At 73.5% G+C, this 40,766-nt stretch carries 36 protein-coding genes and 4 pseudogenes; 20 read left to right on the top strand and 20 right to left on the bottom strand.

Annotated elements, in window-relative coordinates; genetic code table 11:
• Together ACJ73U_RS25465 and ACJ73U_RS25460 are read right to left on the bottom strand one after the other, a co-directional pair.
• The coding region (locus ACJ73U_RS25465; protein WP_407780226.1) for an AAA family ATPase at positions 1–1,709 on the bottom strand (1,709 nt) is incomplete at its 3' end.
• Entirely contained in the window at positions 1,706–3,466 is a 1,761-nt protein-coding gene (locus tag ACJ73U_RS25460) for a hypothetical protein (protein ID WP_407780225.1), read from the bottom strand. The genes ACJ73U_RS25460 and ACJ73U_RS25465, both read right to left, overlap by 4 nt.
• Before the next feature lie 508 nt (positions 3,467–3,974).
• On the opposite strand from ACJ73U_RS25460, the gene ACJ73U_RS25455 reads away from it, so the two are divergent.
• On the top strand, positions 3,975–4,391 hold the full coding sequence (locus ACJ73U_RS25455; protein ID WP_407780224.1) for a hypothetical protein: 417 nt from the start codon (positions 3,975–3,977) through the stop codon (positions 4,389–4,391).
• 8 nt (positions 4,392–4,399) lie between these two features.
• Here ACJ73U_RS25455 and ACJ73U_RS25450 read toward each other — a convergent pair whose 3' ends face one another.
• The 3 genes and pseudogenes from ACJ73U_RS25450 to ACJ73U_RS25440 form a co-directional block, all read right to left on the bottom strand.
• On the bottom strand, positions 4,400–5,350 hold the full coding sequence (locus ACJ73U_RS25450; RefSeq protein WP_407780223.1) for a toll/interleukin-1 receptor domain-containing protein: 951 nt from the start codon (positions 5,348–5,350) through the stop codon (positions 4,400–4,402).
• 104 nt (positions 5,351–5,454) lie between these two features.
• A pseudogene (locus tag ACJ73U_RS25445) lies at positions 5,455–5,682 on the bottom strand (hypothetical protein); the annotation flags it as partial.
• Positions 5,683–5,803: 121 nt separating this feature from the next.
• Positions 5,804–6,112, bottom strand: a pseudogene (locus ACJ73U_RS25440) (DUF3159 domain-containing protein); the annotation flags it as partial.
• On the opposite strand from ACJ73U_RS25440, the gene ACJ73U_RS25435 reads away from it, so the two are divergent.
• Both ACJ73U_RS25435 and ACJ73U_RS25430 read left to right on the top strand, forming a co-directional pair.
• Positions 6,113–6,784 (top strand): inositol monophosphatase family protein, encoded by a 672-nt coding sequence (locus ACJ73U_RS25435; protein ID WP_407780222.1) that lies wholly within the window; start codon positions 6,113–6,115, stop codon positions 6,782–6,784.
• A complete protein-coding gene (locus tag ACJ73U_RS25430; protein ID WP_407780221.1) occupies positions 6,781–7,392 on the top strand; it encodes an NAD(P)-dependent oxidoreductase in 612 nt (203 codons plus the stop codon). The genes ACJ73U_RS25435 and ACJ73U_RS25430 overlap by 4 nt, the downstream gene beginning before the upstream one ends.
• Before the next feature lie 132 nt (positions 7,393–7,524).
• Here the strand turns inward: ACJ73U_RS25430 and ACJ73U_RS25425 are convergent, their stop codons facing one another.
• Positions 7,525–8,403, bottom strand: coding sequence for a LysR family transcriptional regulator (locus ACJ73U_RS25425; protein WP_407780220.1), 879 nt, complete (start codon positions 8,401–8,403; stop codon positions 7,525–7,527).
• 175 nt (positions 8,404–8,578) lie between these two features.
• Between ACJ73U_RS25425 and ACJ73U_RS25420 the strand changes: the two genes are divergently transcribed.
• From ACJ73U_RS25420 to ACJ73U_RS25375, 10 genes and pseudogenes are all read left to right on the top strand, one after another.
• Positions 8,579–9,967, top strand: a complete 1,389-nt coding sequence (locus ACJ73U_RS25420) for a serine hydrolase domain-containing protein (protein ID WP_407780219.1) — start codon at positions 8,579–8,581, stop codon at positions 9,965–9,967.
• A gap of 25 nt (positions 9,968–9,992) precedes the next feature.
• The gene (locus ACJ73U_RS25415) at positions 9,993–11,585 is read left to right on the top strand and encodes an ABC transporter substrate-binding protein (RefSeq protein WP_407780218.1); all 1,593 of its coding nucleotides are present in this window, start codon (positions 9,993–9,995) and stop codon (positions 11,583–11,585) included.
• 8 nt (positions 11,586–11,593) lie between these two features.
• Positions 11,594–12,583, top strand: coding sequence for an ABC transporter permease (locus ACJ73U_RS25410; protein WP_407780217.1), 990 nt, complete (start codon positions 11,594–11,596; stop codon positions 12,581–12,583).
• A 106-nt stretch (positions 12,584–12,689) separates the two neighbouring features.
• Positions 12,690–14,648 (top strand): dipeptide/oligopeptide/nickel ABC transporter permease/ATP-binding protein, encoded by a 1,959-nt coding sequence (locus tag ACJ73U_RS25405; RefSeq protein WP_407780228.1) that lies wholly within the window; start codon positions 12,690–12,692, stop codon positions 14,646–14,648.
• Positions 14,645–15,373: pseudogene (locus tag ACJ73U_RS25400) on the top strand (ABC transporter ATP-binding protein); the annotation flags it as partial. The gene ACJ73U_RS25405 and the pseudogene ACJ73U_RS25400, both read left to right, overlap by 4 nt.
• Before the next feature lie 14 nt (positions 15,374–15,387).
• A complete protein-coding gene (locus ACJ73U_RS25395) occupies positions 15,388–18,672 on the top strand; it encodes a serine hydrolase (RefSeq protein ID WP_407780216.1) in 3,285 nt (1,094 codons plus the stop codon).
• Positions 18,672–19,799 (top strand): M20/M25/M40 family metallo-hydrolase, encoded by a 1,128-nt coding sequence (locus tag ACJ73U_RS25390; protein ID WP_407780215.1) that lies wholly within the window; start codon positions 18,672–18,674, stop codon positions 19,797–19,799. Before ACJ73U_RS25395 ends, ACJ73U_RS25390 begins: the two co-directional genes overlap by 1 nt.
• Before the next feature lie 32 nt (positions 19,800–19,831).
• Positions 19,832–20,698, top strand: a complete 867-nt coding sequence (locus tag ACJ73U_RS25385; RefSeq protein ID WP_407780214.1) for a GNAT family N-acetyltransferase — start codon at positions 19,832–19,834, stop codon at positions 20,696–20,698.
• The gene (gene menC, locus ACJ73U_RS25380) at positions 20,695–21,813 is read left to right on the top strand and encodes an o-succinylbenzoate synthase (protein WP_407780213.1); all 1,119 of its coding nucleotides are present in this window, start codon (positions 20,695–20,697) and stop codon (positions 21,811–21,813) included. Before ACJ73U_RS25385 ends, menC begins: the two co-directional genes overlap by 4 nt.
• 86 nt (positions 21,814–21,899) lie before the next feature.
• Positions 21,900–23,552 (top strand): PucR family transcriptional regulator, encoded by a 1,653-nt coding sequence (locus ACJ73U_RS25375; protein ID WP_407780212.1) that lies wholly within the window; start codon positions 21,900–21,902, stop codon positions 23,550–23,552.
• On the opposite strand, the gene ACJ73U_RS25370 is transcribed toward ACJ73U_RS25375, so the two are convergent.
• Positions 23,549–24,505, bottom strand: coding sequence for a penicillin-insensitive murein endopeptidase (locus ACJ73U_RS25370; protein WP_407780211.1), 957 nt, complete (start codon positions 24,503–24,505; stop codon positions 23,549–23,551). The genes ACJ73U_RS25375 and ACJ73U_RS25370 overlap by 4 nt on opposite strands.
• Before the next feature lie 121 nt (positions 24,506–24,626).
• Between ACJ73U_RS25370 and ACJ73U_RS25365 the strand changes: the two genes are divergently transcribed.
• Positions 24,627–25,025, top strand: a complete 399-nt coding sequence (locus ACJ73U_RS25365; protein ID WP_407780210.1) for a DUF5709 domain-containing protein — start codon at positions 24,627–24,629, stop codon at positions 25,023–25,025.
• A 63-nt stretch (positions 25,026–25,088) separates the two neighbouring features.
• Here the strand turns inward: ACJ73U_RS25365 and ACJ73U_RS25360 are convergent, their stop codons facing one another.
• A complete protein-coding gene (locus ACJ73U_RS25360) occupies positions 25,089–25,661 on the bottom strand; it encodes a TetR family transcriptional regulator (protein ID WP_407780209.1) in 573 nt (190 codons plus the stop codon).
• Between the two features lie 81 nt (positions 25,662–25,742).
• Here ACJ73U_RS25360 and ACJ73U_RS25355 point away from each other — a divergent pair, with 81 nt between their 5' ends.
• Complete coding sequence (locus tag ACJ73U_RS25355; protein ID WP_407780208.1) at positions 25,743–26,627, top strand: SDR family oxidoreductase; 885 nt, start codon at positions 25,743–25,745, stop codon at positions 26,625–26,627.
• A gap of 83 nt (positions 26,628–26,710) precedes the next feature.
• Here ACJ73U_RS25355 and ACJ73U_RS25350 read toward each other — a convergent pair whose 3' ends face one another.
• The 3 genes from ACJ73U_RS25350 to ACJ73U_RS25340 all read right to left on the bottom strand — a co-directional run bounded on the left by ACJ73U_RS25350 (position 26,711) and on the right by ACJ73U_RS25340 (position 28,857).
• A complete protein-coding gene (locus tag ACJ73U_RS25350; RefSeq protein WP_407780207.1) occupies positions 26,711–27,583 on the bottom strand; it encodes an SAM-dependent methyltransferase in 873 nt (290 codons plus the stop codon).
• A 39-nt stretch (positions 27,584–27,622) separates the two neighbouring features.
• Complete coding sequence (locus tag ACJ73U_RS25345; protein ID WP_407780206.1) at positions 27,623–28,480, bottom strand: helix-turn-helix domain-containing protein; 858 nt, start codon at positions 28,478–28,480, stop codon at positions 27,623–27,625.
• A gap of 140 nt (positions 28,481–28,620) precedes the next feature.
• Positions 28,621–28,857, bottom strand: a complete 237-nt coding sequence (locus ACJ73U_RS25340) for a DUF397 domain-containing protein (RefSeq protein ID WP_407780205.1) — start codon at positions 28,855–28,857, stop codon at positions 28,621–28,623.
• Positions 28,858–29,096: 239 nt separating this feature from the next.
• Here ACJ73U_RS25340 and ACJ73U_RS25335 point away from each other — a divergent pair, with 239 nt between their 5' ends.
• Positions 29,097–29,429, top strand: coding sequence for a hypothetical protein (locus ACJ73U_RS25335; RefSeq protein ID WP_407780204.1), 333 nt, complete (start codon positions 29,097–29,099; stop codon positions 29,427–29,429).
• Positions 29,430–29,553: 124 nt separating this feature from the next.
• Here the strand turns inward: ACJ73U_RS25335 and ACJ73U_RS25330 are convergent, their stop codons facing one another.
• A complete protein-coding gene (locus ACJ73U_RS25330; RefSeq protein ID WP_407780203.1) occupies positions 29,554–29,826 on the bottom strand; it encodes a YbaB/EbfC family nucleoid-associated protein in 273 nt (90 codons plus the stop codon).
• 145 nt (positions 29,827–29,971) lie between these two features.
• On the opposite strand from ACJ73U_RS25330, the pseudogene ACJ73U_RS25325 reads away from it, so the two are divergent.
• Positions 29,972–30,814, top strand: a pseudogene (locus ACJ73U_RS25325) (glycosyltransferase 87 family protein); the annotation flags it as partial.
• 264 nt (positions 30,815–31,078) lie between these two features.
• Here ACJ73U_RS25325 and ACJ73U_RS25320 read toward each other — a convergent pair.
• From ACJ73U_RS25320 to ACJ73U_RS25295, 6 genes are read right to left on the bottom strand one after another with little or no spacing between them, the layout of a single operon-like run.
• Positions 31,079–32,176: a cytochrome P450 gene (locus ACJ73U_RS25320; protein ID WP_407780202.1), complete on the bottom strand. Its 1,098-nt coding sequence runs from the start codon at positions 32,174–32,176 to the stop codon at positions 31,079–31,081.
• Complete coding sequence (locus ACJ73U_RS25315; RefSeq protein WP_407780201.1) at positions 32,173–33,231, bottom strand: glycosyltransferase; 1,059 nt, start codon at positions 33,229–33,231, stop codon at positions 32,173–32,175. Before ACJ73U_RS25315 ends, ACJ73U_RS25320 begins: the two co-directional genes overlap by 4 nt.
• Positions 33,219–33,836, bottom strand: a complete 618-nt coding sequence (locus ACJ73U_RS25310) for a lysophospholipid acyltransferase family protein (RefSeq protein ID WP_407780200.1) — start codon at positions 33,834–33,836, stop codon at positions 33,219–33,221. The genes ACJ73U_RS25315 and ACJ73U_RS25310 overlap by 13 nt, the downstream gene beginning before the upstream one ends.
• Positions 33,829–34,146, bottom strand: coding sequence for a lycopene cyclase domain-containing protein (locus tag ACJ73U_RS25305; protein ID WP_407780199.1), 318 nt, complete (start codon positions 34,144–34,146; stop codon positions 33,829–33,831). The genes ACJ73U_RS25310 and ACJ73U_RS25305 overlap by 8 nt, the downstream gene beginning before the upstream one ends.
• Positions 34,136–34,438 carry a lycopene cyclase domain-containing protein gene (locus ACJ73U_RS25300; protein ID WP_407780198.1) on the bottom strand — a complete coding sequence of 101 codons (303 nt, stop codon included), beginning with the start codon at positions 34,436–34,438 and terminating at the stop codon, positions 34,136–34,138. Before ACJ73U_RS25300 ends, ACJ73U_RS25305 begins: the two co-directional genes overlap by 11 nt.
• A 3-nt stretch (positions 34,439–34,441) precedes the next feature.
• Positions 34,442–35,341 carry a phytoene/squalene synthase family protein gene (locus ACJ73U_RS25295; RefSeq protein WP_407780197.1) on the bottom strand — a complete coding sequence of 300 codons (900 nt, stop codon included), beginning with the start codon at positions 35,339–35,341 and terminating at the stop codon, positions 34,442–34,444.
• Positions 35,342–35,412: 71 nt separating this feature from the next.
• On the opposite strand from ACJ73U_RS25295, the gene ACJ73U_RS25290 reads away from it, so the two are divergent.
• From ACJ73U_RS25290 to ACJ73U_RS25280, 3 genes are read left to right on the top strand one after another with little or no spacing between them, the layout of a single operon-like run.
• Positions 35,413–36,465, top strand: coding sequence for a polyprenyl synthetase family protein (locus ACJ73U_RS25290; protein WP_407780227.1), 1,053 nt, complete (start codon positions 35,413–35,415; stop codon positions 36,463–36,465).
• Positions 36,466–36,477: 12 nt separating this feature from the next.
• Positions 36,478–37,959, top strand: a complete 1,482-nt coding sequence (gene crtI / locus ACJ73U_RS25285) for a phytoene desaturase family protein (protein WP_407780196.1) — start codon at positions 36,478–36,480, stop codon at positions 37,957–37,959.
• 23 nt (positions 37,960–37,982) lie between these two features.
• On the top strand, positions 37,983–38,861 hold the full coding sequence (locus ACJ73U_RS25280) for a MerR family transcriptional regulator (protein ID WP_407780195.1): 879 nt from the start codon (positions 37,983–37,985) through the stop codon (positions 38,859–38,861).
• Between the two features lie 367 nt (positions 38,862–39,228).
• Here the strand turns inward: ACJ73U_RS25280 and ACJ73U_RS25275 are convergent, their stop codons facing one another.
• Both ACJ73U_RS25275 and ACJ73U_RS25270 read right to left on the bottom strand, forming a co-directional pair.
• Positions 39,229–39,735: a MarR family winged helix-turn-helix transcriptional regulator gene (locus ACJ73U_RS25275; protein ID WP_407780194.1), complete on the bottom strand. Its 507-nt coding sequence runs from the start codon at positions 39,733–39,735 to the stop codon at positions 39,229–39,231.
• Between the two features lie 9 nt (positions 39,736–39,744).
• Complete coding sequence (locus tag ACJ73U_RS25270) at positions 39,745–40,602, bottom strand: MBL fold metallo-hydrolase (protein WP_407780193.1); 858 nt, start codon at positions 40,600–40,602, stop codon at positions 39,745–39,747.
• Positions 40,603–40,766 lie beyond the last annotated feature (164 nt).

Genomic DNA, 40,766 nt, shown 5'->3' with positions numbered 1-40,766 from the left:
CAGAGGTACTGGCCCGTGGACAGGTCCGCGGGGTGGTCGGGCACGACGGGCGGCAGGTCCGCCAGACGCAGCAGGCGGATGTCGCCGGGCACGTCGGTCGTGGTGACGCGTTCGGCCTGGCGGGCGATGGTCCGGTCGAGCAGGTTGCGGACGAAGCGGCCGTTGCCGAATGAGCTGTCACGCGGAGCGGCGCCCAGCAGGTCGCGCACCCGGTCGGTGACCCCCGGCGCCAGCCGGAAGCCGGCGGCGGTGGCCAACCGGTCGAGGATGGCGAGCAGCTCGTCGTCGCTGTAGTCCGGGAACTCGAGCGTGGTCGGGAAGCGTGAGGCGAGCCCGGGGTTGGCGCGCAGGAACCGCTCCATCTCGCGGGTGTAGCCGGCGGCGATGACCACCAGGTCGTCGCGGAACTCCTCCATGCCGCGCAACAGCTCCGCCAGCGCCTCCCGGTTGTAGTCGTCCCAGTGCGTGGCCGGGGTCAGCGCGTACGCCTCGTCGATGAACAGCACCCCGCCCAGCGCCCTGGTCAGCACGGCACGCACCTTGGGCGCGGTCTGCCCGAGGTACTCCCCGACGAGGTCGGCGCTGGTGACCTCGACGAGATGGCCGACGGACAGCAGCCCGAGCTTGGCGTAGGCCGCCGCGACGAGCCTGGCCACGGTGGTCTTCGCGGTGCCCGGGTTGCCGGTGAACACCAGGTGCCGGGTCGGTGTCGACAGCGGGATGCCGGCGTCCCGGCGCAGCCGCTCCGCCCTGGCCTCGGCGACCAGCAGCCGGACCTCCCGCTTGACCCCGGCCAGCCCGACCAGCCCGTCGATCTCCCCCAGCGGGTCGCTCGGCAGCTCGACCCGCGCCGCGGGCACCAGGGTTTCCGGCACGTCCTCGGGCAGGAGCTCGTGCCAGGACTCATGCTCGTCCACGATCCCGTCCGCGAGCACCCGCCGCGCCTGCGCCGCGATCGCGCGCTCGAGCAACGTCACCGCCGCCCTGCCGGTCTCGGCCGCGGCGCGCGGTGCGGCCGCGAGCAGCCGCCGCACCCGCTCGACCACGCCGTCGTGCGGCACGAACCCGGCGGCCGCGGCCTTCACCTCGAAGACCCGGACGAACTCCTCGGCGGCCAGGTTCGGGAAGCGCAGCACCTTCCCGAAGTGCGCGGCGAGGTCGGGTTCGGACCGCAGCAGGCCGTTGACCCCGGCGTCGGTGCCGGTCAGCACGACCACCAGCTCGGCGGAGTGCGCCTGCAGTGCCGCGAGCAACGCGCTCGTCGCCTCCCGCGGCCGCCAGTCGTCCGAGCTGTTCGTCAGCAGGGCCTGCGCGTCCTCGACGCACAGCACACCGCCGAAGGCGCGCTCCACCACGCGGTGCACGGCCTTGCTCACGTCGCCGGACTGCCCGGCGACGAGATCGGCCGCGTCGACCGTGACCAGGTGTCCGGCGGGCAGCGCGTCCGCCGCGGCCAGCAGGCGGCCCAGGATCCGCGCCACCGTGGTCTTCCCGGTGCCGGACGCGCCGGTGAACACGACGTGCCGGCGCGGGGCCGCGACCGCGAGGCCGGCCGCCCGCCGCAGCTTCGCCGCCCGCTCCTCGGCGACGAGCAGTCCCAGCTCGGTCTTCACGGTGTCGAGGCCGACGCACGCGTCCAGCTCGGCCCGCGGGTCCGCCGACGCCTCACCGCCGACCGCGAGGCGCACCGGCAGGTCGGCCGCCGTCACGCTGACCCCGACCCCGACCCCGGCCGCTTCCGTGCCGTGGCGACGCACTGGTCGGCCAGGCGCACGGCGAGCCGGGCGCCACGCAGGTTCCCGACCCCCGGGGTGCGGGACAGCAGCACGCCGGCGGTCGCGGCGACCTCGGGTGCGACGGCGGCCTTGCGCTCGACCACCGCGCGGGCGAACAGCTCGCCCCAGTCCCGCTCGGCGAAGTCCCGCGTGTGCGCGACCCGGAACAGTTGGTGCAGCGCGGGGTTCGCGTCGAAGACGCGCCGGTCACCCCCCGGCCCGCACACGAGGACCACGTGCATCCCGGGCCGGCGCCCCAGGTGCCGGCGCAGCTCCTCGGCGACCGTGCCGCCGCACCGGTAGCCCAGCACCCGGTCCAGGCCGTCGACCACCAGCAGCGGCGCGCTCATCGCGGACTCCACCCTCTGCACGGCGCCGGTGGTGTCCAGGTCCGCGAACAGCTCGCCATGCAGCCACACCACGCGCCCGCCGGACAGCTCCTGGCCGAGCAGCGTGGCGGCGGTGCGCCGGCCGGTGCCCTCCGGTCCGCACACCAGCAGCCGAGCGCCACGCAGTTCGGCCGCGTCCGCGACCGCGGCACGCACCGTGGCCGTGAGGTCGGGCTGCCCGACGAGCCGGTGCGTCGGCCGCGCGACCGGACCGGTGAGCCGGGAAGCCAGCGGGTTCGGCACCCTGGTGCGCCGGAAGAACTGCCGGAGGTCCTCCTGGAACGGGGTCGCCGGCACGCCGCAGCCGGTGGTGAACCTCGGGTTCCCCGGCAGCCCCTGCGCCGCGGCGGTGACCCGCACGGCCATGTCGAGCCACGCCCGGCAGGCGTCCGCCCCGCCGGCGAGCAGGCAGTGCGCCAGCCACCGGCGGACCTCGCTGCGCCAGGTGAGCGGGTCGAGCTCGCCGGCCGCCTCACCCATGACCTTCTGGACCACGTCGTACAGCTCGGTGCCGTCGAACACCGCCAGGGCGGCCGGCGCCTGCGTGAGCGAGGCGTGCAGCAGCAGCCCGGCCAGCGCCACCCCGGGACTGTCGCCCGCGATGTGGGTGGACAGGTGCTGCTGCGCGGCGAGGAACCCGGTGACCGCCCACTCCAGGTGCGCGACCGGCCCGGCCAGCTCGGGCAGGGCGGCGAGCACCTCGTCGTCGGCCGCGCTCGCCCAGAGGCCGGCCAGCTCGGCCACGGGTGCGGTCAGCACCCGCTCCGGATCGCTCATCACCCTGTCGTACAAGGAGATCATGGCCTGCCGCCGGGGCTCCAGCGGCGCGATGCCGGCGAAGACGTCGAGGCAGTCGCGGTACAGCTCGAAGGCGAGCCGGCGCTGCCGCGGGTCGTCACCGGCCGCGGCGACCAGGACGGTGCCCGGTGGCCGGTAGTCCGTCGCGCTGGAGCGCCACGGCAGCGGCGCCCGTTCGGGCTCCCGCGGTTCGCCGGCGAACCCGGCGAGCAGCTCCCACTCGAGATCGGCGCGGGTGCCGGACCGCACCGCGCCGACCCCGGGCAGGTAGTCGACGAGGGCGACCAGCTCGGCGCCGACCGCGGTGGTCTGCTCGCCGAGGTAGTCGGGCCGTTCGAACGTCAGTCGCCGGGCGCGTGGGTCGCCGTTGAGCCGCACCGCCCGCGCCCACACCTGTTCGTACAGGCCGTCGGGCACCCGCCACGGGCCGTAGGCGTAGAGGTCGAGCACCGGCTCGTCGGTGAGCAGCAGCTGGAGATGCGCGGGTAGCGCGATGTCGGTCATCCAGTCCCCCCGGAGTGGTTGCGCGCCGCACTCTATAGCGCGCGGGCAGGCGGAGGCGGAAGGTGGCGGCCTGGCGGGCACGGCGATCGGCGCCGCGGCGAAGGCACCCGTTCGGGTGATTGGACACACCGAAGCCGCGGAACCAACCCGCCGCGGAGCGCCTTGCCTTCACCGCAAAGAGTGGAAACAACCACACTGCCGAAATTCAACCCTGGCTTTGGCGCGACGACACGTGCATGCTTTCGCTCGTCGGGGATGGGAGACCGGCGTGAGTTCACAGCCAGGACCCGGTCTGACGGCCGGGTGCTGATGCGCGGTGGAGATATCGATATCCGTGCGGTCCGGTATCTCCGCCATCAGCTCCGCCGCGGCCTCCAGGAGAAGTTTCATCGGCAGGCCGGGGTTGAGGAGTGTGGGGGCAGAAGCGTCGGGTATGAGCGTTCAACAGGCTTGGCAGCTGTGCGTCCTGAGACGGGACAGGCTGTTACGGTCGGCGACGCGTCTCGGCATGGCCGAGCAGGCCGACGACGTCGTCCACGACGTGTTCGTAGCAGTGGTCAAACTGCCGTTCCTGTTCCGCGAGGGATTCGAGTCGTTGCTCGACACGGTGCTGTGGCGGCGCTGTGCGGCGCTGCGCCGGCGGGAGCTGTACCAGGCGCGTGCGTGCCGCAACGTGGTGCTGGTCGCGGGAGATCAGCCCGACCACGGTGACCGCGTGGTGGAACGCATCTACGCGGCGTCGGCGTTGAACAGCTGCGCCGGCCTCGGCGAGAAGGAACTGCGGCTGCTCCAGCTCGTTTCGGACGGCTACTCGCAGGACCGGATAGCCGCTCTCACCGAGATGTCGACGAACGTGGTGAACTATCGCCTGCGACGGGCCCGGCGCATCGCCCGCGAACATCTGTCGAAGGTCGGTTCGTGGTGAGGAAGCGATCAGCTCCAGACGGTCGCGGGCAGGCGGAAGACGCCGTTCCGGTCAGGTGTCCGGTACTCCGCGACAGCGAACCTGCCCTTGTCGGTCTCGACGCACAGCATGTCGCCGGCTGCCGGCTCGAAGGCGGGCACACCCTCGGCGACCCCGTCCAGCAACGACACGCACTCGGCCTTGCCAGGCGCCCGCGCGCCGTCCGAGATCGCGATCTTGCCATGCGGGCCGGGATCCACCTGTGACAGCAGGTCGATGACCACGTCCGCCCCGTCGCCCCGGCCCGGCGGCAGCTGGTCGAGGTCCACTCCGCCGTTCTGCGGCGCGATGTCGCCGTGCCAGAGGACACCACCGCCGCCGTTCGCGGGCGGGTCCGCCCACGGCCCGTCGCCTCGCCACAGGGCAAGGGTGACACCGACGACGACCAGCACGGGCACGGCGACCACAGAGGCGAGGGTGAACCGGTGGCGCGCCGCGACCTGACCGATGGTCGGGCCCGACCGCGTCCGCAGCTCCGCGATTCGCTTGACGAGGTTCGCCACGTCCTTCTCGAACTCACCGGCCCGCATCGGCATCGCCTGTGCGGTGGCGAGGAGCCGGATACTCGGCGGAACCTGCTCCACCCGCGGCGGCGCCGCTCCGTCGAGCACCACGGGAATGATCTGAATACGCAGCTCGATCGCCCGCTCGATCTCGCGCCGCACCCAGTCGCGCGGCCGGTCGATGAGCCTGACCCCGTTCTCCCGCAGCTCGAGCCAGCTCGGCCCGATCACCACCAGGAGAACCTCGGCTTTTCCCAGCGCGCTCCAGATGCTCTGCGGATACTGCTCTCCGCCGCGCAGATCGTCGTCGTCACGATAGACGAGCGCCCGCCCGAATCGCCGCGCGAGCCGGTTGTACAGGTATTTCGCCATCAACGGCTGCTCTTTCACGCGGTAGTTGATGAACAGCAGGCTCACCGGCCAGTCCTTCCAACACCGCGGAGCTACCAGTTGGCAGCGCATGATATCCAGCGGTGGTAGCCCGCACAATTATGGAAAACTGGGCAGAATGTTCCGCGCGGTCACGCACCGCGGCGTGTGTCCGGGAACTGTGACTGGCCCAGCTCGCCGGCCAGGGTGGAATTTTCCCGCAGGATTCGCCAGCACACGTAGACGCAGACACCCGCGGCGGGTGCGCCGCCGAGGAGGGTGGCCGCTATGCCGAGTGGGACCACCATTCCGGCTCTGTACAGCGGCACCAGTACCGCGGTGGCGAACTTTGTCAGGAACACCGCCGTGCACGCGTAGTAGACCCTGCGTCGCGCGGGGTCTCGGCGCCAGGTAAGGCGTTCGCCGCGTGTTGTGGGCCAGTACCAGGCCGATGACCGGACAGCGGACCAGGATGGAGGCCAGGAACAGTGCGGCGCCGCCTGTCTGCAGGAGGACGGCGGTGAGGTAGAAGTCGGCCGCGTGGCCGGTGCTGCCGGCCAGCAGTGCGGACAGCCCGACCACGAGCAACCCGACCAGCGGCTGCCAGACCTTGCGGGCGGTGCACAGCCGCACCACGGCGAACACGAACACGCCGCCGACCGCGGTCAGCGCCGCCGCCGGCACCTGGCCGGTCTGCAGGAAAGCGACGAGGAAGAGCGCACGGGACGCCACACCCTCGGCGACCGTGCGCCAGCCGCCCACCGCGCTGAACAGTGACAGGGACTTCTGCGTCAGCAGGCCGAGGGTCATGTGCTCGCCTTCGCCGTGGCGGGCGGGAAACTGGTGCGGCGCAAGGCGCTCGACGGGGTGCGGCCGGGGGCCCGCTGGTTCGACGACGACGTCGACGGACGCGACGTGCCGGCCGGGGAGTGGTGGATCGTCGACGGGGCCGAGGGCGGGGTCAACCACGTCCACGGGTTGCCGGAGTGGGGCGTCACCGTCGTGCTCGTCGCGGATGGGGTCCCGCGGCTCGCCGTGGTGCGCCAACCACTCGGCGACCTGACCTACACCGCGGTCGAGGGCGGCGGGGCGTTCCGCAACGGGACCCGCCTGCGGGTGTCGGCGAAGACCAGCCTCGACGCGGCGATCGCCACCGCCAGCCAGGCCGGGAACGGCCGCGAGGTGCACGCACGCTTCGGGCGCGCGGTCGCGGCCATGTCCGACGCGGCCCTGCTGGTGCGCAACACCATCCCGACCACCTTTCCCCTGCTGGGCGTCGCCGCCGGGCAGTACGACGTGTTCTGGCAGTACGAGCCGGACCTGCCCGGCACCGCCGCCGGCACGCTGCTCGTCCGCGAGGCGGGTGGGGTCGTCAGCGACCTCGCTGGCCGGCCGTGGCGGCCGACCAGCCCGGACGTCCTCGTCGCGGCGCCCGGGCTGCACTCGGCCGCGCTGGGCGTGCTCGCGGGGGTGCCGGCGTGACGCTCACGGTGCTCGGGGCCTCCGGCGCGCTCGGGCTCGAGATCACCCGGCAGGCACTCGCCGCGGGGCACGACGTCGTCGCGGTCTGCCGGCGGCCGGAGAAGGTGCCCGACGCGCCGGGGCTCACCAGGGTGGCCGCCGACGTGCTCGATCCGGACGCGATCGCGAAGGCCCTCGCCGGCGCCGAGACCGTCCTGTGCGCGCTGGGGATCGCCAAGGGCGAGCGACCCGGCGTGCTCGCTGCCGGCACCGCCGCGATCGTCGCCGCCGCGCCCGAGCGGATCGTGTCCGTCGGGGCGTTCGGCACGGGTGCGTCCGCCGCCGTCGCCGGGGTGCTCACCCGCACCCTGCTCGGCGTGTTCCTCCGGCGTGAGCTGGCGGACAAGGTCGCGGCGGACACCGCGGTCCTGCGTGCCGGCGGCACCGTGTACCACGCCGGCCCCATGACGGCCGGACCCGTCAGCCCGACCCGGCGGAGCGTCCCGCTCGCTGAGGTGCCGCGCCGGCTCTTCCCCGCCGGCGTGAGCAGGGCGACCATCGCCGCCGCCATGCTCGACGCCACCCGGAACGGACCGCGGGGGCAGCTACTGGTGCCACTGGCGCGGTGAGCCAGCGCGGTGCCACGGCTGGTCGGTGCTCCGTCAGCAGCTACCTCAGGGGAACGTGACGGCACCCAACCACGATCCGCCTCGCGAACCCGCACGTTCATCGGGACGCGACAGATCCGGGAGGCGGGACGGTCAGGCCAGCGCGGCGCGGCAGTGGTCGCGCAGCCACGAGTGCGCCGGGTCGGAGTCGTAGCGGCTCGGCCACGCCAGCACGATCGGTGCCACCGGCAGGTCCAGGTCCAGGGGGTGCGTGCGCAGGCCGAGGTCCGCGCAGGTCCGGGCGCAGGCGTTGCGGGCCACGACCGCCACCGTGTCGCTGCGCGCGGCGACCTGCAGGGCCACCGCGCTCGTCGGGAGGGCCGCGACGATCCGGCGGCGCAGGCCCCGCTCGGCCAGCAGCTTGTCGACGCCGTCCCGCAGCCGGCCGCGGCGCGAGACGATGACGTGGTTCGCCGCGGCGAAGCGCTCGAGCGTGAACCGCGTGGCCAGCGGGTGCTCGGGGCGGAACACGGCGACCAGCTCGTCGTGCCCGACGACCTCGTGGCTGATCTCCGCACTCGCGGGGACCGTCGCGCCCACCTCGATGTCGACGTGGCCACGGGCGAGGTCGGGCGTGTCCACGGGCGGCTCCGGCAGGAACCGCAGGCTCACGCCCGGCGCCTCGGCGAGCGCCGTGTCCAGCAGCGCGGGGTACAGCGCGCCGACCAACGCGTCGTGGCCCTGGACGGTGAACGTGCGGCGCAGCGTCGCGAGGTTCAGCGCCCGGGCCGGGGCGAGGACCTCGCCGGCGCGCCGCACGAGCGCCCGCACCTCGTCCCGGATCGCCAGCGCACGGGGCGTGGGGGTCATGGTGCGGCCGGTCCGGACCAGGATGTCGTCGCCGGTCGACCTCCTGATCCTGGTCAGCGCCCGGCTCACCGCGGGCGCCGACAGGTGCAGCCGGTCGGCCGCGGCCTGCACGCTGTTCTCCTCGAGCAGGGCGTCCAGGGTGATCAGCAGGTTCAGGTCCACGCGCGCCACGGTAAACGGGCCACGCGGACGACCGCCGCCGCGCTCGACCCGCCGACCACTGCCGAGCGGAGCGGTTCCGGCACGCCGCGCTTCGTCGCGGACGACCAAGGTTTCGGCGGCGAGTTGTGCGGAACGACGAACACCGCCGCGCGCCCGCTGCCTAGCGTCGTCCCGTATGAGCGACCTCCACGATGTGCGTGCCCGGCTCGACGAGCGGTTGCCACGGCTGCTCCAGGAGTACGGCGTGCCGGGCGCGGCCTGGGCCGTGTCGCGCGGCGACGAGGTGGTCGACGGGGCCGCCGGGCTGCTGAGCACGGCGACCCGGGTCGAGGCGACCGCGGACTCGGTCTTCCAGATCGGCTCGATCACCAAGCTGTGGACCAGCACGCTGGTCATGCAGCTGGTCGACGAGGGCAAGGTGGACCTCGACCAGCCGATCCGGACCTACCTGCCGGAGTTCCGCATAGCCGACGAGTCGGCGGCCGAGCGGATCACCGTGCGGCAGCTGCTCAACCACACCGCGGGGTTCGAGGGCGACGTCTTCACCGACACCGGCACGGGCGACGACTGCGTCGAGAAGTACGTCGCGACCCTGCACGGCGTCCCGCAGCTGTTCCCGCCCGGCGAGCAGTTCTCCTACAACAACGCCGGCTTCTGCGTGCTCGGCCGGCTCGTCGAGGTGCTGCGCGGGCGACCCTACGACGCGTGCCTGCGCGAGCACCTCATCACCCCGCTGGGGCTCACCCACACCGCGACCGGCCCGTACGAGGCGATCATGTTCCGCGCGGCGGTCGGCCACGTCGAGCAGGAGCCGGGCGCCGGCCAGGTGCCCGCCCCGGTGTGGGCGCTGGCGCGGTCCAACGCCCCCGCCGGGTCGACGCTCGCGATGCGGCCACGCGACCTGGTCGCCTTCGCCCGGATGCACCTGGAGGACGGGCGGGCGGGCGACGGCACCCAGGTGCTGGCGCCGGGATCCGCTGCCCGGATGCACGCCCGGGAGGTCGAGCTGCCGGAGCTGGGACTCATGGGGACGTCGTGGGGACTGGGCTTCGAGCGGTTCGACACGCCGACCGGCACGATCATCGGCCACGACGGCACCACCATCGGGCAGAGCGCCTTCCTCCGCGTGGTGCCCGAGGCGGACCTGGCGGTCGCGCTCCTGACCAACGGCGGGAACACCGTCTCGCTCTACCGCGACGTCGTCGGGTACGTCCTCGCCGAGCTCACCGACGTCGGCCTGCCTCCCCTGCCCGTGCCGCCCCTGCGCCCCCGGCGCATCGACGCCGGCCGGTACGTCGGCACCTACTCGGCCGAGGTGTACGACCTCACCGTCAGCCAGGACGACGACGGCCGGATCTGGCTCGAGCAGGTCCCCAAGGGCGTCTTCGTGGAGATGGGCGGGCAGGTCGAGCGGTCCGAGCTCGTCCACTACCGGGACGACATGCTGATCCCGGTCAAGGCCGATCGCGGCATGCACATGCCGCACGCGTTCGTCGGCGACGACGGCAGCGGCCACGCGCTCTACCTGCACCTCGGTCGCGCCGTCCGCCGCGCGAGCGCCTGACCCTCCCACCGGAACGGGAACCGCCATGAAGCTGTCCACTGTGGCCTCATCCGCACTCTGCCTCTGCCTCGCCACCGCGCTCACCGGCTGCGGCGGGGCCACCTCGAACGGCGCGAACGCCCAGGTCGTCGATGGCGGCACGTTCACGCTCGGGCTCTCCTCGGACCCGGGCAACCTCGACCCGCAGATGGCCGCGGGCACCTCGCTGTTCACGGTCACCCAGTTCGCCTACGACCCGCTGGTGAGCGTCGACGGCAGGACCGGGGAGATCCGGTCCGAGCTGGCCACCAAGTGGGCGGTCACGGACGAGGAGGTCACGCTGACCCTGGCCGACGGCATCAGCTGCGCGGACGGTGCGAAGCTGACCGCCAAGGACGTCGCCGACAACCTCAACTTCGTCGCCGACCCGAACAACAAGAGCCCCTTCCTCGGGACCTTCTACCCGGCGGGCGCCACGGCCGCGGGTGACGACGCGGCCGGCACCGTGACGATCACGCTGGCCCAGCCGGCGCCGTTCGTCCTCAACGGACTGGCCAGCCTGCCCATCGTCTGCCCCAGTGGCATGGCCGACCGCGCCAAGCTCGCCAAGGCCACCGCGGGCACCGGGCCCTTCCAGCTCACCGAGGCCGCACCCGGTGACCACTACACCTACAAGATCCGCGACGGCTACAGCTGGGGTCCCGACGGCGCGACGACCGCGACCAAGGGGCTGCCCGACACGGTCGTGGTCAAGGTGGTCGAGAACGAGACGACCGCGGCCAACCTGCTGCTCTCCGGCGGGCTGAACGGCGCCCAGATCGCCGGCCCGGACGCCGACCGGCTCGCGAAGGCCGGTCTGTTCACCGCCAGCACGCCCGCCATCGTCGGCGAGCAGTGGTACAACCACGCCGCCGGCCGGGTCACCAGCGACGCGGCGGTCCGCATGGCGCTCACCCAGGCGCTCGACCTCGACCAGCTCCAGAAGGTGCTCACGTCGGGTCACGGCCGCACCGCCACCACGATGGCCACGAACGCGCCGGTCGCCTGCCCGGGCGACTCGGTCTCCCACTCGCTGCCGAAGGGCGACGCCAGGTCGGCGGGTGCCCTGCTCGACCAGGCGGGCTGGAAGGCCGGCGGCGACGGTACGCGCACCAAGAACGGCAAGCCCCTGGCCCTGACGTTCCTCTACCAGAACAACCTGGGCGCCAGCGGCGACGCGGCGGCGGAGCTGGCCGTGAAGCAGTGGAAGGCGATCGGGGTCCAGGCCACCGCGCAGAGCCAGAACGAGACGACGCTGACCGGCACGATCTTCGGCGCGGGTGACTGGGACGTCGCGTGGGTCTCGCTCAACGTCAACAGCCCCGACCAGCTCGTGCCGTTCCTGTCCGGCCCCGCGGCCCCCCAGGGCACCAACTTCGCCGCGATCTCCGACCCGACCTACGACGCGGCGGTCAAGAACGCGATGGCGATCCCCGGCAAGGAGGGGTGCGCGGACTGGCTCGGCGCCGAGTCCGCGCTGATCGCCAAGGCGGCCGTGGTGCCGTTCGCGAACAACGCCGTGCGGACCTTCGGCAAGGGCGCGAAGTTCGAGACGCCGGGCCAGCTGATCCCCACCAGCATCCGGATGCTGGCGAGGTAACCGTGGCCGTGAGCCAGACCTCCGCGCCGCCGGTGCGCATCGGGTTGCGGTCCCGCCCGTGGGTCCGGTTCGGCGTCCGGCGGCTCGGCCGGTTGCTGATCTCCCTCTGGGTGCTGGTGACCGCGTCCTTCGCGATGATCCACCTCATCCCGGGTGACCCGGTGCGCGGTGCGCTCGGTCCGACCGCACCGGCCGAGCTGGTCGAGGCGCGCCGGCACGCGCTGGGCCTGGACGACCCGATCCTCACCCAGTACCTGCACTACCTGAAGGGCCTGGTCACCGGCGACCTCGGCACGTCGCTGTCCTCGCGGCTGCCGGTCTCCGACGTCGTCGCGCAGCGGCTGCCCGCCACGCTGTCGCTGGCGGTGCTCGCGTTCGCGGCGGCCGTGGTCGTGGCGATCCCGCTGGGTGTCACCATGGGCGTGCTGACCCGGCGCGGCCACGGACGGCGCACCGAGCTGGCCTTCACCACCACCAGCATCGTCGTGGCGACCATCCCGGACTTCCTCATCGGGGTCGCGCTGGTCTACGTCTTCGGGGTGCGCCTCGGGTGGCTGCCGGTCGCCGGCAACGACACCGCGGCGGCGTACGTGCTCCCGGTGTTCTCGCTGGCGGTCGGACCCGCCGCGATCCTCGCCCGGATCGTCCGCGTCGAGATGGTCGGCGTGCTCGAGGCGGACTTCGTGCGCACCGCCCGGGCCAAACGCCTGCCCGCGCGGACGATCTACCTGGGCCACGCACTGCCGAACGCCCTCACCGCGGCGCTGACGCTGGGCGGGCTGCTGCTGGGCGCGATGGTCGCGGGCACGGTCCTGGTCGAGAACGTCTTCGCCTGGCCGGGACTGGGCAGCACGATCGTGCAGTCCATCCTCACCAAGGACTACCCGGTGGTGCAGGCCATCGTCCTCGTGTACGGCGTCGGCGTCCTGGTCGTCAACACCCTCGTCGACGTCGCGCTCGCCCGGCTCGACCCGCGCTCGCTGATCCGGGAGGACTGAGGACGTGAAGTGTCGGATTGCCTCGCTTCGCTCGGCGGTTCGCGGCCTGCGCCCGGCGTCTTCCCTGCCCGCGCTGCCCGGCGGGGGTCGCTCCGCTCCCGGGCGCCTGCGCAGCTCGGCCGGTCCAGCCGCCGGCGGGCGCTCACGCTGGACGCGGGTCCTCCGCACCCCGCTGGGTCTCGCGGCGACCGTGCTCACGGTGGCGGTCCTGGCGTTGGCCGTCCTCGGTCCGGTGCTGTGGGGCACCGGCGCCGAGGCCGTCGACACGGACAACATCCTGGCCCAGCCGTCGGGTGAGCACTGGGCGGGCACGGACAACCTCGGCCGGGACATCCTCCTCCGGGTCCTCGTCGCCTCCCGGCTCTCGATCGTGCTGGCCCTGCTCGCCGTCGCGATCGCGGTGGTCGTGGGCCTGCTGCTCGGGTCGGCGCCGTTCCTGGTCGGCCGGCGCCCCGGCAGGCTGCTGTCGGCGGCGGTCAACATCGCCGTCGCGTTCCCCGGCCTGCTGCTGGCGCTGTTCTTCGCGGTGGTGTTCGGCGTCGGCGCGACCGGCGCGGTGCTGGCCATCGGGTTCGCGGGCGCGCCGGCGTTCGCGCGCCTCACCCAGACCCTGGTGGCCGGGGTCGCGGCCCGGGACTACGTGTCGGCCGCGCGGGTGGCCGGCGTGGGCCGGGTCCGGATCCTGTTCCGCCACGTGCTGCCGAACATCGCCGAGCCGCTGGTCGTCAACGCGACCATCGGCGCCGGCAACGCGCTGCTGTCGTTCGCGGGGCTGTCGTTCCTCGGGCTCGGCGTCCAGTCGCCGTCCTACGACTGGGGCCAGCTGCTCTACGACGGCATCGGCGCGATCTACGTGAACGCGGCGGCGGCGCTCGCCCCCGGCGCGGCCGTGCTCGTCGCCGGCCTCGGGTTCAACCTCTTCGGCGAGTCGGTCGCCAAGGCGCTGGGCATCGGCACGCGGGCGACGCGCGTCGAGCGGGTGCGCGGGCCCGAACCCCGTGCCGGGGACGGCGCGGCCACCCCGTCGGACGTGGTGCTCGACGTCCGCGACCTCGAGGTCACCGTGCCGGGCGCCGCCGGTCCGGTGCGGCCGGTCCGCGGGGTGACGTTCGAGGTGCGCCGGGGTGAGGCGATCGGCATCGTCGGGGAGTCCGGCTCCGGCAAGTCCCTGACGGCGCTCGCGGTCACCCGGCTGGTCGACGACGCCTGCCGCGTCGACGCCACCCGGCTCGAGCTGCTCGGCCACGACCTGCGCGCGGCGGACACCGCGGTCCGGCGCCGGCTGCTCGGCACGTCGCTGGCCATGGTCTTCCAGGACCCGATGACCTCGTTCAACCCGGCCCGCCGCGTGGGCGGCCAGCTGGCCGAGGTGGCGACGCACCACCAGGGCATGTCCCGCCGCGCCGCGCTGGCCCGTGCCGTGGACCGGCTCCGGTCCGTCCGCATCGGGGACGCGGCGGCGCGTGCCCGGCAGTACCCCCACGAGTTCTCCGGCGGGATGCGCCAGCGCGCGATGATCGGCATGGGGCTCATGGGCACGCCGGCACTGATCGTCGCGGACGAGCCGACCACGGCCCTGGACGTCACCGTGCAGCGGCAGGTGCTGGACCTGCTGGCCACGATCCGCGCGGCGGACGCCGCGGCACTGGTGCTGATCAGCCACGACGTCGCCGTGGTCGGCGAGGTCTGCGACCGCGTCCTGGTGATGTACGCGGGCCGGATCGTCGAGGACCTCCCGGCCACCGACCTGGCGAGCGCCGCGCTGCACCCCTACACCCGCGCCCTGGTCGCCGCGGTCCCCGACATGGCCACCGACCTGACCGAACCCCTGGCGACGATCCCCGGGCGCCCGGTCGACCCGGCCAACGTGCCCCCCGGCTGCGCCTACGCCGACCGCTGCCCCCTGGCCGACGCCCGCTGCCGCACCGAGGACCCGCCACTGGCCACCACCCCGGCCGGTCCGGCCGGGGTGGTCGAACGCGCGGACCACCGTGTGGCCTGCTGGCACGCCGGCGAACCCTTCCCGGCCGACCGCGACACCGACGAGCTGGTGGAGTCACCGTGAGCGAGCTGCTCTTCGAGGACGTGACCGTCCGGTACGGCAGGACGACCGCGGTGGCCGGGGTCAGCCTCGTCGTGCCGGCGGGTGAGGTGGTGGGGCTCGTCGGGGAGTCCGGGTCCGGCAAGTCGACGCTGGCCAGGGCCGCCGTCGGGTTGGCGCCGCTGGCGGGTGGCCGGATCAGCCTGGGCGGCGCGCCCGTCCCGACCCGGGGCCGGCGCCGGCCGCTGCAGATGGTCTTCCAGGACCCCTACTCCTCGCTCGACCCGCGCATGACGATCGGCGAGAGCGTGGCCGAGGCGATGCCACCGGGTCGGTCGCGGGCCGAGCGGCGCGGGGCGGTCGAGCGGCTGCTCGACCTGGTGCACCTCGACCCGGCCGGCGCCGGTGCCCTGCCGTCCCGGCTTTCCGGTGGGCAGCGGCAGCGGGTGGCGTTGGCGCGGGCGCTGGCCGCCGAGCCGCGGGTGATCATCGCCGACGAGATCACCTCCGCCCTGGACGTGTCGATCCAGGGGGCCGTGCTCAACCTGGTCCGCGAGCTCCAGCGCGAGCTGGGCCTGTCGATCCTGTTCATCTCCCACAACCTCGCGGTGGTGCGCTACGTCGCCTCGCACGTCGCGGTCATGCGGCGCGGCGAGGTCGTCGAGCACGGACCGGCCGCGCGGGTGCTCGCCGAACCCAGCCACGACTACACCCGGGAACTGCTCGCGGCCGTACCCGGACGAACCACGCGAAGGAGCCGGCCATGACCCGACGGATGCGCATCGAGGACCTCGACGGTCTCGCGGTCCCGTCCCAGCCCGCCCTGTCCCCGGACGGCGGTTGGATCGCCTACGTGCTCCGGACCGCGGACGCCGGCCAGGACCGCAACGTCGACCAGCTCTGGCTGGTCGCCACCGACGGGTCCGCACCCCGCCGGCTCACGGCCGGGCCGGCCGACGCCGCGCCGGCCTGGTCCCCCGACGGCCGCCGCCTCGCGTTCGTCCGGGGCGGGCAGCTGGCCGTGCTCGACGCAGGCGGGGGCGAGCCGGAGCAGCTGACGGACCTGCCGCTCGGCGCCGGCGCCCCGCACTGGAGCCCCGACGGCCGCCGGCTCGCCTTCACCGCGCCGGTCGACCCGAACGGCGGCGCGCGCGGGCCGATGGTCTCCGACGGGCTCGACTACCAGGCCGACGGCGCGGGCATGCTCGGCGCGGTCCGCGAGCAGCTCCACGTCCTCGACCTCGACAGCCGCGCGGTCCGCCAGGTCACCGACGGGCCCCAGGGCGCCGCCACCCCGGCCTGGTCGCCCGACGGCACCACCCTCGCCTTCACCCGCCGCGCCGGCACGGACAGCGACCTGCGCTACCGCACCCCGGTCCACCTGCTGCGCGTGGACGAGCCGCACGCCCAGCCACGCGTCCTCGCCTTCGCCGACGGGATCGCGATGACCGCGGACTGGACGTGCGACGGGACGGCGCTGCTCGTGGTCGGCTGGCCGGGCGACCCGGTCGGCCACGCCCACCTGTGCCACGTCAGCGCCGACGGCGGCGAGGTCACCGACCTGTCCGGCGCCACCGACCGCAACGTGATGCCCGGCGCGGCCGGCTACCCCGGCGGCCTGCCGGCGGAACACGACGGCCGGGTGTTCTTCTGCCTCCGCGACCGCGGCTGCACCCACCTCTGGTCGGTCACGACGGCCGGCGGCGACCCACGTCCGGTCCTGGACGGCGCGGGCCGGGTCGTGTCGGGGCTGTCGATCGCCGCCGGGCGCGCCGCGATCGCGCTCGGCACCCCCGAGTCGTTCGGCGAGATCGCGACCGTCGACCTCACCACCGGCGCGGTGGTCGTGCTGACCGACCACGGCACCGGGCTCGGCCTCCACCCCCGCGAGGAGCGGTGGTTCACCGTCTCCGACGGCACCGAGGTGCAGGCCTGGCTGATGCACGACCCCGCACGCGGGGGTCCCCGGCCGCTCCTGCTCGACGTGCACGGCGGCCCGCACAACGCGTGGAACGCGGCCGCCGACGAGATCCACCTCTACCACCAGGAGCTGGTCGACCGCGGCTGGGCGGTGCTGCTGGTCAACCCGCGCGGCAGCGACGGGTACGGCGAGGCGTTCTACGACGGCGTCCGCGGCTCGTGGGGGGTCGCGGACGCCAAGGACTTCCTGGAGCCGCTCGACCAGCTCGTCGCCGAGGGGTTCGCCGACCCGGACCGGCTCGCGGTCGCGGGCTACAGCTACGGCGGGTTCATGACCTGCTGGCTGACCGGGCACAACGACCGGTTCGCGGCCGCGGTCGCCGGCGGTGTGGTGAGCGACCTGGTGAGCATGGGCGGCACCAGCGACGACAGCCACCTCCTCAGCGCGTACGAGCTGGGCGGGACCCCCTGGCAGGAGCCGGAGCGCTACGCCGCCATGTCGCCGCTGACCCACGTCGCCGACGTCCGCACGCCCACGCTCGTGCTCCACGGCGCGGCCGACATGCGGTGCCCGGTCGGCCAGGCCCAGCAGTGGCACACCGCGCTGCGTGAGCGGGGCGTCCCGACCCGCCTGGTCGTCTACCCGGACGCCTCGCACCTGTTCATCCTCACCGGCCCGCCCTCGCAGCGGCTCGACTTCAACCGCCGCATCCTCGACTGGGTGGAGCAGCACATCACCCGCGCCGGCCGGCCCCGCGTCGACGCCGCGCACTGGCAGCGGCGGCTCGCCGCACTCGCGCGGCGGCACAAGGTCCCCGGCGCACAGCTCGGCATCCTCCGCCTCGACGGGGAACACGACGAGCTGGTCGAGGTCGTGCACGGCGTGCTGAACGTGCGCACCGAGGCACCCGTGCGCACCGACGCGCTGTTCCAGATCGGGTCGATCACCAAGGTGTGGACGGCGACCGTGGTGCTGGCGCTGGCCGACGAGGGACTGCTCGACCTGGACACGCCGGTCGCCGAGGTGCTGCCGGAGCTGCGGCTCGCCGACCCCGAGGTGACGAAGTCGGTCACGCCGCGGCACCTGCTCACGCACACCAGCGGCATCGACGGCGACGTGTTCACCGACACCGGCCGCGGCGACGACTGCCTGGAGCGCTACGTGGACGTGCTCGGCGAGGCCGGGCAGAACCATCCGCTGGGCGCCACCTGGTCCTACTGCAACTCGGGGTACGCGCTGCTGGGCCGGGTGATCGAGAAGGTCACCGGGAAGACCTGGGACCAGGCCATGCGCGAGCGGCTGTTCGCCCCGCTCGGACTCACCCACACGGTGACGCTGCCCGAGGAGGCGCTGCTGTTCGCCGCCGCGGTCGGGCACGACGAGCGGGACGGCGAGCTGGTCCCGGCGGCGGCCTGGACTCTCCCCCGCTCGATCGGCCCGGCCGGGCTCGTCACGTCGACCGTCAAGGACGTGCTCGCCTTCGCCCGGATGCACCTGACCGGCGGGGTCGCCGCCGACGGCACCCGGGTGCTGAGCCAGGAGAGCTGCGCGGAGATGGCCGCCCACCAGGCCGACCTGCCCGACAAGTACGTGCTGGGCGACTCGTGGGGACTCGGCTGGATCCGCTTCGGCTGGCACGGTGAGCGCCTGATCGGTCACGACGGCAACACCCTCGGCCAGGCGGCGTTCCTGCGGGTGCTGCCCGAGCAGGGGCTCGCCGTCGCGCTGCTCACCAACGGCGGCCACACCCGCGACCTCTACGGCGATCTCTACCGGGAGATCTTCGCCGAGGTCGCCGGCGTCGCCATGCCGACGCCGTTCGCGCCGCCGGCGGAGCCCGTGGCCGTGGACGTGGCCCCGTACGTGGGCGTCTACGAGCGGGCCGGGGTGCGGATGGAGGTCGAGAGCGGCGCCGACGGCCCACTCCTGCGCACGACGCTCACGGGCCCCCTCGCCGAGCTGGAGCCGGACCCGGTCGAGGAGTACGCGCTGGTCCCGGTCGGCCCGGCGCTGTTCGCGATCCGGCCACCGGAGATCGAGACCTGGATGCCGGTCACGTTCTACGAGCTGCCGACCGGCGAGCGGTACCTGCACTTCGGGGCCCGCGCGACGCCGAGGACCGCCTGATGGCCGCGCTGGACGACCTGGTCGCCGACGTACGTGCCCTCGTCGAGTGCGAGTCGCCGTCCGACGACCTGGCCGCCGTCGCCCGCTCGGCCGAGGTCGTCACCCGGCTCGGCACCGCCCGCCTCGGCGTCGCACCCGAACGGATCGTGCTGGACGGCCGCACCCACCTGCGCTGGCGGCTCGGCGCCGCGCCGTCGCGGGTGCTGATCGTGGGCCACCACGACACCGTGTGGCCGCTCGGGTCGCTGGCCGACCACCCGTGCACCGTCGAGGACGGGGTGCTGCGCGGACCGGGCTGCTTCGACATGAAGGCCGGGCTGGTGATGGCGTTCCACGCGGCAGCGGGGCTCGACGGCGTCACCCTGCTCGTGACCGGCGACGAGGAGCTGGGCTCCCCCACCTCCCGCGAGCTGATCGAGGCCGAGGCCCGGACGGCCACCGCCGCGCTGGTGCTCGAGGCGTCCGCCGCCGGCGGCGCGGTCAAGACCGAGCGCAAGGGCACCTCCATGTACGAGGTGCGCGTGGTCGGGCGGGCCGCGCACGCGGGCCTCGAGCCCGAGCGGGGCGTGAACGCCAGCGTGGAGCTGGCCCACCAGGTGCTGGCCGTCAGCGCGCTCGCCGACCCCGCGGCCGGCACCACGGTCACGCCGACCGCCGCCCGCGCGGGCACCACCACCAACACCGTCCCGGCCGCGGGGTCGTTCCAGGTCGACGTCCGCGCCACGACCCTGGCGGAGCAGGCACGGGTCGACCGGGCTATCCACGCCCTGTCGCCGGTGCTGCCCGGCGCGCGGCTCGAGGTGATCGGCGAGCCGAACCGCCCACCGCTGGAGGCGACCGCGTCGGCGGCCCTCTTCGAGCGGCTGTGCCGGGTCGCGGCGCGGATGGGACTGCCCGAGCCGGCCTGTGCCGCGGTCGGCGGCGCCTCGGACGGGAACTTCACCGCGGGTGCGGGCACCCCCACCCTCGACGGCCTCGGCGCGGTCGGCGGCGGCGCGCACGCGGCCGACGAGCACGTGCTGGTCGACGAGCTGCCCGGCCGGACCGCGCTGCTGCGCGCGCTGGTCGAGGAGTTGCTGGCGGACCCGACGAACCCGGTCACCGGTTCCGGTGCCGCACGACCATGACCACCCCCGACGAACACAGGAGCACGGAAGTCGTGACCGACATCAGCGAGGCGACCGGCCTGGACCAGGCCGTGCACGCCGCGAGCACCGCGGCCGCGAGGGCCGGTGTCTCGGTGCGCGAGTTGACGAACCTCGCCGAGCTGAACGAGGTGGTGAGCCTGTTCGCCACCATCTGGGGCCGCGCCGCGAACCCGCCGGTGACGATCGAGCTGCTGCGTGCCTTCACCAAGGCGGGCAACTACGTCGCCGGCGCGTTCGAGGCGGATCGTCTCATCGGCGCCTGCGTGGGCTTCTTCCACGCGCCGGACGGGGACGCGCTGCACAGCCACATCGCCGGCGTCTCGCCGGGCGCCACCGGCCGCAGCGTCGGGTTCGCGCTCAAGCTGCACCAGCGGGCGTGGGCGCTGGCGCGGGGGATCTCGGAGGTCGTCTGGACCTTCGACCCGCTCGTGGCCCGCAATGCCTACTTCAACCTGGTGAAGCTCGCCGCGCGCCCGGCCGAGTACCTCACGAACTTCTACGGCCCGATGCTCGACGCCATCAACGGCGACGAGGACTCCGACCGGCTCCTGGTGAGCTGGCGGCTGCGTGACCCGGCCGTGGCGCGTGCCGGCGCCGGCGGTGGCGTCGGCGCCGTCGCGGCGGACGAGGTCGCCGGGGGCGCGGTGCACGCGCTGACCATCGGCGCGGACGGGGGCCCGGTGCCCGGCCGGCTCGACGGCGCGACCTCGCTCGTCGCCGTGCCGCGGGACATCGAGCGGCTCCGGGCGGTCGACCCGGCGATGGCGGGCCGGTGGCGCGTCGCGGTGCGGGACGCGCTGACCGGGCTGGTGGGTGGTGGTGGCCGGATCGACGGGTTCGACCGGGCGGGCTGGTACGTCGTGCGGAGGGAACCGTGAAGCTGACCGGAGTCGAACTGCGCCGCGTCGCCATGCCGCTGGTCGCGCCGTTCCGCACGTCCTTCGGCACGGAGACGATGCGTGACATCCTGCTCGTGCGCGTGGCGACCGACGGTGCCAACGGCGCTGCCGAGGGCTGGGGCGAGTGCGTGGCGATGAGCGGCCCGCTCTACTCCTCGGAGTACGCCGACGCGGCCGCGGACGTGCTGCGCCGGTTCCTCGTCCCGGCACTGGCGGCGGCTCCGCTGCCCGGGGCGCACGCGGTCGCGGGTGTGCTCGCCCCGTTCAAGGGCCACCGCATGGCCAAGGCGGCGCTCGAGACGGCGGTGCTCGACGCGGAGCTGCGGGCCGAGGGCCGCTCCTTCGGCCGCGAGCTGGGCGCCGTGCACGACCGCGTCCCGTGCGGGGTCTCGGTCGGCATCATGTCCTCCGTGCCGGAACTGCTCGACGCCGTCGGCGGCTACCTGGCCGAGGGCTACGTCCGGATCAAGCTGAAGATCGAGCCCGGCTGGGACGTCGAGCCGGTGCGCGCGGTCCGCGAGCGGTACGGCGACGACGTGCTGCTCCAGGTGGACGCGAACACGGCCTACACCCTGGGTGACGCGCGGCAGCTGGCCCGGCTGGACCCCTTCGACCTCCTCCTGATCGAGCAACCGCTCGACGAGGAGGACGTGCTCGGCCATGTGGAGCTGGCCCGACAGCTCCGGACGCCGATCTGCCTCGACGAGTCCATCACCTCGGCGCGCGATGCCGCGGCCGCGATCCGGCTGGGTGCCTGCCAGGTGGTCAACGTCAAACCCGGGCGGGTCGGCGGGTACCTCGAGGCGCGTCGCATCCACGACGTGTGCGTCGCACACGGTGTGCCGGTGTGGTGCGGCGGGATGTTGGAGACCGGCCTCGGCCGTGCCGCCAACCTCGCTCTCGCTGCCCTGCCGGGGTTCACGCTGCCCGGCGACACCTCGGCGTCCGGGCGGTACTACGCGGTGGACCTGACCGAGCCGTTCGTCCTCGACGACGGGCACCTCCCCGTGCCCACCGGGCCCGGTCTCGGCGTGGTGCCGGTGCCGGAGCGGCTCGCCGAGATCACCACCGCCACCGAGTGGCTCGCCTGCTGAGGTTCGGCGAGTCCGACGAAGAAGGCGACCGGATCTGGTGGTCCGGAACTAGTGCGTCGCACGGCCCTGCGCCTAGCCTTGGCACGGTGCAGCGTCCCCGCGCGAGCCTGGGCCGGGTCATCGACGACCTCGGCGCCACCCTGCTCGACCTCGCCTACGGTGCTCCCGACCGCGCCGGGGACATCGGCGGCGTCGTCATCCACGACCCGCTCGACCAGCCGGTGCTGCCGCCGAACGCGCTGGTGCTGGGGGTCGGCGTCGACGCTCCGGACCAGGTCGCCACGCTCCTGCGCGCGCTGGGTCGCCAGCAGGCGGCCGCGCTGGTGCTGCGGGCGCCGGTCCCGCTGACGGACGAGGTGCGCGCGGCCGCCGACGAGGCCGGGGTGGCCGTGCTCGAGCTGAGCCGGGGTGCGCCCTGGAGTCACCTGAGCGAGATGCTCCGCTCGCTGCTCGCCGTCGGCGAGCTACGGGTGGACCAGGCGGAGTCGCTCGGCGGGCTGCCCTCGGGCGACCTGTTCGCGGTCGCCAACGCGATCGCGTCGCTGCTGGACGCGCCGATCACCATCGAGGACCGCAACTCCCGGATACTCGCGTTCTCCGGCCGCCAGGACGAGGCCGACCGGCAGAGGGTGGAGACCATCCTGGGCCGCCAGGTGCCGGAGCGGCTCTCCCGCGTCCTCCACGAGCGCGGGGTGTTCCGGGACCTGCTCCGCAGCGACCGCCCCGTGTTCACCGGCCCGATCCCCGACGGGAAGGGCGACCACACGCTGCCACGCGTGGCCATCGCCGTGCGCGCGGGTGACGAGGTGCTGGGGTCGATCTGGGTGGCGGTGCCCGAGCACCTCAGCGAGGAGCGCGTCGAGGCGCTGCGGGAGTCGGCGAAGCTGGTGGCCCTCCACATGCTCCGGGTCCGCGGTGGCGCGGACGTGCAGCGGCGGGTGCGGGCCGACCTGCTGAGCTCGGCCCTGGAGGGAGGCGCGGGTGCCGGGGAGGCGCTGGAGCGGTTGGGGCTCGCGAGCCGTCCGCTGCTGGTGCTGGGTGTCGCCCTCGACGCCCGCCGCCGCGGCGACGCCGACAGCGCGGCCGTGGTCCACGACCAGCAACGCCTGGCCGACGCGTTCGCCCTGCACCTGTCCGCCATCCACCCGCGCGCGGCGGCCGCGGCGATCGGCGACGTCATCTACGGTCTGCTCCCCCAGGTCCGGGACAGGGCGGGACCCCTCGCGGAACGGACGCTGCAGGACTTCCTGGACCGCGTCGGCGACCGGCTGCCCGCGGTCGCCGCCGTGGGACCGGCCGCGCTGAACCTCTCCGGCGTCGCCCACAGCCGCTCCTGCGTGGACCGGGTCCTGCGGGTACTGCGTGAGGGCCGCGTCCACCGCAGGATCGGCACCCTCGACGAACTGCAGGGCGAGGCCCTGATCACCGAGCTCCGCGACCTGGCCGCCGCCCGCGGCGACGCACCGACCGGCGCCCTGGCCCGGCTGATCGACTACGACCGCCGCCACCAGGCCAACCTGGTCGAGACACTGCGCGCGTGGCTGGACGCCTTCGGCGACGTCGCCGCGGCCGCGGAGTCGGTCTTCGTGCACCAGAACACCTTCCGCTACCGGCTCCGCCGCGTCGCCGAGGTCGGCCGGCTCGACCTGACCGACCCCGACCAACGCTTCGCCGCGATGCTGCAGCTGCGCGTCCTCCACACCGGCACCTACGGTCCAGCGGCGGGTAGCGACGCCTAGCAGGTGTAGAGGCTGCTCGGGTGCACGCGCTCGCAGTACCGCACGTGCAGGTGGTTGTCGTGGTTGTCGTACTGGGTGGTCAGGCCCTCGGAGATGAGCACCGGGTCGTTGAAGAAGATCAGGCGCACGTGGCCGGGTGCCGCGTTGCGGATCGCCTGGATGAGGGTGCGGGTCGCGGCGCGGTCGTAGGTCGAGGACTGCCAGGTGATGCGGCCCGCGGTGCACTGGGCGTTGTCCGTGCGGATGGGCCACACGTCCATGTCCATGCCGACGTCGTGGCTCGCGTGCCCGGGGATGTCGCCGCCGTGCTCGAACCCGGCGTCACCGAGCGGGACCTGGCCCTGCCCGGTGCCGGCGAACGTCCGCGCGGCCTGCTCCAGCTGCCCGACCGCCGCGGCGGTCGCCCAGTTCGCGGCGGTGCCGTTGCCGTCCGGGTCCTGGTCGCAGAAGCCCGCGCTCATGTTCGGGTAGGCGTAGTGCCAGATGAGGTTCTTCCACGTGGTCGGCCCGACGATGCCGTCCGCGCCGATCCCCGCGTGTGACTGGAAGTTGCGCACCGCGGTCGTCACCGCCGCGTCGAAGACCCCGTTGACCGGCAGGGAGAGGCGGCGCTTCGCGTTCAGCTCGACCTGCAGCGCCCGCACGGCCGAACCACTGGCGCCCTGGCTGAGCTGCGGCGTGAGCGCGGCCCAGGTCGCCGGCCCGACGATGCCGTCCACCGCCAACCCCTTGGCGGACTGGAAGTTCCGCACGGCGGTGTCCGTCGCCGGTCCGAAGACGCCGTCGGCGGTCACGCTCTGACCGTTGTGCGTGAGCAGGTGTTGGATCGCCACCACGTCCGCGCCGCGGTTGCCGGTGCTCTGGGTGGGGAAGAACGCGTTGGTGTAGGCGTTGGCGGGAGTCGCGAGGACGATCAGCAGGGTGGCCACGATGACGAGGCTGCGAGTGATCACGGCCACAGTATGGTGAAGAAGGTCCTGATCGACAAGACATCCGGTCGACGATTCACGAACCTGGCGGGTGACCTCGTCGCGGGGCCGCTTCGGCGTAGCCTCCGGTCTCGAGGAGGAGCACATGAGAGACGACATCGACAGCGAGTCGGACCTGCTGGAACCGGAGGACACCCTCCTGGACCGCGGCGTCGAGGACGTCCTGGACGAGGGCTACTCACCGCCGGAGCGGCCGTCGAGCTTCTACGACGGGCACGAGTCCCTGGGCGGCAGGCTGGCCCGTGAGGTCCCGGACGGGGCCGACACCGTCGACGGCGACGGCGTGGGCGACACCTCCGACACCGACGGCGAGCCCTACGACGACGAGGTCGGGGTGAGCCGGTCCGGCCGCCTCGTCGCGCAGGACGAGGGCGCCGGCAGCGACACCGACGGCTACCTCTACGCCCGCGACGTCGGCATCGACGGGGCGGCGGCGACCGCGGAGGAAGCCGCGGTACACGCGATCCCCGACGACCAGGAGTAGTCCCGCTTTCCCGTTGCCAGCAACGGAACCCGCCTCTCGGACAGCAGCCGGAACGGCGCGGCCTCAGTGCAGCGTGGTCACCGCCGCGTGCAGCTCGCCGAGTGCCTCGCGGGCCAGTTCGCCGAAGGGGCGCGCGTTGGCCGGGTCCGTCCAGCTCTCGAAGGCGCGGTAGAAGGCGTGCACGCCGACCTCGGCCGCGAGGCCCGCGGCCGGGTCGGGCACGTTCCGCCTCCGCAGTGCGTCCGCCAGGGCCTCGACCAGGCCGGCACGCTTGAACGCCGCACGCTCCCGCAGCTCGCTGTTGGCCGCGATGACCGCCCGCAGAGCGGGGCCGAACTCGCGTTGTGCCGGCGTGAACGAGGCCGTGAGCGCGTCGAGTGCCGCGGCGACCGCCGCCATCGGCGTCGCGGCGTCGGGTGCCGCGGCGACGCCGTCCGCCAGCAGCCGGCTGTGCACGTCCTGACCGGCGAACAGCACCTCGCGCTTGTCCCGGAAGTGCCGGAAGAAGGTCGCCTTGGTCAGCCCGGCGCGCTCGGCGATCTGGGCGACCGTGGTGCTGTCGTAGCCCTGCTCGCCGAACAGCTCGACCGCGGCCAGCACGAGCCGCTCCCGCGCGTTCGGCTCCCAACGACCCATGGGACACAGCCTAGGTGATGAGACTTGGTCTCATCACTCTGCTACGGTGATGAGACCAAGTCTCATCAGGGAGGACCACAGATGCGTGTCTTCGTCACCGGCGCCAGCGGCCACATCGGCTCGACCGTCGTTCCCGAACTCATCGCGGCCGGGCACGAGGTCGTCGGCCTCGCCCGGTCCGAGGAGTCAGCCGCCGCGGTGAAAGCCCTCGGCGCCGAGGTGCGTCGCGGCGACCTCCAGGATCTCGACGGCCTGCGTGCGGCCGCGGCCGAGGCGGACGCGGTCGTGCACCTCGCGTTCGACCACGAGGCCGCGTTCGCCGGGAACTTCGCCGGCGCGGCGGCCGCCGACCTGGCCGTGGCCGAGACGCTGGGGGACGCGCTGGCCGGCACGGGCAAGACCCTCATGGCCGTCGGCGCCGGCCCCACCGGTGACGCGAAGCGCGACGCCGCCTTCGCCGCCAACCCCCGCTCCGCCACCTCGCGGGCGCTCCTCGCGCGCACCGGCCAGGGCGTCCGCACCCTGCTCGTCGCCGTGCCGCAGGTCGTGCACGGCCCGCGGGACCGGGGCGGCTTCGTGCCGACATTGATCAGAATCGCCCGCGCGACGGGCGTGTCCGGCTACGTCGGCGACGGCGCCAACCGCTGGCCCGCCACCCACGCCCTGGACCTCGCCGTCCTCTACCGGCTGGGACTGGAGAAGGCGCCGGCGGGAGCGACTTTGCGTGCGGCAGCCGAGCAGGGCGTCACCACGCGCGAGATCGCCGAGGTCATCGGTCGCCACCTGGGTGTGCCGGCCGTGAGCGTCCCCGGCGAGCAGGTGGCGGCCCACTTCGGCGCCTTCGCCCCGTTCGTGACCCTCGACAATCCAACCGACAGCGCCGAGACGCGGCGACTGCTGGGCTGGGAACCGGTCCAGCCCGGGCTCGTCGCCGACCTCGACCAGGGGCACTACTTCGGGGCCTGACCGGGCGGCAGCAGGACGCGGGACGCCGACGAGGCGATGCGTTCTCGTGGGGGTGGTGGTCGCGTGCCCACCTGGGACAAGGATCAGGATCGCAACGGTTTGCGACCCACGCCCGCCCAGATCACGGCCTCGTTCGGCTTGTCGAACTCGATGGTCGGGGAGGTGGGGCCGGTTTCCTCGGGGTGCCAGGACGGGGTCCAGCCCATTCCCGGTGGGAGCAGCTCGAAGTCGCCGAACAGTTCGCGGATCTGGTCGTGCGAGCGCCAGATCACCGGGCTGCTGGACGTGTCGTACATCTGCTTCAGATCGACCAGCCGCTCCCCCACCTCCTCGGGCACGCCGTCGTCGGTGATGTGGGAGATGGCCAGGTACGAGCCGGGGGGGAGCAGCTCCCGGTAGCGGGCGATCGCGCGTGGTCCGACGTCGACGCCGTCCGCGTCGGGTTGCTGGACGTGCAGGACCGCGATCACCAGGAGTGCGATCGGCTGGTCGAGGTCGATGACGCCGGTCTCGATCACCTGCTGCCACAACCGGTCCGGGCTGCGCAGGTCCGCGTTGATCGCGGCGTGGCGTGCGGGGTCGCCGTCCTTCTCCAGCAGCACCTGGGAGTGCGCGACGGCGACCGGCTCGTGGTCGATGTAGACCACGTGCGAGTCCGGGGCCACCTCGTCGGCCACCTGGTGCGTGTTGCCCATCGTCGGCACGCCGGAGCCGATGTCCACGAACTGCTTGACGCCCTGGCGGACGAGGTGGCGCACGACCCGGTGCAGGAACAGCCGGTTGGCGATGGCGATCGGGCGGAGCAGGGGGAAGGTCGTCAGCACGCGTTCACCGAACTCGCGGTCGATCGCCCAGTTCGCGGTGCCGCCGAGGTACCAGTCGTACACGCGGGCGACGCTGGGGTGCTCGAGGTCGACCCCCTGGGGCGGGAAGGGGTCCTGCTCGGAGTCGGTCACGTACTGGTCCTTTCCACCGGCGAACGGTCTTCGTTTTGTTCAGACTTTGATCCGGGTGCGGAGGTCCTGGGCGAGCTTGTCCAGGAACTCCGCGGTCTCGCCGCGTTCGAGTGCCGCGCCGCGCAGCCGGTCCCACGCGTCGACGAACAGCTCGAAGTCGCCCTCGTCCTCGATGTAGACGCCGCCCGCCGCGTGCTCGACGAACACGAAGTCCTTGGTGGCGTCGGAGAACCGCATGATGGTGAAGTCGTTGGGCACGAACGAGAGCTTGCTGTCGAACGGCAGCAGGTGGATGAACGTCTTCGGGTAGCGCTGCTCCAGGTCGAGCAGGTGCTGCACCTGGTCGAGCGCCACGGACACGCTCGGACCGCCCGGCATCCGGCGCAGCGCGGCCTCGCCGAGGATGAACCGGTAGTACGGCGGCCGCTTGAGGTCGAAGACCTGCTTGCGTTCCAACCTGTTGCGCACCAACGAGGTGACGTCCGTCGCTCTGGCCTCGCCGAACTGCTTGAGCATGTAGTGCTCGGACTGCAGCGGCCCGGGAATGCGTTCGCCGTGCCAGCTGAGGATCTCCGAGGCGGCCGGTTCGAGGTCGGTGAAGGTGCGGAACCAGTGCGGCACCGCCGAGCGGTAACCCGACCACTGGCCGCGCTGGCCGGTGGCCCGGGCCAGTTCGGTCATCATGTCGACCTCGGTCTTGCTGGCCCCGAACGCGTCCAGCATCTGCTTGAGGTCGGCCTGCTTGACCGAGACGGCACCCGCCTCGATCTTGTTGATCTTCCCCTGGCCGCAGCCGAGCAGCTCGGCGACGTCCTGCTGGGTCATCCCCGCCGCCAGCCGGGCACGGCGGATCTCGTTGCCGAGTTGCCTGCGCCGCGACGTCACCGTGCTGGACACCGGGAATCTCCCGCTCTCGCTGAAGGAGCTGACGAGTCGATCACTTTAGCCCACTCGGACCACCGTGACGCCGGCGGCGGTCGACGTTCACCCGACCGGCCCCGCAACACGAGGATTAATCGCGTTGCGAGGCCGCGGGCCTACCGCTGCCGGAGCCGAGCGGACGTCATGGCGGCCAGGAACGACCGCCACTGCCCGCCGGAGAAGGTCAGCACGGGGCCGCCGCCCACCTTGCTGTCCCTGACTCCGACCACCACCCCCCGGGCTACGAGGTTCACCTCCACGCAGTTCCCCCCGTTCGGTCCACAGAATTCCGCCCTCCGCCAACCGTGCTCAGGAAAGGGCTTGCCGCTGGTCACCGGGTTGTCGACGTCCATGTCGCACTCCAGATCTTCTCCCCAGAGATCGACACTGCGCTTGACAGTGCGATTAATCATCCACCAGGATTAATCGCACTGCAACCCATGGAGGTGAAACGGTGTCGGAAGTCGCGGGACGGGTACCGGCCACTGTCGAATTCCTCCCAGCAGCAAGACCGTTCGCCCCCACTGACCTCGGTCTGTGCGACGGCGCGCCCGGCGCGCACGTGCCACCATCGGTTGATTATTCCGAACCCGTGGTACTCCTCGGCCGGCTCAAGCCCGGTACCGCGCTGGAATCCCGCCGCGTCGTGCACGTGTTCCCACTCCTGCCCGACGCCCAGGCGCTCGCGGTGCTGACCCCGCTCTGCGGAGAACGGCTCCCGGTCGAGGACATGCAGTGGCTGCCCGGCATGACCGGCATGCCGTGCGAGCCCTGTCTGATGCGCAACGGCCGTGCCGCGACGCAGGCTCCCCCGTGCGGGTTCGGCACGCCGCCGCCCCCGAGGCGCGATCCCACCGTCTCCGCCTACCAGCGGCGGCTTCTGGGCGGCACGGCACCCTCGGCGGGCCCCGACCTGACCTGGTGAACCCTGGCGCGCCGCCAGGCCAGATCAAGGAGCCGGGTCCCGTCAAGGAAAGGTGAAGTCGCCTCCGCGGTAGTCCGTGCCCGCCGCCACGAAACAGAGCCGATCTGGGCGGCCGGCGGCCGGCTCAACTTCCTGCCGTGTGCATGGACGTTTCCGCCAGGATTTTCGCGACGTGCGCCGAACAGCGGGACTGCGCCTTGCGCGTCGCCTCCATCACACTCGCCGCGATGTCGGCCGGGCCCAGCTCGCGCACCCCGTCGCTCATCGCGATACCGGTCGGAATGCCGTTGGCGCCAACGGTCACACTGACCGGTCCCACCGTCTCGGTGATGCTGAGCCGCGCCAGGCGCTCGGACACCTCCTGAGCACGAGCGGTGTCGGACAGCGGGTCGGACATCTACGACTCCCGAATCGGCCGGCATTCCTTCACCCGACAATACGAGCAACCAGCGTTCGGCGGCCAAGCCCGCTCACAGGTCCAACACAGCTGGGTGTGGTCGGATCTGCCCGTGGAGCTGACGAACTCACGCACCGTTCCCGCCATGGTCGCCGCCGCTCTCGCCGTGGCGCTGGCGGTCGTGATCAGAGTGGAGCTGTTCGACTTCCAGTCCAGCGACTACCGGGCGTTCGTCGCCCAGTGGTACGAGTTCATCAAGTCCAACGGCGGCTTCGCCGCGCTGCGCTACCAGTTCGCCGACTACAACGAGCCCTACCTCTACCTGATCGCGTTGCTCACCTACCTGCCGGTGCCCGTCCTCGCCGGCGTCAAGACCATCTCCGTCCTCGGCGACCTGCTGCTCGCGTTCTTCGTGTACAGGCTGGTCGCGCTCAGGTACCCCCGCGACTGGACGGCCTTCGCCGCGGCCGCGGTGGTCGCGCTGCTGCCGACGGTCGTCATGAACGGCGCCATGTGGGGCCAGTGCGACTCGATCTACGCCGCGTTCGGCGTCGGTGGGCTGTACTTCGCCGTGCGCTCCCGGCCCTGGCTGGCGTGCGTGTTCTTCGGGCTGGCACTGGCGTTCAAGCTGCAGGCCATCTTCCTGCTGCCCGTCCTCGCCGTGCTCGTGCTGCGGCGCAGGGTGCCGTGGCTCGCGCTCCTGGCCGTCCCGGCCACCGTGGTGGCCCTGGACCTTCCCGCGCTCCTGGCCGGCGCGAGCCCCGCGGACCTGCTGTCCGTCTACGTCAACCAGACGGGCGAGTACTCACAGCTGACGTTGAACGCGGCCAACGTCTACCAGCTCCTCGACTTCGGCACCGGCACCGGGATCGTTCGGAACATCGCCATCCTGGTCACCGGCGAGCTGGTGGCCGGCCTGGTCCTCTACGCGGTGACCAGGCGGACGCCGCTGACCACCGCCCGCACCGTGCTGCTCGGCGCGGTGTTCGTGGTCCTCATCCCGTTCTTCCTGCCCGCGATGCACGAGCGGTACTTCTACCTGGCCGACGTGCTGTCCGTCGTCGTCGCGTTCCACCTGCCCCGCCGCCTGTGGCCGGTCCCCGTCCTGGTCCAGTTCGCGTCGGCGTTGTCCTACGTCCCCTTCCTCTCCCAGAACGGCCGCGACGACGGGAGTCCCCCGGTGCCCTTCTGGCTCCTCGCACTGGCCGTGCTGGCCGCCCTCGTGCTGCTGGCGTGGGAGCTGTTCGCGGACTCAGCGAGCGGAGAGCCAGAGCGGACCCCGGGGGTACAACGTGATCCCGGTGCGCAGGGACGCGTCGCCGCCGCACCGGACCAGGTCGCCGGTGCCGAACGCGGACAGGGCGGTGCGCAGCATCAGCCGGGCGAGGTGGGCGCCCAGGCAGGTGCGCCGGCCCGCCGCGAACGGTAGGTAGCCCCAGGCGGGCTTGGGCCGGCCGGGCAGGAACCGGTCCGGTGACTGCCACAGGTCCGGGTCGCGATGGGTGAGGTAGGGCGAGTACAGCACCATCGTGCCGGCGGGCACGGCCACGCCGGCGACCGTGACGTCGCGGACCGCGACCCGGCTGCCGATCCAGCCGGCCGGGTACAGCCGCAGCACCTCGTCGAGCACCTCGTCGACCGCGTCGGCGTGCTGGTACTCGGGCATGGCGGCCAGCTGCCACAGCGCCAGCGCCAGCGTGTGGGCGGTCGTGTCGTAGCCGGCGGCGAGGGCGACCCGCAGCTCCTCGACCACGGCGCCGGTGCCGGCGAGCGCGGCCGGCAGGCTGCCGGCCGGCGGGTCGGCCACCGCGTGGGCGATCGCCCGCCCGACCCGGTGGAACAGCCACGGCCGCGGCAGCAGCGGGTGCGGCGCGGGCCGGTCCAGCGGCGCGACGAACGCCGCGAGCAGCCGGTCAGGCACCCGGTCGGCGAACAGGACCGCGTTGAGCATCCGCCGGACCGTCCGCGCGGACCACGCGACGGCGTCGAACGGTCCGGCCGGCACCTCGACCAGCTCCCGCAGCCGCGTGCCGGCCAGCGCGCGGAAGCTGAAGTGCGGGTTGAGCATGCGGCGCCGGGCGTCGTGCGCCGGCACGTCGGTGTGGACGACGCCGCCGGACAGGTAGGGCGTGAGCCCGGACAGGCTGCCGCGGCTGCGGAACGTCTCCAGGTCGCCGAGCACCGCGCGGTTCCACTCCGGCCGGTAGCCCACCACGGCACGGCGCCACAGCCGCAGCTCGAAGACCGACCCCCGGCGGGCGCCGTCCTCGAGCAGTGCCAGCGGGTCGCTGACCCACCGCCACAGGTGGCCGAGGGCCGGGGTGCGGGCGGGCCGGGGCAACCTGGTCACGGGTAGGTCCGCCCCTTCCAGCGGGCGGTGCCGCGCAGGGCCACGGCGACCACGGGCAGGACCGCGGGCGCGGTCACCGGCACCAGCAGGGCCTCCAGGTAGCCGCGCCGCCCGGTCTTGGCGACGGCCAGCACGCGTTGCGCGAGGCCGAGCGCCGCCGCCCACCGCCATGCCCGGCTCCCCCGGCGCAGCCAGGGCAGGCTGTAGGCCGCGAACTGCCACGCCGCGCCGGCCAGTAGCCACCGCCGCCGTCCGGCGTGCAGGCTCCTGCCGAAGCCGCGCACCGCGTCGCGATAACCGGTGTACATCCGCGTGCCGACCAGGTCTCCGCCCAGCGCGAGGCCGAGCTTGAGCCCCCGCGCACGCGTCCGGCGGGCGAGCGCGAGGTCCTCGACGATCGACCCGGCGACCGCGGCGTGGCCGCCGATCCGCTCGTACGCCCCGCGAGCGAAGGCGAGCAGCTGGCCGTTGGCCGTGGCGGCGCCCGGCACCGGGGCGTCGAGCAGCGGGTGCGGCAGGAACCCCAGCAGCGTCTCGTCGACCAGCGGCACCAGCAGCCGCTCCCCCACGGTTCCCGTGTGCTGGCGGGGGAACACCGAGAACACGTCGGCGCGCTGCGCGTGGATCTGCTGGTGCACGGCGGACAACGCGCCGGGGGCGAGAGTGACGTCCGCGTCGCAGAACACCAGCAGGTCACCGGTGGCCGCGCCGGCCAGCTGGTGGCAGGCCCAGTTCTTGCCGACCCAGCCGGGTGGCGGTGGCGTGCCGGTGACCAGCCGCACCCGGCCGTCCCGCTCGGCGAACGCCGCGACCACCGCGGCGGTGCCGTCCCGGGAGCCGTCGTCGAGGACCAGGATCTCGGCGGCCGGCTGGGCGAGCAGTCCGGGCAGGGTGCCGCGCAGCGTCTCCGCCTCGTCCCGGGCGGGCACCAGGATGGACGTCCGCGGCCCCGGCCGGCCGGGCGCGCGCAGGACCGGGAAGGCCGCGAGGTTGACGACCAGCCCGGCGGTCTTGACCAGGTGGAAGCCGAGCACGACCGCGCTCAGCGCGCCCATCGCTCCTCCCAGCTGCGGCGTCCGGCGAGCACCGGCAGGAACGTCGGCAGCGGACTGCGCGGGTCGGTGCCGGCGACGAGCCGGTCGAGCCGGTCCAGTTCGGTGCCGAGCCCTTGGCCGAGAGCCGACGAATCCACTGTGGACAGCGAGACGTAGGCCTCCGGCGCCTGGTGGCCACGGAGGACGACCCGCGTGGCCGCCGCGCACACCGGCACCCCCGCCGTCCGCGCGTACCAGGCGGCCCCGCCGGACAGCGGCCCGAGCGGTCCGGCCGGCCGCAGCCCGCCCTCGGGGAAGATCACGAGCACCCGGCCGGCACCCAGGTGGTCGAGCCCCCGGCGCAGCTCCCGGGTGCCGAAGGCGCTCAGCAGCCGGGCGACCCGGAACCGGCGGAGGTTGTCCTGGTCCATCAACACGCACGGCGCACGGCCCAGGCGGCCGAGGACCACCGCGGCCACGAACGGGTCCCACCAGCTGTGGTGGTTGGCGGCCCAGACGAACGGGCCCTCGGGCGGCACGCCGCGCCGCCACACGCCACGCAACCCGTGCCGCACCAGGTGCTCGCCGGCCAGGCGCACCGGTGTCGGTATCGCCGGGCTAGGCATCATCGTCCTCCCGCGGCCGGGAACGGACCCACAGCAGCAGGGTCAGGGTCACGAGCGCGAACCCGAAGCCGAAGTCCTCGACCGGGATGCGCCACAGCCGCACCCCGGACGACGCCCGCGCGCTGTAGCCGACCACCGGGTCGGCGCCCGCGGTGAGCCAGCCGTCCACCAGGACCTGGAACGCCAGCACGATCGCCAGCGCCACCCAGAACCGGCGCTCCCGCAGCAGACCCGTGCGCAACACCAGCAGTTCGAGCGCCACGACGGCCACGGGGGCGACCACGGCGGCGGCGGTGTACTCACCGGGCACGGCCGCGCCGCAGGGTCTCGTAGGTCAGCAGGGCGCAGGTCGGGACCACCAGGAAGAACAGCCACTCCTCGACCGGCAGCCCCAGGATCCGCACGCCGAGGGTGAAGCGGTGGGAGAACCACCAGTGCCCGCGCAGGGTCGCGACCACGTCCCAGGTGGCGAACGCCGCGAGCACCGGCAGCAGCGTGCCGGCCAGCCGCAGCGGCCGCCGGTAGACCCGCGCGAGCGGCTCCAGCGGCAGCGTGACCACGAGACAGGCGAGCAGCACGGCCAGGTACCGCAGCGAGTCCACGGTTCACCGTCCACTCAGGACCGGCGTGCCCGGCCGGGTGAGCACGCACCGCAGGGCGACGCCGAGCCGTTGCCAGTTCGGCACCGTGGCGCGGCGGCGGAACACGTCGTACCCCGCGGCCTCGATCTCCCGCAGGATGCCGCTGTAGAGGTGGTACGCGGCGCGGATGCACGCCTGCGAACCCGGCGCCAGCATGGGGATCCCCGGCGCCGCGAGGGCGTAGTGCGACCAGGCGCGCCGCACCTCGTACTCGATCAGTGCCCGCACGGCGGGCGGCGCCTGTCTCGCGGCCGCCGCCGCGACCAGGTCCGCCCGGGTCACGCCGAAGCGGTCGAGGTCCTCCGCCGGCAGGTAGACCCGGCCGCGGTCGAGGTCCTCCGCGACGTCCCGGACGAAGTTGGTGAGCTGGAAGGCGAGCCCGAGCTGGCGGGCGGGTTCGCGGGCCGCGGCGGGGTCGCCGGACTGCAGGATCGGCAGCATCATCGTGCCGATCGCGGCCGCCGAACCGTCCATGTAGGACAGCAGGTCGGCGTAGGTGTCGTACTCGGTCACGGTGAGGTCCATCGCCATGGACTTCAGGAAGACCTCGAAGTCCATGGTGTCGAGCCCGAAGACGGCGACGGTGTGCAGCACGGCCGGCAGCAGCGGATCGTCCACCGCCTCGCCACGCAGCCCGGCCAGGAACCGGTCCGCCCAGTCCCGCAGCAGGCGTTCCCGCTCGCTCGCCGGGCGGTCGGCGGTGCTGTCCACGATCTCGTCGGCGTAGCGGGTGAACCCGTACAACGCGTGCACGTGCCGCCGCTTCCACGCGGGGAGCAGCCGGGTGGCCAGGTAGTAGGTGCGGCCGTGCCGCCGGTGTAACAGCCGGCAGCGTTCATAGGCGAGCGAGAGGTCGTCGTGCACACCCTGACCCTAAATCGACGCACGAAACGACGCAACAGGTGGACTTGGGTTACGCTCTGGCCGTGACGACGATGGTGGACGGGGCCGCGGCGGTCGACCGCGTCCTCGGTGAGTTCCTCGACGAGAAGACACATGAGCTCCGCACGGTGGATGTCACGCTCCACGCGCTGGCCAGGGTCGCACGGGAGGCCGCGCTCGGCGGAGGCAAGCGTTTGCGCTCGACCTTCGCCTACTGGGGCTGGCGGGGCGTGGCCGGACCGGGCGCGCCGCTCGCGCCGGTGCTGCCGGCGCTGGCCGCGTTCGAGCTGCTGCACGCGTTCGCGCTGGTCCATGACGACGTGATGGACGACTCGCCGACGCGGCGCGGCAGGCCGAGCGCGCACGTGGCGCTGGCCGCCTGGCACGCGCGGAGCGGCCTGGTCGGCGACGCCACGGGGTTCGGCCGGTCGGCCGCGATACTCGTCGGGGACCTGTGCCTGGTGTGGGCCGACGAGCTGATCGCCTCGGCCGGGGTGCCCGGCGACGTCGTGCTCGCGGCGCGGCGGGTGTACGACCGGATGCGGGTGGACACGATCTCCGGCCAGTTCCTCGACCTGGTCGGCGAGGCCTCCCGCGTGTGGTCGCTCGACCGCGCCGAGCTGGTGACCCGGCTCAAGACCGCGTGCTACACGGTGGTGGGCCCGCTGCTGTTCGGCGCGGAGCTGTCCGAGTACGCCGACCAGGCGGTGAAGCGGGCCTACGCCCGGTACGGGATGGCGGTCGGCGAGGCCTTCCAGCTGCGCGACGACCTGCTCGACGCCTACGGCGACCCGGCCGTGACGGGCAAGCCGGCCGGCGCGGACCTGCGCCGGGGCAAGCCGACCCCGTTGCTGGAGCTGGCCAGGACCATGGCCGACGGGCGGCAGCGCACCGAGCTCGAACGGGAGCTGGCTCGCGGCGCGGACGCCGAGCCGGGCCGGCTGGCCAGGCTCGTGCGGTGGACGGGCGCGGCGGACCGGGTCGAGGAGATGATCGCCGACCGCGTCGCGCAGGCGCACGCCGCGCTCGCCGACGCGCCGATCGAACCGGACGGCCGGCACGAGCTCGCCCGCCTCGCCCGCACCGCCACCAGCCGAGCAGCCTGACAGGAGAACGCGATGCGCACGGTGACCGGACCTACCGACAACGTGGTGGTGGTCGGCGCGGGCCTGGGCGGCCTGACCTGCGCACTGCACCTGGCCGGCGCGGGCCGCCGGGTGACGGTGCTGGAGCGCGCGGCGGTGCCCGGCGGCCGGGCGGGCCTGCTCGAACGTGACGGGTACCGCTTCGACACCGGCCCGACGGTGCTGACCATGCCCGAGCTGATCGACCGCGCCTTCGACGCGGTCGGCGAACGGCTGGCCGACTGGGTCGAGCTGACACCCGTCGACCCGGCCTACCGGGCCTGGTTCCCGGACGGCTCCAGCCTCGACGTCATCGCCGACCCGCTCCGGATGGCGGCGGAGATCTCCCAGCTGTGCGGTCCGCGCGAGGCCGACGGCTACCTCCGGTACGTCGAGTACGCGCGCCGGATGTGGCGGCTGCAGCGCGACGACTTCATCGACCGCAACCTGGACCGGTTCACCGACCTGCTGACCCCGAACCTGGCGCGGCTCGTCGCACTGGGCGGCCTCGGCCGGCTGCAGCCGAGGGTGGACCGGTACCTGCGCGACCCGCGCACGCGGCGGCTGTTCTCGTTCCAGGCCCTCTACGCCGGGCTCGCGCCGCACCGGGCGCTGGCGCTGTACTCGGTCATCTCGTACCTGGACACGGTGGCGGGCGTGTGGTTCCCGCGCGGCGGGATCCACGCGGTGCCGCGGGCGATGGCCGACGCCGCGAGCAAGCACGGCGTCGACCTCAGGTACGGGACCACGGTGGACCGGGTCGAGGTCCGGCACGGGCGCGCGGTCGGCGTGTGCACCACGGACGGCGAGCACGTACCCGCCGACGTGGTCGTGCTCAACCCGGACCTGCCGGTGGCCTACGGCGAGCTGCTGCCGGCGCCGGTACCGCGCCGGATCCGGCGGCTGCGGTACTCGCCGTCCTGCGTCGTGCTCCACCTCGGTTCCCGGGCCGAGCACCGCCGCCTCGCCCACCACAACATCCTGTTCGGCCGGGCCTGGCGGCGCAGCTTCGACGAGGTGACCAGCGGGCGACAGCTGATGTCCGACCCGTCCCTGCTGCTGACCAACCCCAGCAACGCCGACCCGACCCTCGCGCCACCGGGCCGCCACACGTACTACCTGCTGGCCCCGGTGCCCAACCTGGCGCGGCCGGGCCTGAACTGGCGGAACGGCCTGGCGGAGCGGTACGCGGACGAGCTGGTCGGCGTGGTGGAACAGCGCGGCTGGGCCGGGTTCGGCGCGGCGGTCGAGACGCGGGAGGTCGTCACCCCGGCCGACTGGCTCGACGCCGGCATGGCGGCCGGCACGCCGTTCGCCGCGGCCCACACGCTGGCGCAGACCGGACCGATGCGGCCCGCCACCCTGCACCCGGGGCTGTCGAACGTGGTGTTCGTGGGCTCGGGCACCCAACCCGGAGTCGGGATACCGATGGTCGTGATCTCGGGCCGGCTCGCTGCTGCCAGAATCACGGGATAGGCCACGGCACGAGGACCGAGTGGATGCGCGACGAACTGCAGAGCGCCGGCGAGGTCGCCCGCCGGCTCGGCATCGCCGTCACCACCCTGCGCACCTGGCACCAGCGCTACGACCTCGGGCCGAGCCACCACGAGGCCGGGCGGCACCGCCGCTACACACCCGAGGACGTCACCCGCCTCGACACCATGCGGCGGCTCACCGCGCAGGGCGTGCCCGCCGCGACCGCCGCGCGGATCGCACGCGGCTCCCCCACCACCGCGGGCCGGGACGGCGGTGGGCACACCGTTCCGGTCGGCCGTGCCGGCGCCGCCGCCCGCGGTCTCGCCCGCGCCGCGATGCGGCTGGACCAGTCCGCCATGCGCACCGCGCTCGACGAAGCCATCGCCACCCACGGCGTGGTGTCCACGTGGGACGACGTCGTCCGCCCGGTGCTGCACGGCATCGGCGAGAGACACGCCCGCACCAGGACCATGGTCGAGGTCGAGCACGTGCTGTCCCGCGCGGTCTCCGAGGCACTGAGCGCGGTCCGTCCCCCGACCGGGAACGCCACGGTGCTACTGGCCTGCACCGACGAAGAACAGCACGGCCTGCCCCTGGAGGCCCTGGTGGCCGCCCTGGCCGAGACGGGACGGGCGAGCAGGCTGCTGGGCCCGCGCGTGCCTGCCGACGCCCTGCTCGCGGCCGTGCGCCGCACCGGGCCGCGCGGCATCGTCCTGTGGTCACAGACCCCGGCCACCGCCGACGTGGGGCAACTGGAGACCCTGCTGGACCACCGTCCCGCCCCGCTCGTGATCGTCGCCGCCGGCCCGGGCTGGCACACCTCGGCCCTTCCTCCCACGGTCCGCAACCCCCGCACGCTCACCGAGGCACTCCAGCTCCTCACCGAGGTACCGCGCGACTGAAATCCTTCTCGGCAGCGGAATCCGCACCCCGCACACGTGACAGTGCCGGTGCGACGAAGGAACTCCCGGCCGGAACTCGTTGCCACTACCGCATGTGCCGGTACCGGCGCTCCCGTGGCACGTGCGGTCCTGGCGTGGAGCCGCGAGATCGTCGATCCGGCGTTGCGGACCGCTGTGGACGGTCTCACCGATCCCTCTCGGCGGATCGTCGGCTGCGCCCGTAGGACAGGCCCGGCCGGGGAAGAGGTACGGCTCTCCGCTACCGAGCACCCGCACCGACACCCCGTCGGACTCGCGGCCGGCGCCGCCACCGCTCGACAGCATCGCCTGGTGGTGGAGCCAACTCTCCCGATGACACCGGTGCCGGCTAGAGACAGGATCCGCTGTCCTCGCTGTCGCCGATGATCGCGACCAGCATGCGCCGGAAGAGGTCGACCTGCTCCTCGCTGAACCCGCCGAGGGCCGCGCCCTCGACGCTCGCGCCCGCCGTCGCGACCCGTGCGCGTACGGCGCGGCCGGACTCGGTGCACTTCGGGATCCTCCGGCGGCGGTCACGCGGGTCGTTGTGGCGCACGACGAGGCCCATCCGCTCCAACCGGTCCAACTGGACCATCAGCGTGGTCTTGTCCAGGCCCAACGACTTTCCCAGCTCGATCTGCGTGCGGTCCGGGTACAGGTCGATGGCGCTCAGCACGATGTAGTCGCGGAGCCGGATGCCGTGCTGTTCGGCCTGTTCGTCGGTGAGAGCACGCATGTGTTGCGCCGCGCGGTGCAGCAGCCAGGTGATCTCCGAGTCGACCGAGGGCAGCAGGCGGCTGCCGTCGTCGTCGTTCCGCGTCGCGCGTGACTCCGTCGCAGAGGGCTGACTCCGCATGCGGCAACCCTACGCGCGCTCACCGAGGACCGGCGGCAGCCGTGGGATCCCGTCGTAGGCGGCGCGGTCGTGGGCGGGGACGATGTCCATGAGACCGGCCAGCGAGATCAGGCGGAGCAACCCCGCGCGCACCCGGCCGGGATCGACGTCGGCCAGCACGCGCATCAGCAGCGGCCGGTCGACCCGGCGCGTGATGGCGTCGAGCTGCCACGCCAGGTCGCCGATGAAGGCGTAACGCCGGTCACCCGGCACCGCGACGAAGACGATCACCGAGCCGGCCGTGTGACCGCCGGCGGGAACGATGACGACCGACCCGTCGCCGTAGACGTCCACACTCGACGGGAAGCCGAGGTACGGGGGTCCGTCGAGTTCGTACCGGTGGAGCTCGTGTCCAGCGGCGACGGCGCGGAACACCGCCCCGTCGGACCGCTCGGTGGCGTGTCGCAGCTCGCTCTCGTTGATCCAGATGGGCACCGGGAGCTGGTCGAGGCCGCTCACGTGGTCCCAGTGGCAGTGCGTCAACACCACGCCGCGGAGCCCGCCGAGGTCGTAGCCACAGGCGTCGAGCTGCTCCCGCGCGGTGCTGGTCACCCGGTACGGAGCACGCGCGAGCCGCGGTTGGGCCAGCATGTGCGCGGCGACCCCGGCGCCGAAACCCGCGTCGATCAGGAGGTCGCCCTTCGGGTGCCGCACCAGGACGGCCGTCGCGGCGAACTGCCGCTTGTCCCTGAACGATCCGCCCCGGAACGCGAGGGCCGCCCTGGTCTCGTAGGTGCCGGTAGGTAGCTGGTACAGGGCCATGCCCGCGGGCGGCGCGGCCGCCGGGAGCGGTTGCGACCACGCGGCAGGCGCGGGAAGAGGTGCCATGCCCAGATCGTACGATCCGAGATAATCTCAATCAAGACGATTGCCGGGAGGGACCTTCGTCCGAGCGGGCAGCCGCCACGAACTGCTGTGCCAGGACGGCCGCTACGCCGAGTCCTGGCACGCCTCCCGGACACCCTCGGCACGGTAACTCCACGGCGGCGGGT

The sequence above is a fragment of the Actinophytocola sp. genome (genome assembly GCF_045807065.1).
GTDB lineage: Bacteria > Actinomycetota > Actinomycetes > Mycobacteriales > Pseudonocardiaceae > Actinophytocola.
This window is presented reverse-complemented; position numbering and strand designations above follow the sequence as displayed.

What these genes read in the sequence shown, in the direction of transcription:
- ACJ73U_RS25460 (WP_407780225.1), bottom strand. Translation starts at nt 3,466, where the DNA reads ATGACCGACATCGCGCTACCCGCGCATCTCCAGCTGCTGCTCACCGAC.
- ACJ73U_RS25455 (WP_407780224.1), top strand. Translation starts at nt 3,975, where the DNA reads ATGGCCGAGCAGGCCGACGACGTCGTCCACGACGTGTTCGTAGCAGTG.
- ACJ73U_RS25420 (WP_407780219.1), top strand. Translation starts at nt 8,579, where the DNA reads ATGAGCGACCTCCACGATGTGCGTGCCCGGCTCGACGAGCGGTTGCCA.
- ACJ73U_RS25415 (WP_407780218.1), top strand. Translation starts at nt 9,993, where the DNA reads ATGAAGCTGTCCACTGTGGCCTCATCCGCACTCTGCCTCTGCCTCGCC.
- ACJ73U_RS25395 (WP_407780216.1), top strand. Translation starts at nt 15,388, where the DNA reads ATGACCCGACGGATGCGCATCGAGGACCTCGACGGTCTCGCGGTCCCG.
- ACJ73U_RS25390 (WP_407780215.1), top strand. Translation starts at nt 18,672, where the DNA reads ATGGCCGCGCTGGACGACCTGGTCGCCGACGTACGTGCCCTCGTCGAG.
- ACJ73U_RS25365 (WP_407780210.1), top strand. Translation starts at nt 24,627, where the DNA reads ATGAGAGACGACATCGACAGCGAGTCGGACCTGCTGGAACCGGAGGAC.
- ACJ73U_RS25360 (WP_407780209.1), bottom strand. Translation starts at nt 25,661, where the DNA reads ATGGGTCGTTGGGAGCCGAACGCGCGGGAGCGGCTCGTGCTGGCCGCG.
- ACJ73U_RS25355 (WP_407780208.1), top strand. Translation starts at nt 25,743, where the DNA reads ATGCGTGTCTTCGTCACCGGCGCCAGCGGCCACATCGGCTCGACCGTC.
- ACJ73U_RS25340 (WP_407780205.1), bottom strand. Translation starts at nt 28,857, where the DNA reads ATGGACGTCGACAACCCGGTGACCAGCGGCAAGCCCTTTCCTGAGCAC.
- ACJ73U_RS25330 (WP_407780203.1), bottom strand. Translation starts at nt 29,826, where the DNA reads ATGTCCGACCCGCTGTCCGACACCGCTCGTGCTCAGGAGGTGTCCGAG.
- ACJ73U_RS25315 (WP_407780201.1), bottom strand. Translation starts at nt 33,231, where the DNA reads ATGGGCGCGCTGAGCGCGGTCGTGCTCGGCTTCCACCTGGTCAAGACC.
- ACJ73U_RS25310 (WP_407780200.1), bottom strand. Translation starts at nt 33,836, where the DNA reads ATGCCTAGCCCGGCGATACCGACACCGGTGCGCCTGGCCGGCGAGCAC.
- ACJ73U_RS25290 (WP_407780227.1), top strand. Translation starts at nt 35,413, where the DNA reads ATGGTGGACGGGGCCGCGGCGGTCGACCGCGTCCTCGGTGAGTTCCTC.
- crtI (WP_407780196.1), top strand. Translation starts at nt 36,478, where the DNA reads ATGCGCACGGTGACCGGACCTACCGACAACGTGGTGGTGGTCGGCGCG.
- ACJ73U_RS25280 (WP_407780195.1), top strand. Translation starts at nt 37,983, where the DNA reads ATGCGCGACGAACTGCAGAGCGCCGGCGAGGTCGCCCGCCGGCTCGGC.
- ACJ73U_RS25275 (WP_407780194.1), bottom strand. Translation starts at nt 39,735, where the DNA reads ATGCGGAGTCAGCCCTCTGCGACGGAGTCACGCGCGACGCGGAACGAC.
- ACJ73U_RS25270 (WP_407780193.1), bottom strand. Translation starts at nt 40,602, where the DNA reads ATGGCACCTCTTCCCGCGCCTGCCGCGTGGTCGCAACCGCTCCCGGCG.